Annotated in this window: 46 protein-coding genes and 1 other annotated feature; of the genes, 42 read left to right on the top strand and 4 right to left on the bottom strand. The window is 36.9% G+C overall.

The features are described from left to right. The first annotated feature begins 86 nt into the window (after positions 1-86). The 15 genes from IV88_RS04970 to recN all read left to right on the top strand — a co-directional run bounded on the left by IV88_RS04970 (position 87) and on the right by recN (position 10,492). Positions 87-599: a hypothetical protein gene (locus IV88_RS04970; RefSeq protein WP_057799395.1), complete on the top strand. Its 513-nt coding sequence runs from the start codon at positions 87-89 to the stop codon at positions 597-599. Positions 600-763: 164 nt separating this feature from the next. After that, entirely contained in the window at positions 764-1,390 is a 627-nt protein-coding gene (locus tag IV88_RS04965) for a TetR/AcrR family transcriptional regulator (RefSeq protein WP_057799394.1), read from the top strand. Positions 1,391-1,441: 51 nt separating this feature from the next. Further along, positions 1,442-1,510, top strand: a sequence feature (ribosomal protein L21 leader region). A 16-nt stretch (positions 1,511-1,526) separates the two neighbouring features. Continuing rightward, on the top strand, positions 1,527-1,835 hold the full coding sequence (gene rplU / locus IV88_RS04960; RefSeq protein ID WP_057799392.1) for a 50S ribosomal protein L21: 309 nt from the start codon (positions 1,527-1,529) through the stop codon (positions 1,833-1,835). Positions 1,836-1,849: 14 nt separating this feature from the next. After that, positions 1,850-2,176, top strand: coding sequence for a ribosomal-processing cysteine protease Prp (locus IV88_RS04955; protein ID WP_057799390.1), 327 nt, complete (start codon positions 1,850-1,852; stop codon positions 2,174-2,176). A 26-nt stretch (positions 2,177-2,202) separates the two neighbouring features. Next, positions 2,203-2,490: a 50S ribosomal protein L27 gene (rpmA, locus tag IV88_RS04950; RefSeq protein ID WP_057799388.1), complete on the top strand. Its 288-nt coding sequence runs from the start codon at positions 2,203-2,205 to the stop codon at positions 2,488-2,490. A gap of 170 nt (positions 2,491-2,660) precedes the next feature. Continuing rightward, entirely contained in the window at positions 2,661-3,224 is a 564-nt protein-coding gene (efp, locus tag IV88_RS04945) for an elongation factor P (protein WP_057799387.1), read from the top strand. A 12-nt stretch (positions 3,225-3,236) separates the two neighbouring features. Beyond that, the gene (locus tag IV88_RS04940) at positions 3,237-3,668 is read left to right on the top strand and encodes an Asp23/Gls24 family envelope stress response protein (protein ID WP_057799385.1); all 432 of its coding nucleotides are present in this window, start codon (positions 3,237-3,239) and stop codon (positions 3,666-3,668) included. After that, positions 3,665-4,075, top strand: a complete 411-nt coding sequence (gene nusB, locus IV88_RS04935) for a transcription antitermination factor NusB (RefSeq protein WP_057799383.1) — start codon at positions 3,665-3,667, stop codon at positions 4,073-4,075. Before IV88_RS04940 ends, nusB begins: the two co-directional genes overlap by 4 nt. 112 nt (positions 4,076-4,187) lie before the next feature. Then, positions 4,188-5,042, top strand: coding sequence for a bifunctional 5,10-methylenetetrahydrofolate dehydrogenase/5,10-methenyltetrahydrofolate cyclohydrolase (locus IV88_RS04930; protein ID WP_057799382.1), 855 nt, complete (start codon positions 4,188-4,190; stop codon positions 5,040-5,042). After that, positions 5,039-6,391: an exodeoxyribonuclease VII large subunit gene (gene xseA, locus IV88_RS04925; RefSeq protein ID WP_186823771.1), complete on the top strand. Its 1,353-nt coding sequence runs from the start codon at positions 5,039-5,041 to the stop codon at positions 6,389-6,391. The genes IV88_RS04930 and xseA overlap by 4 nt, the downstream gene beginning before the upstream one ends. Continuing rightward, positions 6,381-6,623 carry an exodeoxyribonuclease VII small subunit gene (locus IV88_RS04920; protein WP_057799378.1) on the top strand — a complete coding sequence of 81 codons (243 nt, stop codon included), beginning with the start codon at positions 6,381-6,383 and terminating at the stop codon, positions 6,621-6,623. Before xseA ends, IV88_RS04920 begins: the two co-directional genes overlap by 11 nt. After that, complete coding sequence (locus IV88_RS04915; protein WP_057799376.1) at positions 6,616-7,518, top strand: polyprenyl synthetase family protein; 903 nt, start codon at positions 6,616-6,618, stop codon at positions 7,516-7,518. Before IV88_RS04920 ends, IV88_RS04915 begins: the two co-directional genes overlap by 8 nt. Next, positions 7,518-8,342, top strand: a complete 825-nt coding sequence (locus tag IV88_RS04910) for a TlyA family RNA methyltransferase (protein WP_057799374.1) — start codon at positions 7,518-7,520, stop codon at positions 8,340-8,342. The genes IV88_RS04915 and IV88_RS04910 overlap by 1 nt, the downstream gene beginning before the upstream one ends. Before the next feature lie 3 nt (positions 8,343-8,345). Next, positions 8,346-8,804: an arginine repressor gene (locus tag IV88_RS04905; RefSeq protein WP_057799372.1), complete on the top strand. Its 459-nt coding sequence runs from the start codon at positions 8,346-8,348 to the stop codon at positions 8,802-8,804. A gap of 11 nt (positions 8,805-8,815) precedes the next feature. Further along, complete coding sequence (gene recN / locus IV88_RS04900; protein WP_057799370.1) at positions 8,816-10,492, top strand: DNA repair protein RecN; 1,677 nt, start codon at positions 8,816-8,818, stop codon at positions 10,490-10,492. A gap of 55 nt (positions 10,493-10,547) precedes the next feature. On the opposite strand, the gene IV88_RS04895 is transcribed toward recN, so the two are convergent. Continuing rightward, entirely contained in the window at positions 10,548-10,883 is a 336-nt protein-coding gene (locus IV88_RS04895) for a hypothetical protein (protein WP_057799368.1), read from the bottom strand. Between the two features lie 140 nt (positions 10,884-11,023). Here IV88_RS04895 and gmk point away from each other — a divergent pair, with 140 nt between their 5' ends. The 11 genes from gmk (at position 11,024) to IV88_RS04840 (ending at position 22,345) form a co-directional block, all read left to right on the top strand. Further along, positions 11,024-11,638 carry a guanylate kinase gene (gene gmk / locus IV88_RS04890; protein ID WP_057799366.1) on the top strand — a complete coding sequence of 205 codons (615 nt, stop codon included), beginning with the start codon at positions 11,024-11,026 and terminating at the stop codon, positions 11,636-11,638. A gap of 1 nt (position 11,639) precedes the next feature. Next, positions 11,640-11,849, top strand: coding sequence for a DNA-directed RNA polymerase subunit omega (rpoZ, locus tag IV88_RS04885; RefSeq protein WP_057799364.1), 210 nt, complete (start codon positions 11,640-11,642; stop codon positions 11,847-11,849). Positions 11,850-11,942: 93 nt separating this feature from the next. Further along, the gene (gene coaBC / locus IV88_RS04880) at positions 11,943-13,127 is read left to right on the top strand and encodes a bifunctional phosphopantothenoylcysteine decarboxylase/phosphopantothenate--cysteine ligase CoaBC (protein ID WP_057799362.1); all 1,185 of its coding nucleotides are present in this window, start codon (positions 11,943-11,945) and stop codon (positions 13,125-13,127) included. Positions 13,128-13,140: 13 nt separating this feature from the next. After that, entirely contained in the window at positions 13,141-15,555 is a 2,415-nt protein-coding gene (priA, locus tag IV88_RS04875; protein ID WP_057799361.1) for a primosomal protein N', read from the top strand. 11 nt (positions 15,556-15,566) lie between these two features. Continuing rightward, complete coding sequence (gene fmt, locus IV88_RS04870) at positions 15,567-16,532, top strand: methionyl-tRNA formyltransferase (protein ID WP_057799359.1); 966 nt, start codon at positions 15,567-15,569, stop codon at positions 16,530-16,532. Further along, entirely contained in the window at positions 16,513-17,859 is a 1,347-nt protein-coding gene (gene rsmB, locus IV88_RS04865) for a 16S rRNA (cytosine(967)-C(5))-methyltransferase RsmB (protein ID WP_057799357.1), read from the top strand. Before fmt ends, rsmB begins: the two co-directional genes overlap by 20 nt. 5 nt (positions 17,860-17,864) lie before the next feature. Further along, on the top strand, positions 17,865-18,617 hold the full coding sequence (locus tag IV88_RS04860) for a Stp1/IreP family PP2C-type Ser/Thr phosphatase (protein ID WP_057799355.1): 753 nt from the start codon (positions 17,865-17,867) through the stop codon (positions 18,615-18,617). Beyond that, positions 18,614-20,116 carry a Stk1 family PASTA domain-containing Ser/Thr kinase gene (pknB, locus tag IV88_RS04855; protein WP_057799353.1) on the top strand — a complete coding sequence of 501 codons (1,503 nt, stop codon included), beginning with the start codon at positions 18,614-18,616 and terminating at the stop codon, positions 20,114-20,116. The genes IV88_RS04860 and pknB overlap by 4 nt, the downstream gene beginning before the upstream one ends. Positions 20,117-20,127: 11 nt before the next feature. After that, complete coding sequence (gene rsgA / locus IV88_RS04850; RefSeq protein WP_057799352.1) at positions 20,128-21,060, top strand: ribosome small subunit-dependent GTPase A; 933 nt, start codon at positions 20,128-20,130, stop codon at positions 21,058-21,060. Continuing rightward, on the top strand, positions 21,057-21,704 hold the full coding sequence (rpe, locus tag IV88_RS04845; protein WP_057799350.1) for a ribulose-phosphate 3-epimerase: 648 nt from the start codon (positions 21,057-21,059) through the stop codon (positions 21,702-21,704). The genes rsgA and rpe overlap by 4 nt, the downstream gene beginning before the upstream one ends. Beyond that, positions 21,704-22,345, top strand: coding sequence for a thiamine diphosphokinase (locus IV88_RS04840; RefSeq protein WP_057799348.1), 642 nt, complete (start codon positions 21,704-21,706; stop codon positions 22,343-22,345). Before rpe ends, IV88_RS04840 begins: the two co-directional genes overlap by 1 nt. Positions 22,346-22,387: 42 nt before the next feature. Here the strand turns inward: IV88_RS04840 and rpmB are convergent, their stop codons facing one another. Next, positions 22,388-22,573: a 50S ribosomal protein L28 gene (gene rpmB, locus IV88_RS04835; RefSeq protein WP_057799346.1), complete on the bottom strand. Its 186-nt coding sequence runs from the start codon at positions 22,571-22,573 to the stop codon at positions 22,388-22,390. 303 nt (positions 22,574-22,876) lie between these two features. On the opposite strand from rpmB, the gene IV88_RS04830 reads away from it, so the two are divergent. The 14 genes from IV88_RS04830 (at position 22,877) to rplS (ending at position 37,828) form a co-directional block, all read left to right on the top strand. Further along, complete coding sequence (locus IV88_RS04830) at positions 22,877-23,239, top strand: Asp23/Gls24 family envelope stress response protein (RefSeq protein ID WP_057799344.1); 363 nt, start codon at positions 22,877-22,879, stop codon at positions 23,237-23,239. Between the two features lie 74 nt (positions 23,240-23,313). Further along, positions 23,314-24,966 (top strand): DAK2 domain-containing protein, encoded by a 1,653-nt coding sequence (locus IV88_RS04825; RefSeq protein WP_083486843.1) that lies wholly within the window; start codon positions 23,314-23,316, stop codon positions 24,964-24,966. A gap of 45 nt (positions 24,967-25,011) precedes the next feature. Next, positions 25,012-27,039, top strand: a complete 2,028-nt coding sequence (gene recG / locus IV88_RS04820; protein WP_057799340.1) for an ATP-dependent DNA helicase RecG — start codon at positions 25,012-25,014, stop codon at positions 27,037-27,039. 11 nt (positions 27,040-27,050) lie between these two features. Beyond that, entirely contained in the window at positions 27,051-28,085 is a 1,035-nt protein-coding gene (gene plsX, locus IV88_RS04815; protein WP_057799338.1) for a phosphate acyltransferase PlsX, read from the top strand. A gap of 52 nt (positions 28,086-28,137) precedes the next feature. After that, positions 28,138-28,380: an acyl carrier protein gene (gene acpP, locus IV88_RS04810; protein WP_057799335.1), complete on the top strand. Its 243-nt coding sequence runs from the start codon at positions 28,138-28,140 to the stop codon at positions 28,378-28,380. Positions 28,381-28,500: 120 nt separating this feature from the next. Next, positions 28,501-29,196: a ribonuclease III gene (gene rnc, locus IV88_RS04805; protein WP_057799333.1), complete on the top strand. Its 696-nt coding sequence runs from the start codon at positions 28,501-28,503 to the stop codon at positions 29,194-29,196. A 10-nt stretch (positions 29,197-29,206) separates the two neighbouring features. Further along, positions 29,207-32,752 carry a chromosome segregation protein SMC gene (smc, locus tag IV88_RS04800; protein ID WP_057799331.1) on the top strand — a complete coding sequence of 1,182 codons (3,546 nt, stop codon included), beginning with the start codon at positions 29,207-29,209 and terminating at the stop codon, positions 32,750-32,752. Then, positions 32,753-33,883: a signal recognition particle-docking protein FtsY gene (gene ftsY, locus IV88_RS04795; RefSeq protein ID WP_057799329.1), complete on the top strand. Its 1,131-nt coding sequence runs from the start codon at positions 32,753-32,755 to the stop codon at positions 33,881-33,883. A gap of 2 nt (positions 33,884-33,885) precedes the next feature. After that, entirely contained in the window at positions 33,886-34,227 is a 342-nt protein-coding gene (locus IV88_RS04790) for a putative DNA-binding protein (RefSeq protein ID WP_057799327.1), read from the top strand. A gap of 15 nt (positions 34,228-34,242) precedes the next feature. Next, positions 34,243-35,673, top strand: coding sequence for a signal recognition particle protein (gene ffh, locus IV88_RS04785; RefSeq protein WP_057799325.1), 1,431 nt, complete (start codon positions 34,243-34,245; stop codon positions 35,671-35,673). 79 nt (positions 35,674-35,752) lie between these two features. Further along, positions 35,753-36,025: a 30S ribosomal protein S16 gene (gene rpsP / locus IV88_RS04780; RefSeq protein WP_057799323.1), complete on the top strand. Its 273-nt coding sequence runs from the start codon at positions 35,753-35,755 to the stop codon at positions 36,023-36,025. Between the two features lie 77 nt (positions 36,026-36,102). Continuing rightward, positions 36,103-36,621 (top strand): ribosome maturation factor RimM, encoded by a 519-nt coding sequence (rimM, locus tag IV88_RS04775; RefSeq protein WP_057799321.1) that lies wholly within the window; start codon positions 36,103-36,105, stop codon positions 36,619-36,621. Beyond that, positions 36,621-37,376 carry a tRNA (guanosine(37)-N1)-methyltransferase TrmD gene (gene trmD, locus IV88_RS04770; RefSeq protein ID WP_057799319.1) on the top strand — a complete coding sequence of 252 codons (756 nt, stop codon included), beginning with the start codon at positions 36,621-36,623 and terminating at the stop codon, positions 37,374-37,376. Before rimM ends, trmD begins: the two co-directional genes overlap by 1 nt. Positions 37,377-37,477: 101 nt before the next feature. Beyond that, complete coding sequence (gene rplS, locus IV88_RS04765) at positions 37,478-37,828, top strand: 50S ribosomal protein L19 (protein WP_057799317.1); 351 nt, start codon at positions 37,478-37,480, stop codon at positions 37,826-37,828. A gap of 54 nt (positions 37,829-37,882) precedes the next feature. Here the strand turns inward: rplS and IV88_RS04760 are convergent, their stop codons facing one another. Further along, the gene (locus IV88_RS04760) at positions 37,883-39,298 is read right to left on the bottom strand and encodes a C69 family dipeptidase (RefSeq protein WP_057799315.1); all 1,416 of its coding nucleotides are present in this window, start codon (positions 39,296-39,298) and stop codon (positions 37,883-37,885) included. A gap of 135 nt (positions 39,299-39,433) precedes the next feature. Between IV88_RS04760 and IV88_RS04755 the strand changes: the two genes are divergently transcribed. Further along, positions 39,434-39,622, top strand: a complete 189-nt coding sequence (locus IV88_RS04755; RefSeq protein WP_057799313.1) for a 2-hydroxymuconate tautomerase — start codon at positions 39,434-39,436, stop codon at positions 39,620-39,622. A 31-nt stretch (positions 39,623-39,653) separates the two neighbouring features. Here IV88_RS04755 and IV88_RS04750 read toward each other — a convergent pair whose 3' ends face one another. Beyond that, positions 39,654-40,460, bottom strand: coding sequence for a Cof-type HAD-IIB family hydrolase (locus tag IV88_RS04750; protein ID WP_057799311.1), 807 nt, complete (start codon positions 40,458-40,460; stop codon positions 39,654-39,656). A gap of 93 nt (positions 40,461-40,553) precedes the next feature. Here IV88_RS04750 and IV88_RS04745 point away from each other — a divergent pair, with 93 nt between their 5' ends. Further along, positions 40,554-41,924, top strand: a complete 1,371-nt coding sequence (locus tag IV88_RS04745) for an RsmB/NOP family class I SAM-dependent RNA methyltransferase (protein WP_057799309.1) — start codon at positions 40,554-40,556, stop codon at positions 41,922-41,924. Positions 41,925-41,992: the final 68 nt, after the last annotated feature.

Genomic DNA, 41,992 nt, shown 5'->3' with positions numbered 1-41,992 from the left:
GTGTTGCACTTCAATTTTAAATTCGGGCTTTAATTATAAGGTATTCTTTTGTATCATTAGTGTAAGTTAATCGATCGGAGGATGCCATGAAAAAAATAGCAATCTATCTTATTTCACTTCTATCAGTGGTTGTAATGTTAGGAGCCTGCACACATAATAAGGTTTATGCCACAGTGGTTGTGACACCAGATAAGTATAGTAAGATATCAGATGATAAAAAATTAATTGAGACAACTATTTCAGAGATGAAGAAGTTTAACTCAGAGCGTCCAGATACTGAAAAGAAAATTATAGATTCTCTCGACCAGTTAATTGACCAAGGACAAAAGGGAATGAGTAAAAAGGATCAAGCTGAGTTTAAAGACCTGTTAGGAACAAGTTCAAATGGTGTGCAAGGTATGCTTACGAGAGCATATAAGCACCAACTTGGATTTGATGATGATTTAACTGGACACGTTCGTCATAATATGTTGAAGGCAATGCAATTAATGACTCATAGCATTACGAAGAATAAAAATGATCAAGATAAGATTTATAAACAGATGTTAAAAGATACCAGTGCTAACTCTGATCTCTATCAGATTGGTAATGATCAATAATAAAATAGTAGTTTAGGTTGAGTTTCCAAACCAACCTGAACTACTATTTTTAATTTAGACAGATGTGTAAATCTTTGACAGAGTTATTGATAAAGGATATTCTCAGTAATGAGATTTGGACTAGTTTAATTGCTAAAATATTTAAAAATTTGGAGGATATCTACATGAAAAATGATTCTGATCCACGTGTCCTTCGAACTAATAAAAGTCTGAATGAGGCTTTTATTAAATTGTTAAAAAACTATCGCGTGGAAGACATTAATGTTCGTCAAATAACGGATGAAGCCGATGTTACTCGGAGCGCATTTTACGGGCATTTTAAAGATAAGAACGAATTCGTAAATATGGTGGTGGAAGATGCTGTTCGAGAGATATTTAGGCCAGCGTTAGTTGATGGAGCTGATAACTTACCAATTGATAACGTAAAAAAACATGCGGTTTCAGTTTTATCAATGTCTAAGATGTTTGATCAAATTGCAAATAAGTACGATGCTTACACTGTTTTATTATGTACACCTGGTTTTACAGATTTTAAAGATAAGTTTGAAATAGAAATAAGTCACTGGCTTGAAAAGTTTGCTTTTTATTTTGATAATCAATTAAAGATTGATGGGTTGCCAATTCAAGTTATATGTTCCTTTTATGTCCATGGATTGACGGGAATGGTTACTGACTGGTTAGATAAAGGTATGGTTTATACTCCACATTATATGGCCCGGATTGCTCAAAAGACGTTACAATATCCAAGACAGGCTGGAGAGCTACATTTAGTAGATTTTTTTGGTGATTAACTTGACTTACTAGGCAATTCTTTGTTATAGTATCAAAGTTGTATGTGGACACTCTCGCTACAACCGCACAATTCTGAGTATTAAAGCATAGCACTTAGATTGGCGAGTCTTAGAATATATAAAGGAGGTGCACATCGTGTACGCAATTATTAAAACAGGCGGTAAGCAATTTAAGGTTGAAGAAGGCGAATCAATTTTTGTTGAAAAGTTGAACGTTGCTGAAGGCGAAAAGGTTACTTTTGATCAAGTTATCTTCGTCGGCGGAGAATCAACTAAGGTTGGATCACCAGTTGTTGATGGTGCTTCAGTTGCTGGAACTGTTGAAAAACAAGGCAAGCAAAAGAAGATCACAACTTTCAAGTACAAGGCTAAGAAAAACCAGCATACAAAAACTGGTCATCGTCAGCCATATACAAAGGTTAAGATTGATTCTATCAATGCTTAATGTAGGTGGTTACTATGATTCAAGCATGGATTAGCAAGCAAGACGGCCAGATTAATGGTTTTAAGTTAACCGGTCACGCAAATTCAGGTGAGTATGGACAAGACATTGTCTGTGCAGCTATATCGGTACTTTCTATCAATACGGTTAATAGTATCGAGAAGCTAACTCCAATTTCTCCGAAGGTTGTTTCAAACAATCAAGAAGGCGGATATATGGAGGTTAGTGTTCCAGATGCTATGAGTCCGGAGGCTGAACAAAAAGTTCAACTAATTCTTAGTTCTTTTGAATTAGGGATGAAAGACATTAGTCAGTCATACGGTGAATATATAAACTTAAATTAAAAACTTAATCCGGAGGTGAAACTATCATGGAAATGAATTTACAATTCTTCTCTCATCATAAGGGGGGCGGTTCCACATCTAACGGTCGTGACTCTGCAGGTCGTCGTTTAGGTACAAAACGTGCAGATGGTCAAGCTGTTAAAGGTGGAATGATCATTTATCGTCAACGTGGAACACATATTTATCCAGGTGCTAATGTAGGCCGTGGTAATGACGATACTTTGTTTGCTCTTTCAGACGGAGTTGTACGCTTCGAACGTAAAGGTCGTGACAAGCGTCAAGTTTCTGTTTACCCAGTAGCAGACGCTGAATAATTAACAATTAATAGTCGTGAGCGAAAGTGATTTAGCTCGCGACTTTTTTGTTGCCTTGGATTATAAAAGTTATTTAGTTAATTTTAGCTTTTATGTATAGACTTAACTTGTTTAAAGTAGGCTGTATTGCTATAGTTAACGTAATAAAGATTTTTTGGAGGAATTTAATAATGAGCACAATTTCAACGGCGGATTTTAAAAATGGATTAACTATTGAATTTGATAATAATATCTGGCGAATTGTTGAGTTTCAGCATGTTAAGCCTGGTAAAGGTGGAGCTTTTGTTAGAAGTAAGCTAAAGAACTTGCGAAACGGTGCGGTTCAGGAAAAAACTTTCCGTGCTGGAGAAAAAATGGAACAAGCAAACATTGAAACAAAAAGAATGCAATATCTATATAATGATGGAGCAAATTTTGTTTTCATGGATAATGAAACCTATGAACAAGTTGAAATTCCTGAAGAACGACTAGATTACGAAAAAAATTATCTAATTGAAAACATGAATGTTAGTATCTCTTTCTACGGTACTGAAACGCTGGGTGTTGAGTTACCTAACACAATTGATATGAAAGTAGTGGCTACAGAACCTGGTATTAAGGGAAATACTGCCAGTGGTGGTTCAAAACCAGCTACGATGGAAACAGGATTGGTAGTTCAAGTTCCATTCTTTGTTAACGAGGGTGATGCTTTAACAATCAATACTTCTGATGGAACTTACGTTTCACGAGCATAAGGGGGTCTTGAAATGGCAGAAAGTAAGTATTTAACATTAAGTGATGATAGTTCAAAAAATGGTCAAATTTCACTTGCTCCTGAAGTGATTGAAATCATTGCGGGAATTACTGCTGAACAAGTTCAAGGAGTTCATTTAGTTAACAGTAGTTTTTCGAAGGGCGTTAGTGCTCTTTTAGGTTTAGAATCGGGAGCTTCTGGAATTAAGTTAACTGAAGATGATCGTGGACTAGTGATTGAAGTAAACGTGGTACTCGACTTTGGTATTTCTGTTCCTCAAACTGCAGCTAAACTTCAAGAAAAAATTAAGCAACAAATTTTATTTATGACTGAAATTGTTATCAATGAAGTTAACATTGAAGTCGACGGAATGTTACCTGAAGAAACTAATTCTTCAATTGATCCGGATGATATTTTTGCAGAAAAAGATGGTGAAGAAAAGTGAAAATAAACCGTCACCAGATTCGCGAAAGTGCTTTTCAAGTTCTCTTTGCTAAAAATGCCAACAAAGATGGCAATCTAGTTGATATTAAAGACCAGGTTCTTGAACAATATGATACAACTGAACAAGATACTCAGTATTTAAACTATTTGATAGATGGCGTTTTGGAACATGAAGATGACTTAAAAGCTCAAATTAGTTCTAAATTGAAAAAGGGTTGGTCAATTACACGACTAACAAATCCTGATTTAATTATTTTAGAATTAGGAACTTTTGAATTAACAGATCAAAATGACACACCTGATAATGTGGTTATTAATGAGTCAATTGAGCTTGCTAAAACATTTGCCGATGATAATTCCCGTAAGTTTATTAACGGTGTTTTATCAAAAATTGCTGATGAACATTAAAAAACTGTAGATTGTAGTTGCATGTTGCAACTATGATCTTTTTTTGATTGGGGCTTTGAATCAATAAATGATAAAATAGAAACATTAAATACATCGGGTCGGAGGAGTTAGAATGGCAGTTATTATTGATGGAAAAGCGTTAGCAGCAGAAGTTGATCAAGATACTAAAAAACAAGTTGATAGTTTATTAAAACGGGGTCTTGAACCACATTTAGTTGTGATTCTAGTGGGAGACAACGAAGCTAGTCAAATCTATGTTAGAAATAAGAGTAGAAGAGCGGAAAAACTAGGAATCAAGTCGACTGTCATTAAACTAGATGCAGATACTAGTGAACAGGATTTACTTGATCAAATTGAAAAGTTGAATACTGACGATAGTGTTCACGCTATTCTGGTTCAAATGCCATTGCCAGATCAAATTAATGAATTTAAAGTGATTGAAACCATTAGCCCTAAAAAGGATGCAGATGGATTTAATCCAGTTAATGTTGGTCGTTTGAGCGCTGGCCAAATGGATCATACTCCAGTTGCATGTACTCCTAAGGGAATCATGAAGATGTTGGAAAAATACCAAGTCAACGTTGATGGCAAAAATGTTGTGGTTGTTGGCCGTAGTAATATCGTTGGTAAGCCAATGAGTTATCTGTTGTTGAATGCTAACGCTACGGTAACTGTTGCACACAGCCACACTGCTAATCTTAAACAATTGACCAAAACAGCTGATATTTTAGTTGTTGCTGTTGGTAAAACCCATTTTATCAAAGTACAAGATATTAAAGATGATGCAGTTGTAATTGACGTCGGCATGGATCGCGATGAAAATGGAAAATTAACTGGTGATGTCGAGTTCAGTTCTGCTGATAAGGTTGCTAGTTTTATCACACCGGTACCAAAGGGTGTCGGTCCAATGACAATTTCTATGTTGATGCAACAAACAGTTGAATTAGCTAAATGGAGCAAGGAATAATGGCAACTGAATATTTAACGGTTACGGCTTTAACTTCCTACATTAAGAGAAAATTTGATGTAGATCCATATTTGCAAAGAATTTATTTAGTGGGAGAAATTTCTAATTTTCGTCCGCGTCCAAATAGTCACCAGTATTTCAGTTTAAAAGATGACCACGCAAAAATTAATGCAATCATGTTTAAGTCGGCTTTTAGTAAAGTTAAATTTCGTCCTGAGGAAGGTATGAAAGTACTGGTTACTGGTCGAATTTCTGTTTATCCAGGTAATGGTGGGTACCAGATTTATATCGATTCTATGCAACCAGACGGAGTGGGAGCCTTATATCAGGCTTATGAACAATTGAAACAGAAATTAAGTGCTGAGGGGCTTTTCACTGCACCTAAACAGGCTTTAGTAAAGTTTCCTAAACGTATTGCGGTGGTTACTAGTCCGTCTGGGGCGGTTATTCGAGATATTATCACAACGGTTCAACGAAGATATCCCATTGCTCAGATTGTTTTATATCCAGCGGTTGTACAAGGAAATGAGGCTGCCGGTGATATCGTTCGACAAATTGAAAGAGTTAATCAGGATGAAACTTTTGACACTTTAATTATCGGTCGTGGTGGTGGATCGATTGAAGATCTATGGCCATTTAATGAGGAGACTGTTGCACGTGCAATTTTTAATAGTACAATTCCAGTGATATCTTCGGTTGGACATGAGACTGATACGACGATTGCTGATTTAGTTGCTGATGTCCGTGCAGCTACGCCAACTGCGGCTGCTGAACTAGCTACACCAGTATTATCAGATGAGTTATTATCAATTCAAAAACAACAATTAAGATTAAATGTTGCTGTTAAGAATCGAATTGATCGCAATCGCCAATTAGTTCAGCATCTAACTCAATCATATGTCTTTACTGATCCAAGCCGATTGTATGAAGGATATATTCAAAATATTGATCAATTAAAACTACGATTAACTGGTGCACAACGAGGCATTTTAAATAATTTTGAACAGAGATTAATTTCGACCAATAATCAGTTAAAAACCAATACGCCTAAGAATAGAATTGAGTTATTAAAACAGGCGGTGAGCCATTCTAAAGAATCGTTGGTTAGAAATATGCAACAGAACTTGATGAATGATGAATCAATGGTTCGTGACTTAATTACTGGTTTGGATCATTTAAGTCCATTAAAGGTAATGGGCCGTGGATTCACCTATGTAACTAAGGATGACCACGTTATTAAATCAACGGCAGATTTATCGGAACAAGAAGTTGTTTCAATGCATTTCAAAGATGGTACAGCCGAAGCGGTTGTTCAAAACATAGAAAAGGATAAGAAAGATGGCAAATAAGAAAACTTTTGAAGATAATTTAAAAGAGTTAGAACAAATTGTAAATAATCTAGAAAAGGGAGACGTTCCTTTGGAAGAAGCATTGACTGAATTTCAAAAGGGCGTCCAGCTTAGTGGCGAATTACAAGATACTTTGAAGAATGCTGAAAAAACACTTACTAAGGTTATGGATGAAGACGGTAAGGAATCCGATTTTGATTTAAAAGATCAGAGTACAGACCAAAATGACTAAATCACTTTCCAGTTTTCAAAATCAAAATATTCCAAAAATCAATCAAAGGATTGATGACTTATTAGACCAAACAGTTTTTGATAATGAGTTAAAGTCGATGATGGCTTATTCTATTCATGCTGGTGGAAAACGTCTTCGTCCCTTGCTGCTACTTGCAATTATTGAAACCGTACAAAATATTTTAACTAAGGATGACTTTACAGTTGCTGCGGCACTGGAAGCTATCCATACATATTCTCTTATTCATGATGATTTACCAGCTATGGACAACGATGACCTGCGACGGGGTAATCCCACGAGTCATAAGAAGTATGGCGAAGCACATGCTATTTTAACTGGTGATGCATTATTGACGGTTGCTTTTCAGTGGTTATCTAGCCTTGATGGAGACTCGGATAAAACAGTTAAGTTGGTTACGGAACTGTCTGCAGCGGCTGGACCCAGCGGTATGGTTATCGGTCAAGTTTGGGATATTGAAGGTGTAACTAAGCAGTATTCAATGGATAAACTTCAGCAGTTACACGAAAATAAAACAGGTCGCTTACTTAAATTCACAGCTCAGGCAGCGAATGTTTTAACTAATGTTTCTAAGCAACTGGCTGATGAGTTAGTAGGGTTTACAACTAATTTTGGGTTAGCATATCAGATTTTTGATGATATTGCTGATGTTACTGAAACAACGGCTCAGCTTGGTAAGACGGCTCACAAGGATTTAGCCCAAAATAAAAATACTTATCCAAATTTGGAAGGCTTACAACAAGCTAAATTAGACTTAGATAACGTAATTAAACATATGAATGAAAATTTGCAACGCATGTCTGAAATAGATTCAACATTGGACCTAGGTCTTTTACGTGGATTCATTCAGTATTTGCAACTAGATGGTGAAAAATAATGAAAAAAGAACGAGTAGATGTGTTATTAGTTCAACAAGGAATATTTGACACACGTGAAAAGGCTAAACGTGCAGTCATGGCAGGCGAGGTCTTAGGTGAAAATGAAGAAAGACTTGATAAACCGGGCGTTAAAATTGATCCCACAATCGAACTTCATTTAAAAGGTAAACCCATGCCGTATGTTAGTCGTGGTGGACTGAAACTGGAGAAGGCATTGAAAGCGTTTAATCTAAGTGTCGATGGTTTAACGGTGCTTGATATTGGATCATCAACCGGTGGTTTTACCGATGTAATGCTTCAAAACGGTGCTAAGCTCAGTTATGCGTTAGATGTAGGTACCAATCAACTTGTTTGGAAACTTCGTAGTGATCCTAGAGTTGTTGTAATGGAAAATACTAACTTTAGATACTGTAAGCCAGAGGACTTTACTGACGGTCAGCCTGAGTTTACGTCCATTGATGTATCTTTTATTTCATTAAAGCTGATTTTGCCAACCTTGCGTGATATTTTAAAACAGAACGGCTCCGTTGCAGCTTTGATCAAACCTCAGTTTGAAGCTGGGCGTGAAAAGGTCGGGAAACACGGCATTATCAAAGAACGTTCAACGCATAAAGAAGTTTTAGAAAATACACTTCAAATGGCAGTTAACGAAGGATTTACGGTGGCAGGACTCAGTTTTTCACCAATTAAGGGTGGCGAAGGCAATATCGAATTCTTAGCTCATTTGATTAATGTTGGGGTTGATAATGCTGAAGTCTTACCAGAAGTTGGTATCGAAAGAACTTTGGATGAAGCGTACGAAAGTTTAAATAGTAAGGAGTAAGTTATGCAAAAATCAACTAGGTTAAACCTGATAAGAGATATAATTAAAAATCAACATATAGAGCGCCAAGAAGACCTAGTTGAAATACTGACTGCTCAAGGAGTTACGGTGACTCAAGCCACTATTTCTCGAGATATTCGGGATTTACAACTGATCAAAGTTAAACAAAACAAAGCTCATTCCGTTTATGCACTTCCGTTTGATGATGCACCGAAGTTGGAAAAGAGATTTTTCAAATTACTAAAAATGAGTTTGGTTTCAATTAGGATTCAGGATCAAATGGTGTTTATAGATTTACGTCCCGGAAATGGTCCCAGTATTGCTGGATTACTAAAACAAGTTCACTACAGTTTTATCTTTAGCGTTTTGAGTGATGACAGCGGTGTGCTAGTTATCTGTTCCGACGTTAAACATGCTAAGGATTTACAAAAACGAATTACAAAGGCTGTCGCTTATAGTTAGGGGAAAGAATTATGTTAGAAGAAATTTCAATTACAAATTTTGCCATAATTGATAAACTTGATGTTACTTTCAACGCTGGTATGACGGTTCTAACAGGTGAAACTGGTGCCGGTAAGTCAATTATCATTGATGCAGTTGGACTTTTAGCAGGTGGGCGTGGATCAGTCGACTTTATTCGGACTGGTGAGAAGAAAGCTGTTTTACAAGGTGTCTATCGAGCCGAAAATAATGATAAGACTAATCAAGCCCTGGAAAGTTTAGGAATTGATTCTGATGATTCTGAAATTATAATTACGCGTGAAATTCAAGCGAATGGACGTAATATTTGTCGTATTAATGGAATGATCGTCAATTTAGCTGCTTTAAAACAAGTTGGTGAAACATTGATTGATATCCATGGCCAAAATGAGCATCAAGAATTGATGGATCCAGAAAAGCACCTAGGCATGTTAGATCAATTTGATAGTTCAGTTCAGCAGTATAAGGATGACTATGAGCAAGCTTTTAAAAAGTACCAGAAGTTAAATACTCAGTTACAGAAATATACCGCTAATGAGCAAGAATGGAACCAGCGTTTAGACATGCTCCAATTTCAGGATAAAGAAATTGAAGAAGCTCAATTAGTTCCAGATGAAGATAAAGACTTGGAACAAAAGAGAGAACATCTTATTAATTTCCAAGCTATTTCAGATGCGCTGACCAATAGTTATCAAGCCCTGGAAAATGAGGATGGTAGTTCTGCTTCAGATTTGATTGGTTCAGCAATGAATGAATTAGATGGTATTGCTAAATTCGAAGATGACTATGAGACTATGGCTGGGGATGTTAAGTCTGCATACTATACAGTTCAAGATGTTACTAACCAAATTAGGGATGCTTTGGATGATTTAGAGTGGAACGAAGGGGAACTGGATACTGTTGAGCAGCGACTGGAAACTATTCGTCAATTGAAACGTAAGTATGGTGATAGTATTAATGACATCCTTACTTATCACGATGAAATCAAAAAAGAATTAGATTCTATGACTGGTGATAGCACTAATTTGGATGATTTAAGTAACCAAGTTCAAAAGTTATATCAAACTGTTTTAGATAAAGGAGAGAAGTTAAGTGAATATCGTCATGATATGGCAAAGAGACTAGAAGACAGAATTAAAGTTGAATTAAACCAGTTATACATGGAAAAAACGACTTTTAAGACTGTGTTTACCAAGCTAGATGAGCCTAATATTTCTGGAATTGATCAAGTTGAGTTTTATATTCAACCCAATCCAGGAGAAGACCTGCGACCATTGGTTAAGATTGCATCTGGAGGGGAACTATCTCGTATCATGTTGGCACTCAAAACCATTTTTGCTCAAAGTGATGGAGTGACAAGTATTATCTTTGATGAAGTTGACACCGGAGTTAGTGGACGTGTTGCTCAAGCTATTGCTGATAAAATACATGATATTGCTGAGTTCTCGCAAGTATTATGTATTTCACATTTACCACAGGTGGCTGCTGAAGCTGACAATCAATTGTTTGTTTCCAAAGATATTGTACATGATCGAACTGAAACTAAGGTTCAACGCTTGGATTACAAAGGGCGGGTACAAGAAATTGCTCGAATGTTAGCAGGAACAGATGTGACAACTTTAAGTATTGAACATGCTGATGAGCTTTTAAAGATGGCTCATTCAAAATAAAAATATATACGAAAAAAAGTGGTGCACATACTATCATGTGGACCACTTTTGTTGTCTAAACCAGGTTGGTAATACTACGAATATTTGATGTATTAATAACGTGAGTTAAGCCTGAATCTGGGTTAACTAAACGAACGCCACCATTGAGTGTTAAATGGAGGTAGCCACTTACTTCATAGACTGACTGTTTAACATTTAGTTGAATACTTACAGGTGTATGATGAACAATCCCGAAATCAATACTATCTTCTATTTGAGTTAATGGCATTTGAAAGTCAGCAATGGTTTGATTACGATCTTCTGGAACATCGAATAGATGTTCATATTTTTCATGGATTTTATTTAGTGATTGAGTAATTCTTCTAAATGGTGCGATTGTTTGATTTTGCATGATAACACTCCCCGAACGTTTGTTTGTATTTACATTATACGAACAAGCGTTCTAGTTTGCAATAGTTTTATATAAAATCTTGAAAAAAAGCTTAAAAAAGTGCAAAATAGTAGAATACATAAGACTTTAGGAGTAATTTGATGAAGCGAAGAGGAATGTTAATTGTGTTGTCTGGCCCCTCAGGTGTCGGTAAAGGGACTGTTAGAAAAGCAATCTTTGATCAAGGTGCGAACGAATTTGAATACTCAATTTCAATGACCACACGTAAGCCTCGTGAAGGTGAAGTTGATGGTGAAGACTATTTCTTTGTATCTAAAGAAGAGTTTGAAGACAGAATTAAAAACGGTGGTATGTTAGAATATGCTCAGTACGTTGATAACTATTATGGAACGCCATTAAAGTATGTCAACGAAACTTTGGACTCTGGGAAAGATGTATTTTTAGAGATTGAAGTTAATGGAGCAAAACAAGTTCGTGAAAAGATGCCGGACGGAGTTTTCTTGTTCTTAACACCACCAGATTTAATGGAATTAAAGCAACGCATCATTAATCGTGGAACAGAAGACATGGCTACGATTGACAAGCGGATGAAAAAAGCCGTTGAAGAAATTAAAACTATGCGCGATTATGACTATGCAGTTGTTAATGATGACATTAATGTTGCAGTTGAAGAAATTAAGACAATTATTCGTGGAGAACACTTACGTGTCACACGTGTTTATCCTGAATATCAAGAAATGTTAGGAGAAATGTAAAATGATTTTATACCCATCAGTTGACGATTTATTAGAACGTGTTGATTCAAGATATTCTTTAATTATGTTAGCTAGTAAGAGAGCTCATCAGTTAGACGAAGGTGCTCAACCATTGTTAGATCATTACGATTCAGACAAAAATGTTGGTCGTGCTCTTGAAGAAGTTGTAGCTGGAGACGTTATTATTGATCCAGTTGAAAAAGACCTTTAATCTTAAATACTTTATAGTCTGGAATGAAACTAATCGTTTTGTTGCAGGCTTTTTTTAACTATTTTAATAATTAATTTTAAAAGAGGATGGATTATGAAAAAAATAGTTTTTGTATTAACCGGTGGTATCGCTGAATATAAGGTGATTGAGCTAATCCGAAATGAGATGAAACTGGGAAATGATGTCAGAGTTGCTATGACTGAAATGGCTACGAAGTTTGTTACGCCTTTAACCTTTAGTACTTTGACTAACCACGATGTTTTAACTGATTTTGAAAATCACACAAATAAACCAGTTGCACATGTTGAACTAGCGGATTGGGCAGACTTAATAGTAATCGCTCCTGCGACTGCAAACTTCATGAGCAAGATGGCGATGGGATTAGCGGATGATTTTGCTTCAACGATGGTACTAGCGAGTCACGCATCTAAGTTAGTGATTCCGGCAATGAATGTTAATATGTGGAATAATCCTGCCACGCAAAGAAATGTTAATATTCTAGTTCAAGATGGAATTAAAGTTATGGAACCTGATGATGGCCTACTGGCTGAAGGATATAGTGGCAAGGGGCGTTTTCCTGAAAATGAATCGATCATTCGTAAAATTAATAAACAACTGGAGTCAGGTTCGAAACTATCTGGTAAACATATCTTGGTTACGGCCGGGGGAACCAGAGAACCCATTGACTCAGTTCGTTTCATCGGAAATCGTTCATCGGGAAAAATGGGTTTTGCAATAGCCAAGGCCGCCTATAATCAAGGTGCATACGTTACACTAATAAGTGGTCCAACTAAGTTACCAGCTATTCCAGGAGTCAAGACTATCTTTATCCAGACGGTTGATGATTTGCAAAATGCTATTAATGAAAATATTAAACAAGCAGATGCTTTAGTTATGGCAGCTGCAGTATCAGACTATCGGGTTGCAACGGTTGCAGACCACAAACTTAAAAAAAGTGAGTTTGATGGAACAATGCAACTTCAGTTAGTTGAAAATCCTGATGTTCTTGCTAACTTAGAACATCCCGATAACTTAAAATTTGTTGTTGGTTTTGCTGCTGAAAGTGAGAACCTCTTAGCAAACGGACAAACAAAATTAAAAAAGAAACACGTTGATATGATTGTTGCCAATGATATTTCAAAGTCTGACACAGGATTTGATAGTGATGATAATGCAGTCACTTTGATTAGGCCTGAATTAAAGCCAGAAGTTATTAAAAAACAAAGTAAAAAACTAATTGCTCAGAGAATTATAGACATTATTTCAGATCAATTATAGAAAGGACGAATCCATGAAACTGGTTCAAGTTATTGTTGATGTAACAGCCATGCAGACTGATACGCCTTACACATACGGTGTTCCAATTGAACTCCAGGATCAAATTGATGTAGGGTCACGATTACTAGTTCCATTTGGAAAGAGCAATCGTCCTATTCAAGCTTTTGTTATTTCAGAGGCACAAGAAGCCGTTGAACAGATGAAAGATATTATCGCTATTTTGGATAATAAACCTACTTTGACACCAGAGTTGGTACAATTATCGAAATGGATTTCTGAAGAAACATTCGCTTTTAGAATTAGTTGTTTAAATGCAATGTTACCCAACGCTTTAAAAGTTACCACCAAAAGATCGATCAAAATAATTTCTGATGAAGTAACTACGGAACAATTGATAGAAATATTTGGTCAGGAGCAAATGCAAGACCTTAGGCCCGCTGACTTATCAGCTAAACAGCAACGACAATTGAATGATTTAATTGCCAATGACCAGGTTGAGTTGATCTATCATACCAATGATGAAGCGCGGTCCCAAAAGGTGACTAAGATTTATCCATTACTCACGACTGAAAAGTTTCGAGAAATTAGTGAAAGTTTAGCTAAAAGTAAGAAGGTCCAGATTAGACTTTTAGATTTACTTCAAAATACCATTACAGAAGACGGTATTGAACAAGTTGAATTAGTTAATCAATTTAACATTGGCCGTTCAACAATTAATACAGCCGTTGACAAGGGATGGATAGAAAAGCGTTCAATCGAAAAATACCGTGATCCATTCTCTAGTCCGGTAGAGCCAGACGAAAAGTTTGTATTGAATGACGAACAACAAGTTGCCTATGATGATATTTCTACTAGCGTTGATCAACGGCAATCTGATGTTTTTTTGTTAGAAGGAGTTACAGGATCGGGAAAAACAGAAGTATACTTGCAAAGTATCGAAACAGCTCTTCAATCTGGAAGAACCGCGTTAATGTTAGTTCCCGAAATTTCCTTGACACCTCTGATGGTTAATCGAGTTCGTGCGAGATTTGGTAATGAAGTGGCTGCCCTACACAGTGGATTATCTGATGGTGAAAAGTTTGATGAATGGCGTCGAATTGATTGCGGCGAGGCTAAAGTAGTAGTAGGAGCACGTTCAGCTGTTTTTGCTCCATTGACTAATATTGGCATTATTATTGTCGACGAAGAGCATTCCTCAACGTATAAGCAGGAGGATAATCCACGTTATCACGCGCGAGATGTTGCGATTAAACGTGCGCAGACATTTAATTGCCCAGTTGTTTTGGGAAGTGCTACACCGTCTTTAGAGTCACGAGCGCGCTGTGAAAAGGGCCTCATTAAACTTTTGACATTAACAAAACGATCACAAGAACAAAGCTTACCGGAAGTTAAAATTGTCGATATGCGTAATGTGAGTGCGCGCAGTCGAAGTAGTGAAAACTTTTCTAATCAGTTGGTAGAGGCCATTCAAGATAAACTTAATCGTAAAGAGCAAGTTGTTTTGCTATTGAATCGACGTGGCTTCTCCTCATTTGTCATGTGTCGTAGTTGTGGATTTGTTTTGAAATGTCCTAACTGTGATATTTCACTAACACTCCATATGGATAGCCATTCAATGCGGTGCCATTACTGTGGACATGAAGAGGCAATACCACAAACATGTGCTAATTGTGGTAGTAACAAAATTAGATTCTATGGTGTTGGAACAGAAAAGATCGAAAAAGAATTGAATCAGCTTTTTCCAGAGGCTGGAGTAATCCGTATGGATGTGGATACAACAAGGCGTAAGGGAGCTCATGAAAAACTATTAGCTCGATTTGGTAATCATGAAGGTGATATTCTTCTGGGAACACAGATGATTGCCAAAGGCTTGGATTTTCCTGATGTTACTTTAGTTGGTGTCTTAAATGCCGATACTGCATTGGAATTACCGGATTTTAGAGCGAGTGAAAGAACTTTTCAACTTTTAACGCAAGTTTCTGGACGTGCCGGTCGGGCTGATAAAACCGGAGAAGTATACATTCAAACGTATAATCCGGAACATTACGCTATTAAGCTAGCCCAAAAACAGGATTATGAAGATTTTTATCATAAAGAAATGTACCTGCGCAATCTTGGAAAATACGCTCCATTTTATTACAGTGTTCAAATTACAATTGATCACCAAGATGAAAAAATGGCTGTAAAAAAGGCGTATGAAGTTTTGAATGATTTACAGCCTAATCTTTCCAAGAATGCGATTGTTCTGGGACCTAGTCCAAAGGCGATTGCTCGAATTAAGCAACGCTATTTTTATCAAATTGTGGTTAAATATAAGAGAGAAACTAATTTAAAAAAGGTTTTACAAAATATTCGGAGTGAGTCGCAAGATGACTATCGAAAAGGTTACAATATAAATATCGATGTAGAGCCACAAAATTTTGTTTGAGGGATGATTAAATGACATCAATTATTTTTATGGGAACACCAGCATTTTCCGCACCAATACTGCAAAGTTTGGTTGATCAAGAAGAATATAATGTGATTGGGGTAGTTACCCAGCCAGACCGTAAAGTTGGACGTAAACATGTTTTAACAATGTCACCAGTAAAAAAAGTGGCCCAAGAGAATTCAATTCCTGTTTATCAGCCTGAAAAGTTAAGTGGCAGTGACGAATTAAAAGAATTAATTGAATTAAATGCAGATTTAATTGTAACTGCAGCATTTGGCCAGTTCTTACCAATGAGTTTAATCAATTCAGTTAAAATTGGTGCTGTTAATGTTCACGCTTCTTTGTTACCAAAGTATCGTGGTGGAGCTCCAGTTCACTATGCCATTATGAATGGCGATCAAGAAACCGGCGTTACTATTATCTATATGGTTAAAAAGATGGATGCCGGTGATATGTTAGCTCAACGTTCAATTGCAATTACTCCAACAGATGATGTTGGCTCAATGTTTACTAAGTTGAGTGTCCTTGGACAACAACTTCTATTAGAAACATTACCAAGTTTAATTGATGGCAGTGTAAAGGCTGTTGCTCAAAATGAGGACGAAGTTAGTTTTTCACCCAATATTAAACCTGAAGAGGAACAAGTCGACATCAATCTTTCAGCTCAACTCGTTGATGCAAAAACTAGGGGATTACGACCATTTCCTGGAGCGTTTGTATTTCTTGATAAACAACGCGTTAAGTTATGGGAAGTTAAAATTGAAGATGAAATGACAGATTTACCAGCAGGTAGCGTTGTCGAAAAAACAAAACATAGTTTAAAGCTTGCAACTGGCGAACATGGTGTCATTAGTTTGATTACCGTCCAACCAGCTGGAAAGCCAAAAATGAATATCACAGACTATCTAAACGGTAGCTCAGACTCATTTTTTGAAGGGGAACAGGTTGTGAAGTATGACGAAAATGCAAAATAATGCACGTGCCGTTGCATTAGAAGCTCTTAATCAAATTGATCAGGGCTCTTATTCCAATCTAGAGTTAAATAAAACGATTGCTGATCATGAGTTTAAAAACGATGCTGATCGCCGTTTAGTGACAGAGTTAGTGTATGGTGTCTTACAACACAAATTAACTTTAGATTTCTATTTACAACCATTTTTGAAAAAGCCTAGCAAAGTTAAACCTTGGGTTATTAATCTTTTAAGAATGTCTATTTATCAATTTGAGTACCTTGATCGAATTCCAGAATGGGCAATCTTAAATGAAACGATCGAAATAGCTAAGCAAAAGGGTCATGATGGAATTCGAAGATTAGTCACTGGGGTTTTGCGTTCATATCAACGTGAAGGACATCAAAGTCTTGATATTATTCAAGATTTACCTGACCGTTTATCTGTTCAATATAGTGTCGAGATTTGGATTGTAAAAGCTTTATTAGATGAGCTTGGGGCAGAACATACGAAAAGTATTTTAGAGAGTATTAATCAGCCCTCAAAGTTAGATGTTCGTATGAATCTGCTGAAGTTTGGTCGTGAAAATATTGTCCAAGCGCTTGAAGATGATGGATTTGAAGTTGAACCTAGTCAGGTAGCTGCTGAGGGATTAGTTGTCAGCGGAGGACATGATTTATCACATTCACGAGCCTTTGATCTAGGCATGATTACAATCCAAGATGAATCCGCTATGTTAGTCGCCGAAGCTATGCAATTAAAATCAGGTGAACAGGTCTTAGACGTTTGTTCTGCACCTGGTGGAAAAACAACCCAAATTGCCCAATATGTTGGGGATACTGGATCTGTTACAGCTCTTGATATTTATGAAAAGCGAGTCGCTTTGGTTAAACGTAATGCCAAACGTATGCGGCTTAATCGGATTGTTGATACACATGTTTATGACGCTACTAAGATCACTGAATCTGATTTTTATGGCAAATTTGATCATATTTTAGTTGATGCACCATGTTCTGGAATTGGACTTTTACGTCGTAAACCCGAAATTAGATATTCCAAGGAAATTAGTGACACAGTATCATTACAAAAGTTACAATTAGAGATTTTAAACGCTGCCGCAGCTTTAGTTGAGGACAAGGGCCTCTTAACCTACAGTACTTGTACTATTTTGAAGACCGAAAACCAAGAAACAATCAAAAAGTTTTTGGAAGATCACTCTGATTTTGAACTTGAAAAAGTTACAACTAAACTAAAAATAAAAGATGATCGTGAATCATTAGATTTAAATATTTATCCAGATGACTTTGAGTCAGATGGTTTTTACATTGCTAATTTAAGAAAAGTAAGGTGATTCATTTGAAATACGCCTTTTTATCCGACACTGGTAAGGTTCGGAAGAATAACCAAGACTATGTTGGTATTTTTAAGAATAAATACGGTGTTATATTAACGATTGTAGCCGATGGGGTTGGTGGCCGTCGTGGTGGGGATGTTGCCTCAGAAATGGCGGTTTCCCATATTGGACAGTTATTCGAATCATCTAGAGTTGATAACGAAAGTAAGGGAACCAACTGGTTAAAGCGTGAAATTAATGCTGAAAACCGACAAATCTTGAAAACAGCTGAGAGTTATACAGATTTAAGTGGCATGGGAACTACAATCGTAGTTGCCATGTTTATTGAACGTACCGTTCTAATTACCAATTTGGGAGATAGTCGTTGCTATCGTTATGAAGCTGATAATAATTCGTTGACGCAACTATCAACGGATCACTCATTAGTTAATGAAATGATTCAACGTGGCGAGCTAACAGAAGAAGAAGCTCGAATTCATCCCCAAAAGAATATTATTACGCGCTCATTGGGAATCTCAAATCAAATTAAACTTGATATCTCATCATTTGAAATGAATAATGATGACCAATTTTTGTTGTGTACGGATGGTTTAACTAATCAAGTTGATGATCCAACTTTGAGTCAGGTTTTAGGTGATGACTCCTTAAGCCTTGAAGAGAAATGTACTAAATTAGTTGATATGGCCAATGCAGCTGGTGGCCCAGATAATATCACTGCTTTAGTGGTTAAGAATGATCAGGAGGAAGTAAAATGACTCCTAATCAAACCTTAAACGGTCGTTATAAAGTAATTCGTTCGTTAGGTGAAGGTGGTATGGCGAACGTCTATTTAGCGCACGACCTTATCTTAGATCGTGACGTTGCTGTAAAACTTATTCGCATTGATTTACAAGACGACCCCTCAGCATTACGTAGATTTCAACGCGAAGCATTATCAACCACTGAACTAGTTCATCCCAATATTGTAGGTGTTTATGATGTTGGTGAAGATCAAGGTCTAAACTATCTGGTTATGGAATACGTAAGTGGAGAGAATCTGAAACAATATATTCGTGATAAATTTCCATTTCCATTTCCAAAAGTTGTTCAAATTATGGAACAAATCCTTAGCGGAGTAAAAACGGCTCATCAACATGGTATTGTACATAGAGATTTGAAGCCTCAAAATATTTTGATTGACGATGAGGGTAATGCTAAAATCACTGACTTTGGAATTGCTATCGCTAATGAAGATAATAGCTATACTCGAACTAATGCTGTAGTGGGTTCAGTCCAGTATCTCTCTCCTGAACAAGTTCGAGGACATGTTGCAACTCAGCAATCTGATATTTATTCATTGGGAATAATCCTATATGAGATGTTGACAGGAAAAGTTCCATTTACAGGTGAATCGGCTGTCGCAATTGCGATTAAGCATTATCAAGACTCAGTTTCATCAGTTCGTGAAATAGATCCAAGAATCCCACAACCGCTAGAGAATGTTATTTTTAAGGCCACAGCTAAGAATCCATCTGATCGTTATAACAATATTGATGAGATGGCTAAGGATTTGAATACAACCTTGGATCCAAAGAGGGCTCAGGAACCACGTTTTGTTGAAAAATCGATTAATGAAGAAACGTTAGTATTAGATCAATCAGAACTTAATCGTACGATGAATAGTGATCTAGAGAAAACTTCGGTATTGCAATATAAGTCTAGCAATAAAGTTAATTATCCTAAGCCTGATGAAGGTGAAAAGCATCGCCCAAAATATCGTCATCCAATTCGTCGTCGGGCTTTAATTACATTCTTAATCATTTTGGCATTTGTGATTGGAATTGGTACGGCATTTAAGTTGAGTTCGCCTAAAATGGTCACGGTTCCTAATTTGGAAGGGATGACACAATCAGATGCACAAAAGAGTTTATCGAAGCATAATTTAAAAATTGGACAGGTTACCAAGGCAAATAGTAATAAGGTGTCCTATAACCGCGTTGTTGACTCTTTACCTACAAAAGGTAAAAACATTCAGCAAGGCATTAAGGTTAATATTGAGTTAAGTCAAGGACCTAATAGTTATGTAGTTGATAACTATGTTGGTGGTGACTTTACTGCAGTTAAAAACCAACTGGAACAAAAGGGATTTAAAGTAAATAAAGAAGTGGTTGAGACACCGCGATTTGATCATAATCGGATTATTTCGCAAACCGTTGTATCTGGGCAGGTCGTCGTACCAAGAGCAACAACTATTAAATTTGTAATTGCAAAGTAATGAGGTAATGCATGGAAAATGGACAAATCATACAGTTATTAGCCGGCTTTTACGACGTATTGACTGATGAAGGCAAAGTGATTCGCACGCGTGCACGTGGCAATTTTAGAAAAAATAAAATCTCACCGCTGGTGGGTGATTTTGTGGAGTTCAAAACGGCCGAAGATGATACTGGTTATATTACTAGTATTTTAGATCGTAAAAACACGCTCGTACGTCCACCACTTGCTAATATTGATCAAGCAATTGTAGTAACTGCTTGTGTTGAACCTGATTTTTCGTCTAATCTATTAGATCGTCAATTAGTAGCACTTGAAGAAAAGCATATTCAACCACAAATCTATTTTTCGAAAACGGATTTACTTAATACTGAACAAGTTGAACATTTTCAAGAGATTAGTGACTATTATCAGTCGATCGGCTACTCTGTTTACTTTGAACCAGATGCTTTTAGTGCATCGAATTTGAAAAAGTTACGTAATAGTTTTAAAGACCAATTAACTATTTTTATGGGACAAACTGGAGCAGGTAAGTCGACACTCTTGAATCACATTGATCCAGCGTTGAATATTGAAACTGGGGCTGTTTCTCAAGCATTAAATCGTGGAAAGCATACCACTAGAAAAGTTTCATTGTTACCAATTGATGGTGGTTTAGTGGCCGATACGCCGGGCTTTTCAACGTATGCCGTTTTTGAAATGGATGAGTATGAGTTAAAAGAAGACTTTGTGGATTTTGTTCATTATGCAGCTAATTGTCAATTTAGAGAATGCTTACATCTTAATGAACCTAACTGTGGTGTAAAAAAAGCATTAGATGAAGGCAAAATTCTTGAAAGTCGTTACCAAAATTACTTACAATTTATGGAGCTAATTAGAGCTCAAAAGCCAAAATATAAACAAAAGGGTTACCAAAAAAAGACCAATCGGAGGAAATCCAAATGATAAAAATTGCACCTTCAATTTTAAGTGCCAATGCAGCTAACTTAATGGAAGATATAAAAAAAGTAGGACCAGTGGATTTTCTGCATATTGATGTGATGGACGGACAATTTGTACCAAACATTGGGTATGGAATTAATACAGTTAAAGATTTATCCAAATCAACTGATATTAAATTAGATTGTCATTTAATGATCGATCAGCCAGAACACTATGTGGATCAATTTGCGGATGCCGGAGCTGATGTTATCGGGGTGCACTTAGAAAGTACACCACATATTGCCCGCGCTATTCAGATGATTAAAGCTAAGGGAGTGAAGGCTGAAGTTGTAATTAATCCAGCAACTCCGTTGAGTATGTTAGAAGAACTACTACCAGAAGTTGACCAGGTTTTAGTTATGTCTGTTAATCCAGGTTTTGGCGGTCAAAAATTTTTAACAAGTACTTTAGATAAAATTAGTCGTTTGTCCGCTATTAGAAGTGAGTATGGATTGGAATTTGATATCGAGGTTGATGGTGGAATTTCTGATCAGAATATTAAAGCTGTTTACGATGCTGGTGTTGATATTGCGGTAGCAGGCTCGTATGTATTTGATGCCGATAATCCAGAACACCAAGTTGAGTTATTAAAGGATTTGACGAAGTAATGAAGCAAATAAATATTTTGGTTGGTGGACCTAAGAATTTATTGCCAGAGAACTGGGAACAACTTCAAGGCGAATGGATTGGAGTAGACTTTGGTGCGTTGGAGCTGATTAAAGCCGGAATTATACCACTGGTTAGTGTGGGGGACTTTGATTCAGTAAATAAGGATGAGTTTCAACAGATTAAGACACACAGCGGTCGAATTGTTAAGGCATCATCACACAAGGATGATACTGACACTGAGTTGGCACTAACAGAAGCATTAAAGTTTGACTCAGAGGCCCATATAAGAGTATTAGGCTTCTCTGGTGGAAGATTAGATCATTTGTTAGCTAACGTTTTAATGATGCTTCAGGAGCGTTTTAAGCCATATGCTTTAAAAGTTGAACTGCTGGATCGCTTTAATCAAGTTCAGTTCTTTCCAGCAGGAGAATATGATCTTCAGAAAGTATCAGATGATTATAAATACCTGGCATTTGTACCACTAACTGAGATTGATCAATTGGATTTAGATGATGAAAAGTATCCACTGCATACCAAGGTATTACATGCTAGAGCCTATGTTAGTAATGAGTTTATATCGAATACCGCTCATTTTAGAATATCAAATGGGTTAGTAGCAGTGATTCAAAGTAGAGATTAAGACAAATAAAAAAAGATTGGTTAATTAATAACCAATCTTTTTTTATGCGCGTTCAATTTTACCTGATTTTAAAGCTCGTGCAGATACCCAAACTCGTTTAGGTTTACCATCAACTAAAATACGAACTTTTTGCAAATTTGGTTTCCAGCTTCGGCGACTGTGGTTCAAAGCGTGTGAACGACTGTTACCAAAGTGAGTACGGCGACCGGTGACAAAATCTTTTGCCATGTTGAAATCCTCCTTTGTCGCTTCTATATGTCATAGAATTCTTTTTAATTACTTAAAATAATTTATCACATCCCTTGCTACAATGCAATAGTAATCTTTCAAGTAATTTACCTTGACATCTATTTTAACACAGTTACGAAACGGGCGTGAGTGTCACTGAACGATAGGTACGAAAAATCCAGTTAATTAGCGCTTTAGTAATCATTTAGTTTCAATACTGTCACGTAGTTTCTTGTATTTATATGCAGAGTAGGATATGGTAAAATATCGTTAACATAAGGATCGTTAAAGGAGGCCGTTAATATGGCTGTAAAAATTAAAACAAAAAATGGAACTATTGATGTTTCGAATGATGTAATTGCTACTGTTGTTGGTGGTGCGGCTACTGACAACTATGGTGTTGTTGGAATGGCTAGCAAGAACCAAATTAGAGATAATTTAAATGATATTTTACGTCGTGAGAACTATGCTCGTGGAGTAGTTGTTCGCCAAGAAGAAAATGGAGTAGCTATCGACGTCTATATCGTAGCAGGCTATGGCACAAAGATTTCAGAAATTTCAAAAAACGTTCAATCAAAAGTTAAATATAACCTAGAGTCCATGCTGGGTATTTCAGCCAATTCGGTCAATGTCTTTGTTCAAGGAGTTAAGGCTTTAAACGACTAACATCGTAAACCTAAGGAGGAATTACTACATTGGAAGCTGTTACAACCTTGATTACAAATGAAGTGTTTGACCAAATGGTTCAAGCAAGTTCAAATCGTTTGAAAAAGAATGCTGAGTTTATTAACTCATTAAATGTTTTTCCGGTCCCAGATGGGGATACTGGAACAAATATGAGTCTTTCACTTGAAAGTGGTGCTAAATACGAAACAGAAGATGGCAGTGAAGAAGTTGGTCATTTAGCTGCTTCTCTTGCTAAGGGCTTATTAATGGGAGCACGTGGTAATTCGGGAGTTATTTTATCTCAGATTTTCCGTGGCTTTTCGCAAAATGTTGAAAATAAACAAACTTTAAATGCACAAGATTTAGTGGACGCAATTGTTGCTGGAGCTCAAACTGCTTATAAAGCTGTTATGAAGCCAACAGAAGGTACAATTTTGACAGTTGTTAGAGAAGCTGCTAAAGCCGGTAAAGAAGCCGTAGCGGACAGTGATGACCTTGCAGTTGTTATGCAAGCTATCGATGAAGCAGCCAAAGTTGCTCTGAAGTCTACCACTGACCTATTGCCAGTTCTTAAAGAGGTGGGCGTTGTTGACTCCGGCGGTCAAGGATTGGTCTTTGTATTCGATGCCTTTTCAGATATTTTGAATGGTAAAGATATTAATGATGACGAATTCCAACCAGATCCTGAGGAAATGAACGAAATGGTTGATGCTAAACATCACCAAAGTGTCCAAGGAAAAATCAATCCAGAAGATATTGAATTCGGCTATTGTACTCAGATGATGGTGCGTATTGGTCGTGGTAAACAAGTTGAACATGATTTTGATTATGATTACTTCTATCAATACCTAGCTAAATTGGGCGACTCACTTCTTGTTATTAATGATGATGAAGTAGTAAAAGTCCACGTTCATACTGAACATCCAGGTAAGGTACTTGCTTGGGGTCAAACATTTGGTGATATTGTTAACATCAAAATTGACAATATGCGTTGGCAACAAGAAGAAATTATGGAAGATGACGAGTCTTCAATCTCGATACCTACAGCGATGCCTGAAAATAATGAACCTAAAGAGACAGCTGTCATTGCAATTTCAAGTGGTGAAGGTATTTCTAAATTATTTAAGAGTCTCGGTGTTACTTCTATCATCAGCGGTGGTCAGACCATGAATCCAAGTACTGCTGATATTGCTAAAGCAATTAACAATACTGGTGCCAAAAAAGCCATCGTTTTACCTAATAATAAAAATATTTTCTTAGCTGCTGAACAGGCTGTTGAGGTTTCTGATATTCCGGCCACAATCGTTCATAGTCGAACAATTGCTCAAGGAATGGCTGCTATGTTGGAATTTAATCCTGATGAGGAATTAGATCAAAATACAGCTAATATGGAAGATAACCTTGATACTGTTAAGAGTGGTCAAGTTACAATTGCAGTTCGTGATACTCGCTTAGACGGTCGTGAGATTAAAAAAGATGATTACATGGGCTTAATTGATGGTGAAATTGTTAATACTAATCCTGATTTAATGGGTGCTAGTGTTGAAATGGTTAAGCGGATGTTAGATGAGGATAGCGAAATTGTTACTATTATCTTCGGTAAAGACGCTAATCAAGAAATGGCTGAAAAGTTACAAAATGAAATATTAGATATTGACGATGATTTAGAAATTGAAATTCACGAGGGAAATCAACCCGTTTATCCATTCTTAATATCTGTCGAATAAAAGGGGGATTCTTTAACCCTCTTTTTTATATGTTAGGAGGATTCTTTGCTTAGTTTAAATGATTCGATTACCAACCTAAGTGGTGTAGGGCCCAAACGTGCTGCTGCATTAGCTGATCTTGGAATCAGAACGATTAACGATTTATTACTATATTTTCCATTTCGATATGAGGATCTTTCTGTCAAAAATTTGTCTGAAGTAGTTGACCAACAAAAAATAACCTTACGAGGAATTGTGGCATCCGAGCCAACTATTGCGCGATTTGGTCGTAAAAAAGTGCGGGTTAACTTTCGTTTATTAGTAGATCAAGAATCCGTTATGGTGACATTCTTCAACCAACCTTGGATTAAAAATCAGATTGAAGCCGATAGTGAATTAACAGTTTATGGTAAATGGGATGCTAACCGCCGTAGTTTAACTGGTATGAAAATTGTTAATGTAAGTAATGATATTGAAGCGGTGTATCCTGCTAACAAACATGTTCGTCAGAGTACGATTAAACAATTAGTTGAAGATGCCTATAAACAGTATCAAGACGCTATTGTTGACATAATTCCTGCTGACTTAATTCAAAAATATCGTTTAGACAGTCGCAAGCAAATGATTTACGATTTACATTTTCCGAAAGGACAAGAACGAACGACAGCTGCGAGAAGAACAGCAATGTTTGAAGAGTTTTTAACCTTCCAAATGGGACTTCAAATCATGAAAGAGCGCGATCATCAGGAAAATGGGATTAGTATTAATTACGATAGTGAATTAGTGACCAAATTAGTCTCAGATTTGCCTTTTAAACTAACTGGCGCTCAGATTCGAGTGATCAAAGAAATTTTACGTGATATTAAATCTGATACCCATATGAATCGTCTGTTGCAAGGCGATGTTGGAAGTGGTAAAACAGTGGTTGCAGCTGTGGCAATGTATGCGGTTGTGACAAACCATAAACAGGCTGTATTGATGGCACCGACTGAAATATTGGCGGAACAACATGCTAATAACCTGGCTAATTTCTTCAAAGGTTACGATGTTAATATCGCTTTGTTGGTCGGTGGAATGCGTAAGAAAGTGCGTGATAGTACCTTAGCTAATATCAAGAATGGAACAGTTGATATCATTGTTGGAACTCATGCTTTAATTCAAGATGATGTGGAGTTTAAAGATGTTGGATTAGTGATAACGGATGAACAGCATCGCTTTGGTGTTCACCAAAGACAGCTTCTCCGCGAAAAGGGCGTTAATCCGGATGTTCTAGCAATGACTGCGACACCAATTCCCCGGACACTTGCAATTACATCGTATGGTGAAATGGACGTGTCCATTATTGACCAACTTCCGGCAGGTCGAAAAGCAATTCGAACCAGCTGGGTCAAGCATGGTGAGTGGGATAAAGTTTTACGCTTCTTAGCTAAGCAATTTGTTGAGGGACACCAGGCATTTATTGTGACTCCTTTGATTGAGGAATCAGAAGCAATGGATTTGCAAAATGCTAAAGAACTTCACGAACAATTATCCGAACATTTTGGTGAACAATTTCAAATAGGTCTGTTACATGGCCAAATGAGTTCTGATGAAAAAGATCAGATTATGGATGAGTTTAAACAGGGCAAGTATAGTGCGATTGTCTCAACAACAGTTATTGAAGTTGGTGTTGATGTACCGAATGCAACTGTGATGGTCATTCATGATGCAGATCGTTTTGGTTTAGCTCAACTTCATCAATTGCGAGGGAGAGTTGGTCGTGGCTCAGCTCAAGCATATTGTATTTTAGTTGCCGACCCTAAGAATCAAACCGGTCGTGAACGTATGCAAATCATGGTCGACACTACGGATGGCTTTAAAATTTCTGAGGCTGATTTAAAAATGCGTGGTCAAGGAGATCTGTTTGGTAAACAACAGTCCGGTGTGCCAGTCTTTAAAGTTGGGGATCCGGTGGTCGATATTGGGGCATTACAGACAGCTCAAATTGAAGCTAGCAAAATTGTGACGCAAAACAATTGGCAACAGTTACCACAGTATCAAAATATTAATAACTATTTAGATCAAGAATTACAATTAAATCAAACATTAGACTAGGAGATTTACAAATGAAAATTGCTGTAGATGCAATGGGTGGCGACAATGCCCCTGAAGAAATTGTTAAAGGTGTAGCGTTAGCGCGTACTGCTTTACCTGAAACTGAATTTACTCTGTTTGGTAAACGAGATGAAATCATGAAATATATGGCTGATTTCAAAAACGTTAAGATTGTTCATACTGACGAAGAGATTTTAATGGAAGATGAACCGGTTAAAGCCGTTCGTAGTAAGAAAAACTCTTCAATGGTATTAGCTGCTAAAGCTGTTAAAGACGGTGAAGCTGATGCTGTCTTTTCAGCTGGGAACACGGGCGCATTGTTAGCCGCTGGACTATTCGTTATTGGTCGGATTAAAGGAATTGGTCGACCAGGTATGACAACAACATTACCAAGTTTAGAAGGTGATAACGATACGTTCACTATGCTAGATGTTGGTGCTAATGCAGAAAGTAAAGCTAAAAATCTTCATGATTTTGCTATTCTTGGTAATTTTTATAGTTGCAACGTAATGAATGTTACTAATCCTCGAATTGCCCTTTTGAATAACGGAACTGAGTATGACAAGGGTGATAAGTTGCATAAGGAAACATATCAATTATTAAAAGATGATCAATCGCTTAATTTTGTTGGTAATATTGAATCTCGTGAGTTATTGAATGGTAAGGCTGATGTGGTTGTCACTGATGGATTTACTGGTAATGCCGTTCTAAAAAATACTGAAGGTACAGCTCTATCGATGCTTAAATTGGTTAAACATGCCATTATGGACAATGGTGTAACTAGCAAATTGGGCGGTTTACTCTTGAAGAAGTCATTTGGTGAAATTGCTGATAAGATGGACTACTCAAAACATGGTGGTGCAGTACTATTGGGTGTTAAGGCACCAGTTGTTAAAGCGCATGGTTCAAGTAATGCAGTTCAAGTTAAGAATGCTTTGATTCAACTACACACAATGGTGGATTCAAACATTACGAAGAACTTGTCCGATTACTTTGCGTCGCATAAGGCAGAACAAGCCGCTAGTAAGGTAGACAATCAAGAGTAAAACTATTAAAATGTAAACATGTTTCAAATTAACTTTAGTGAGGAAAATTTGGATGACAAAAGAAGAAGTTTTTAATAAAATTGCTGATATTTTAGTTGATCGATTTGAAATCGACCGTACTAAAGTAACAAACGAACTAAATTTCAAAAATGACCTAGATGCTGACTCAATTGATATTGTTGAGTTTATTCTAGAATTAGAAGATACTTTTGGTGCCGATATTTCTGATGAAGACGCTGAAAAGTTAGAAACAGTTGGTGAAGCTGTCGATTATATTACGGCGCACCAAAGCTAATTTATATTAATAACGAGAGATTCTCCATTGATCAATATGGAGTTCTTTCTTTTCAGGGGGCTGTTTAACAAAACGTGGTTTTGTCGCAGCCCCCTCGTTTTTGAGGAGGATTTGATTTTTATGATTAAAGCTTTAGAAAAAGACTTAGCTGATAATTTTGATATTCATTTTAATGATCATGCTTTATTGGACGAAGCATTTACACAAGCATCGTATGTTAATGAACATCCTAATCAAGGCTTAAAGTTCTATGAACGAATTGAATTTTTAGGTGATGCTGTTTTGCAAATCATCGTTTCGGAATATTTATTTAAAAGATATCCAGATATGTCACAAGGAAAACTAACTCGATTGCGAGCTGCTATGGTTTGTGAAGCTAGTTTTAGTGAATTCGCCAAGGAATGCCGGTTTGATCAATACATCAGATTAGGTAAAGGGGAGGAGCTCTCAGGGGCTCGTGAACGGTCATCACTTCTTTGTGACATCTTTGAATCATTTGTTGGAGCCCTTTATTTAGATCAAGGTCGTCCAGTTGTTGAAAAATTTGTGCGAACAGTTATTTTTCCTAAATTGGATCAAGGTAAATTTGATCACGTGATTGATAACAAGACTGCTTTACAAGAATATCTCCAACGTCATGGTGATGTTGCTATTGAATACCGTCTTTTATCTGAAGAAGGTCCAGAAAATGATATTACCTTTAAAGTTGAAGTGATTGCTGACGGTAAAGTTCTTGCAACCGGAATGGGACATTCGAAAAAAACTGCAGAACAAGATGCGGCTAAAGCTGCCTTGTCTGACATTAGAGCAAAATAGGATTTGAAGTATGAAACTAAAATCGATTGAAATTAGCGGTTTTAAATCATTTGCAGATCGAACTAAAATTGAGTTTCGAGATGGAATGACAGGAATCGTTGGACCAAACGGTTCTGGTAAAAGTAATATAACTGAAGCAATTCGCTGGGTCATGGGTGAACAGTCTGCCAAGAGTTTACGTGGCGGAAAAATGCCTGATATTATTTTTGCTGGAACTGAAAAAAGAAAGCCCCTTGCACGGGCTTCGGTAACAATAGTTTTTGATAATGCAGATCATTTTTTGAAAACAAATTACACTGAAGTTGTCGTTACAAGACGATTATTTAGAAATGGTGATAGTCAGTATCAAATTAATCATATTGATTGTCGGTTGAAAGATATTTTAAATCTTTTCATTGATACTGGTTTAGGTCGCGAATCATTTTCTATAATTTCGCAGGGACGAGTTGAATCAATATTTAATAGTAAGCCAGAGGATCGTCGATCAATCATCGAGGAAGTCGCTGGCGTTTTAGAGTATAAACAGAATAAGCAAAAAGCTGAATCTGAGCTGGCAAAAACTTCGGGATATCTTGAACGAGTTAACGATTTAATTGTAGAACTCGATAAGCAACGGGGTCCATTAGAAGAGCAAGCGAGTTTGGCACGGGATTATGTTGACCAAAAGCAACGCTATGATCGTCTCGATCAGACTCGTCTTGTACGTGAGGTTGATAATAACTTAAAGACTCAAAAAGAATTACAGGCGGATTTAAACTTTAAAACGGAACTACTTGCGGACTTAACGAAGAAGGCTCAAACCACAACTGACGATAGAAATACTAATAAAAGTAATGTAGCTGAATATAGTACTAAGCGCGATCAACTTCAGGATCAGTTAGTCAATCTGACACGTTTGGAAGAACAAGTTTCTGGACAACAGAATTTATTGGCTGAGCAACGAAAAAACCGGGAAGCTAAATCTCAAGAACTAAATCAGCAAATTAAATCTGATCAGGATGATTTAGAACAGCTTGAAGCTCAATTAAAGATGGTCGACACCAATTTGCAAGAACTGCGAGAAAAGCTAAGCAAGCTTACGAATGAAGCCAAAGAGATGGATCGCAGTAGTGTCGACCAACAAAAAGCTCATTTGACTAATGAGATTGATGACTTGCGTGCGGATTATATGCAATCGTTACAGCAGCTAACGTCAATCAAAAATGAACGTACCTTTATGCAGAAGAATGTAGAGCAAAATGAGCAGAAGGCTGCTAACTTGGATTTAAATGTTCAGGGAATCCAAGCAACTCGTGCTAAACAGATTGCAGAAAAAGAACGTTTGGAATCAGAGGTTGCTAATCTAAAAGAAAAATTAGACCAGCTTCAGATTTCCGGAACGAAAATATCAAAAGCATTTGATACTGCTAATCAACAGTATCAAGAAGTTCGTAATAGCTGGTTAAAGGCTAGTGACGTTCTTCATCGTGCGGAAACCAGATTGGAAAGCTTGAAGGGACTTCAAAGTGAACATGCAGGTTTCTATCAGGGAACTAAAGCCGCTTTGCGTTTAAAAAATCAATATCAAGGTTTAGTTGGAGCAGTTTCCGAGATTATTGACGTGACTTCGGAAAATACTTTAGCTATTGAAACTGCTTTAGGTGGTCAACTACAGAACATTGTTACAACAGATGAAGCTACTGCTAAATCGGTTATTAATACGCTTCGAACTCAAAGATTAGGACGAGCAACCTTCTTACCACTCAGTGTTATTCGTCCTAAACATGTTGCTGATAATATTTTGCAACGAATTAGTGGGATTGATGGGTTTGTAGGGATTGCTTCTGATTTGGTCCAAACGTCTTCTAGTCAACATGTTGTGGCTGAATATTTACTAGGAAGTACGCTAGTTACGAACACCCTTGATACGGCAGTTGAAATATCACGGTTAATTAATCAAAGATGTCGTATTGTAACTCTTAATGGTGATTTAGTTGGTGTTGGCGGAACAATGACTGGTGGTCAGAATAAAAATAACCGTCAGGGATTGTTGCAACAAGATCAAGAGATTAAAGGTCTTCAAAGTTCTGTTGGTCAAATGCAAGAACAGCTTTTGAAACAAGAACATGATGTCTCAGAGGTTAAAGAACAACGTGATCAATTAGAAATTCAATTACAGGAACAAAGAACTACTTACACTGACCAAAAACAAATTTTAAACCGGGCTGTTGATTCTTTAGATTTTGCTAGTGAACGATTATCTGAAACAGAAAAACGTCTTAAGGCGACTGGTTTTGAGTTGAGACAGGTTGATACTGAAGATGATGTCGAAGAACAACGTCAAAAATTAGATCAATCTGAAGCTCGCTTAAATCAAGAAGTTCAAAAGATTAAAAAAGAAACAGAAGCTAAACAGATCCAGTTGCAACAACTATCTGAAAATCAAGATGCTTATCAACAACAAAGAATGGATTTGCAAGTTCAAATCACTCAGGTGACTGAGCAAATTAAACAAGCAGAAACTGATCAAAAACGATTAGCCGACACTCAACAAGAATTAATTACAAATATTGCTTCTGCCAAAACTAATTTGCAGAGGCTCGATCAAAATCAAGTTGAGGTTCCAGCTAATAAGTCGTTAGATGATATAAAATCGGAACGCATTTCTGCTGAAAAGCAATTGCAAGCAGTTCGAGATAATTTAGATGAGTTGGAAAATAAATCTGAACAGTTAGATCTAGAACTAGAAAGAAATACAGAATTGCTGCAAAACATGCAGTCTGAAGTCACAGGAATCAGAAGTGACATTAAGATTGCTGGCAATACCATTTCAATTTCAATTGACCGACTAGAAGAAGATTATGATAAGACTCTGGATCAAGCTCGCCAGAATGTTTTAGATATTGATTCAGTGACGTTAGAGCGTGATTTTAAATTAGCGAAACGTGGTTTGGCGGAATTAGGAACGGTTAATATTGGTGCGATTGAGGAATTTGATCGCGTATCAGAACGTTATGATTTCCTAAGTTCACAAAAAAGTGATTTGTTAAAGTCAGCTGAACAATTGAATCAATCAATTAGTGAAATGGATACAGAAGCCAGCTCTAGATTTAAAACAACTTTTGATGAAGTTGCGGAGGCATTTTCAGAAGTATTCGTTAAGATGTTTGGTGGCGGTCAGGCTAAGCTGGAATTAACTGATCCTGACAATCTATTGGATACCGGAATTGAAATAAAGGCCCAACCGCCTGGGAAGAAACTACAACGTTTAAGTTTACTTTCTGGTGGTGAGAAGTCATTAACGGCGATTACTTTGTTGTTTGCTATTTTGCAAGTTAAGCCAGTGCCATTCTGTATTTTGGATGAAGTTGAAGCCGCCTTTGATGATGCAAATGTAGATCGGTTTGCACATTATTTAAAAACCTTCCGCGATACAACCCAATTCATTGTTATCACTCACAGAAAGGGTACAATGGTTGAAGCGGATGTTTTATATGGTGTTACCATGCAAGAATCTGGAGTTTCAAAAATGGTCTCTGTATCATTGGAAGAAGCCCAAGAAAAGGAGTTAGTCTAGATGCCTTGGTTTAGAAGAAAAAAGAAAGAACCTTTTGAAGAACCTAAAACAGTTGAACCAGATATTAATCAATCAAATAATAATGAAACTGTACCAGCGGACACAAATAGTGTTTCTCCTGAACAAAATCTAAAAGTAGAACAACCAAAAGAAGATGTTCCTCCTACAGCAACAGTTGATGAGGACAATGCTGAAAAGTATAATCGTGGTTTAGAAAAATCACGTCAATCCTTTGGTAAACGTCTAACAGATTTATTTGTCAATTTTAATGGAGTTGACGATGATTTCTATGATGACTTGGAAGAAACTCTAATTGAAGCAGATGTTGGCTTTGAAACAGCTCTACAAATTAGTGAAGAAGTGCGTGAAGAGGTTGAAAGTAGTCGGGCCTCTGATCCGAAAGTTATTTCACAATTAATCGTGGATAAACTAGTTGCTTTGTATACTCGTAATGGACGAGCTGAAGATAATCATTTGGTTTTTGCCAAAGAAGGGCCTAGTGTGTTCTTATTTGTCGGTGTTAATGGTGTTGGTAAAACAACTAGTATCGGTAAATTAGCTGCTCGTTTTAAAGCTCGTGGACGTCGTGTACTACTGGCCGCCTGTGATACTTTCCGTGCTGGTGCGATTGAACAATTACAAGAGTGGGGAAAACGAGACGGGGTGGACGTAGTCGCTGGAAAAGCCCAAAGTGATCCTGCTGCAGTTGCTTTTGAAGCCGTTAAAAAGGCTCGTGAAGAAGGTTATGACTTGGTATTAATTGATACTGCTGGTCGTCTTCAGAACAAAGTCAATTTGATGAAAGAGCTCGATAAAATCAAACGAGTTATTGAACGTGAAATTCCACATGCCCCACAAGAAACGTTATTAGTGCTAGATTCAACCACTGGTCAAAATGCATTAACGCAAGCAAAAGCCTTCCTTGAAACTACTGACGTAACGGGAATTATCCTAACTAAATTAGATGGTACTGCTAAGGGTGGAATTGTTTTACCAATTCGAAATCAATTACATTTATCGGTTAAGTATGTTGGTTTAGGTGAAACTGTTGAGGATCTCAGTCCATTCAACCCAGAACAGTATGTCAATGGTCTGTTTAAGGATTTGATTTCTAATAGAATTGAGGGTTAGTTTTGGAAATTGATAAAAACAACCGCATCAATTCGCTTCTAGAATTCTATGAAGGTTTACTCACTAAGAAACAAAAGGAATATATTACGCTTTACTATGCGGATGATTATTCGCTCGGAGAAATTTCGGAAGAGTTTCAAGTGAGTCGCCAAGCGGTTTACGATAATATTAAAAGAACCACGATTATTTTAGAAGATTATGAAACAAAGCTTAATTTGCTATCAAATTTTGAAAAACGTAATCAAAAGTTTGATAAAATAGAAGAGTATTTGCGGGAAAACTATCCGCAGGACCAGGTTCTCCAACAATTGGTTAAGGATTTAGGTCGAAGCGAAGAAGAATAAGAGGAGGATCTTTAAATGGCTTTTGAAGGGTTAACAGAACGTCTCCAAAAAACCTTTAATAATTTACGTCGTAAAGGTAAAGTTACCGAAGCTGATTTACGAGATACAATGCGTGAAATTAGATTGGCATTACTTGAAGCCGATGTTAATTTCCAAGTTGTTAAAAAATTTGTTAAAACAGTTCGTGACCAAGCAGTTGGCACAGATATTCTAGATGGATTAAATCCAGCTCAACAAATTGTAAAACTAGTTAATGACGAACTGGTTAAAACAATGGGATCAACCGATGCGCCTTTAAATAAATCTGATAAGATTCCAACTATTATTATGATGGCTGGTTTACAAGGGGCTGGTAAAACAACCACAACCGGTAAGTTAGCACTTAAACTAAAGAATGAACAACATGCCCGTCCATTGTTGGTTGCAGCCGATGTTTATCGTCCAGCTGCTGTGGACCAGTTAGTCCAAGTTGGTGAACGAATTGATGTTCCAGTTTATCAAGAAGGTACTGATGCTAATCCAGTTGATATTGTTCGACGTGGGTTAGCGCAAGCTGCTGAAAATAAAAATGATTATGTTTTTATTGATACGGCTGGTCGTTTACAAATTGACGAAAAGTTAATGCAAGAGCTGTCAGACATCAAGAGTTTAGCTCATCCAGATGAAATTCTCCTGGTTGTCGATGCTATGACTGGTCAAAATGCAGTTAATACAGCTGAAGGTTTCAACAATCAGTTGGATATCACTGGGGTTGTCTTAACTAAGTTAGATGGTGACACTCGTGGTGGTGCGGCATTATCTATTAGAGCTGTGACTGGTAAACCAATCAAGTTTGTCGGACAAGGTGAAAAGATGGAAGATTTGGATGTCTTCCATCCTGATCGTATGGCATCTCGAATTCTTGGTATGGGTGACATGCTGACCTTGATTGAAAAAACGCAACGTGATTTTGATCAAAAACAAGCTGAAGAGATGAATCAAAAGATTCGTGAAAACACTTTTGATTTTAATGATTTTGTTGATCAATTAAACCAAGTGCAAAATATGGGACCAATGGAAGATATCATGAAGATGATTCCAGGGATGGCCAATAATCCGGCATTACAAAACGTGAATATGGATCCTAAGGATATGGAACATATGAAGGCCGTTGTTTATTCTATGACGCCACAAGAACGTGAAGATCCAGATATCTTGAATCCTAGTCGTCGCCGTCGAATTGCAGCAGGTGCTGGTCGTCCAGTCGTTGAAGTTAACCGAATGATTAAACAATTTAATCAGATGAAGAAGATGATGAATCAAGTTTCTAAAGGTAACTTTAATGGCTTAGATGGCATGTTAGGTAAGGGAGTTTCAGGACGTTTATCTAAAATGGCAATGAACTCGATGGTTCGTCGAAACAAAAAGAACAAGAAGAAACGTATGAAGAAAAATAAGAAAAAATAAGGTGTAAAGAAAAAAACCTTTACATCTATCCCAAATATTGTTATATTATTTATCGTGAATAAAACTTGGAGGTGACATTATGTCTGTAAAGATTCGTTTAAAACGTATGGGTTCTAAGAAGCGTCCTTTCTATCGTGTCGTTGTGGCTGACTCACGTTCACCACGTGATGGTCGTTTCATCGCTCAAGTGGGTACATATAACCCATTAACAGAACCAGCAACAGTTAAGCTTGAAGAAGAAGAAATCATGAACTGGTTAAACAATGGTGCTCAACCTTCTGATACAGTTAAGAACATTTTATCTAAAGCTGGTATCATGAAGCAATATCATGAAGCACGATTCTCTAAATAGATTACTATTTTAGAAACTAACGAAAAGCCCCGGACGTTGTGATGGGTCCTTTTCGTTTTTTATTTAGCGAGGAATAAATGGAATACTACAACGTAGGTCAAATTGTAAATACTCAGGGAATTAAGGGTGATATTAAGGTATTATCGTTAACTGATTTTCCTGATGATCGGTTTAAAAAAGGGCAAGAACTATATTTATTTAAAACTAAAGATGATGTAAAACCTATTGACTCAGTGACGGTTACAACTGCACGAGTACAAAAGGGAACCTTCATTTTGCATTTACAAGGATTTGATAACATTAATGATGTTGAATCTTTTAAAGGAATGTTTTTAAAGGTTAGTTCGGAGCAGTTAGATACTCTAGATGATGGTGAATATTACTATCACGAAATTGTTGGTTTGAAGGTCATTGATGTTGAAAACCAAGAAATTGGAACGGTTAGCGAAATTTTGCCATATGGCCCGAATGATGTTTGGGTTATTAAACGCGACGGCCAGAAGGATCTGTTGATTCCTTATATAAAACAGGTTGTTTTGAAAGTTGATGTTGAAAATCATGTTGCTACTGTTGATTTACCAGAGGGATTAGAATAATGAAAATTGATGTTTTAACAATTTTTCCTAACATGGTTAATGGACCGCTAAACGAGTCTATCGTTGGCAAAGCAATTGAATCAGATCAATTGCAAATCAATGTGACCGATTTTAGAGATTACTCGACTAATAAACATGGTAATGTTGATGATTCACCTTATGGTGGAGGAGCAGGGATGCTCTTAACTCCACAACCAATATTTGATGCCATGGAGCATGTGAAAACGAATAATGGTGGCAAATTAGGTCGTGTTATTTTAGTTGATCCGGCTGGTAAACAGTTTGATCAACACATGGCGGAATATTTCGCTAAAGAAGAACAGCTAACTTTTATTTGTGGTCATTATGAAGGCTACGATGAGCGCATCAAAACTTTGGTGACTGATGAGGTTTCGCTTGGAGATTTTGTTATCACAGGTGGTGAATTAGCCGCTTTGACCATGATTGATGCGACAGTTCGACTTTTACCTGGTATTTTAGGAAATAGTGAGTCAGCTCCAGGAGATTCCTATTCATCTGGTTTACTTGAGTACCCACAATATACCCGTCCTGCTGATTTTAGAGGTATGAAAGTGCCAGACATACTTTTGAGTGGTAACCACCAAAAGATTGATCAGTGGCGACGACAAGAAGCATTAAAGAAAACTTTGATTCGACGACCAGATTTGTTGGAAGAATTTGATTTAACTGCTGAAGATCGAAAAATGTTAGATGAAATCAAAATAAATTTACATCATAAACACGGTTTACAATAGAATTGAATGTATGGTATTATTTTACTTGGTTTCATGCCAAAAAAATACAATGTTCCGCTGGCTGAAAAAGTTAAGAAGATTGACGAAAGGGAGATTTATTTATGAATCCATTAATTGACAAAATCACTAAAGAACAACTACGAGATGACGTTCCAGAATTCCGTGCTGGTGATTCAGTACGTGTTCACGTTAAGGTTGTTGAAGGATCTAACGAACGTATCCAGATGTTTGAAGGAGTTGTTATCAAACGTCATGGTGTTGGTATCAGTGCTACATACACTGTCCGTAAAATTAGTAACGGTGTTGGAGTAGAACGTACATTCCCACTTCATTCACCACGTGTTGCAAAAATTGACGTATTACGTCATGGTCGTGTACGCCGTGCTAAACTTTACTACTTGCGTGCATTACATGGTAAGGCTGCTCGTATTAAAGAAGATCGTCGTAAATAAGAGCCTATTAAAAAGCATTGAGTCCGTGAGGATTCAATGCTTTTTTGATTTGTTTTATAAATCTGTATTGTGTTTATAGAAGAGTGGGGACATATCGGTCGATTTAGTAATTAACTGCGATGTTAACTTTCTAAAAGCATCAATGGCAATTTTGCTACTCTGGTTAGCTATTTGATTTAGATAGGAAGTTAAATTGTCACCAGATAATTCATTAGATTTAGCGTCAGCTTCTTTTAGTAAATTACCCAGAGAAATATTTGTTTCACTCTGTACTTTCTGTAGCTCTGGCATAAACTCTTTAAAATGAGCATCTACCAGTACACTGACCAGCTTGAAGACCCAGTATGCAGAATTAGGATCGTATTCAAGTTTATTAGTCCCTTGATAGATAGCAGGTGTTTCTGACATACCCGCAAAAAATGGAACATACACACTTTGTGCTGCAACACCCATGGCAAGCCAATGAACTCCAGCAGTAGTATTAGGCTTATTTGGCCGTAATTGAAGTATATGCGACTCTTGAGTGGCTGGTAGACTGATTGGTCTAAAACGATGTTTATCAGCCTTTGAGCCACTGCCAGCAGGGTTATATGGTGTTCCTTCATAATGCGAGCTTAAAATACGTTGAACATCACTAATTTTAATTAAACGACTAGCTTTTCTAATGAAAGGTAGATCATGACTAATTGGATCTTGTTTGATTTCAGGATTTAAAATACGTTGTCCTTCCCAAACACGGGGCGTGTTGTAATATTCGTCAGAGAGATCATTTTTGCCAAAAATCTCTCTAAAGTTAAACCCAGATTCATTAGGGTTTAAATTATTTTCCACTACAAATTGTTGCAAGCCACTGTTAAACATGAAATTGTCAACGTCACCAAAGTCAATTTCTTGAATGGAAAGTTGATTTGAAACGACAGCGTAATGATCATCAGGAATACGTTGAGCCACCCATTGGTGTCCAGCAGCTGTTTCCATATACCAAACTTCCTTTTGATCAGAGAACAAGATACCGTTAGTTTCTGAAGTACCATATTTTTCAATAATTGATCCTAATCGCTCCACACCCTCACGGGCGGTTTTGATGTAAGGAAGAACTACAGTTACCATGGCTTCTTCACCAATTCCATCTGGATTGAGTGGGTCAGCAGCCAAGACTGTATCATTTGTATAAGCACTCTCAGTGGCACTCATTGCAACGGAATACTCGTTAATTCCATCTTCTTCAAACAAACCATATTGGTCTGTCCATTCTGGAGTAGCTGTGTATTTTGCGGCTTCATCAGGAAGTGGCATTGTAAATTTATTTTCATTTGATTTGAATTCTTTTGGTTCAGTTGAATGACTATGAACAATAAAGTTCTTTGGCCAAGCCGACTTAGAGTCTTCATTTCGTCCAATAATCGTTGATCCATCGATGGTTGCTAATTTGCCAGCTAAGAAGCTAGTACATGCTGAATATTTTTCCATATCCGATAACCTCACAGTTTAAATGATTGTTAATAGTAGTAAGTCTATCATATTTTAAGATTGAAAATACCAATTGTAACTGCGATAATTGATGAGTGAAGAAACAGAATAAAACAAATTATAGGAGTGAATCTAATGCCACTTGTACACATTGATTTAATCGAAGGCCGTAGTGAAGAACAATTACGTCAAATGGTTCGCGATGTTACGGATGCAATTGTAAAAAATACAGGAGCACCTGCAGAACATGTCCATGTTGTTCTAAACGAAATGAAGAAGAATCACTATTCAGTTGGTGGAGTACTAAAAAGCGATGAAAAGTAANAACAAGCAATTAATTGCTTGTTACTTTTATTTAGAGCTTAAAATATTGATCTAGATACTTTGCAACGCCATCTTCATGGTTAGAATATTCTGTAATATCATTGGCAATTGATTTTATTGTTGGAGTGGCATTTTTCATTGCCACACCATTTCCAACAAAATCAAGCATTTCCGCGTCGTTATGTTCGTCACCAAATGCAATAATATCTTTACGATCGATATTATAGAACTTAGCGATATAGGCAACAGCTTTTGCTTTTTGAATTCCTTTAGAGACAATTTCTAAAACGCTGTTAGGACCACCCCAAACACCGATTTCAATGAACTCACCATAGTAGTGTAATAGTTGATTCTTAACGATATTCTCATATTTTGGCTCAACTAAAATCGTAATTGAAGTTGGATTAGTTTTGAGTGATTTTTCCGTTAATATTTGGTCTGATTCTAATTGTTGTGGGAAAAAATCAAAGAAAGCTGGGGCTGGATGATCGGCTAGGTAAGATTCTTTGTTTTCAACAGCTAATAGTTTAATATGGAACTTGTCTTTATTTTTTAAAAGATCGTAAACGACTGCTTTATTAATTGATCTACGATATTCACCAGCCCACTTTTGATGCGGTATATGGGTGAGGGCACCGTTAAAATTAGCCATGGGAGTTTTCAATTGTAATTGATCATAAATATCCTCGGCCATTCGATATGGGCGTCCAGTAACGATTGAAACGATATTTCCAGCATTAGAAACTTTTTGAATGGTACTAATTGTATGTTCAGAAAGTTGGTTATTAGCATTCAATGTTGTTCCATCAAGGTCTAAGGTAATAAGTTTTTGATCCATGGATACAACTCCTTTTATTCAGTATCAGTTTAAAGTATCACATTAAATTATTAATATCTATAAAAACAATGTAAGTTTAAGAAAGGTTATCAGATGGAACTACCAGTTGATTTTAAAAATAAATATAGCAAACTATTAGGAAATGATGCGACATCCTTTTTTGCTAGCTTTGATAATCCGGTTGAAAAAGGATTCCGAATTAATCCACTAAAACATGTTGACCAACTTGTTGAGCATTCGACTGAATCACCAATTAGTTATTCCAAGTGGGGATATTACGGTACAGCACATGGAAAAACAATCGATCATCAAAGTGGCTTAATCTACAGTCAGGAGCCTAGCGCAATGCTAGTTGGTGAAGTTGCACATCCCAAAGCAACAGATCGGGTTTTAGACTTATGCGCTGCTCCTGGTGGCAAAACTACTTACTTGGCTAGTTTTATGGATCAGGAGGGGCTATTGGTTTCTAATGAAATAAACCATGGTCGTGCTAAAGTACTGGCAGAAAATGTTGAGAGATTTGGAATCAAAAATAGTGTTATTTTAAATGAAAGTCCTGACCGAATGGAAAAACCATTTAAACAATTCTTTGATCTGATTGTTGTTGATGCACCGTGTTCTGGAGAGGGAATGTTTCGTAAAGATCCGTCTGCAATGGACTACTGGAATGTTGACTATCCTAAGGAATGTGCAAATCGTCAGAAGAAAATTCTCAATAGTGCTTTGAAAATGCTCAAACCTGGTGGTCGTCTTGTTTATTCAACTTGTACTTTTGCACCCGAAGAAGATGAACAAATTGCAGCTTGGATGCTATCCGAACATGATCAGCTTAAATTAGAAACAATCAAAAGAGACGGTGATATGGACAGTGGAAGACCAGAATGGGCTGATGGTAATCCAGAGCTAACTAAAACTCTACGATTATTTCCAAACCATTTTAAGGGTGAAGGACATTTTATTGCTTCATTCAAAGATCAAAGAACGCCAGAGCTGGATGAGAATCGTAAGAAGAAGTCTTCTAAAAAGTCTACTTTAGATAAAGAACATGACAAGCTATGGACTGATTTTTCGTCCTTATTTTTAGAAGATATAGATTTATTTCCAAAGGACAATTTAAAAGTAGTTGGAGAACACTTATATTACTTAAATGCTAACATCAACTTTTCCAAATTGAAGTATATTAAACCAGGACTGGATTTGGGAATTTTCAAGAAGAATCGTTTTGAACCTAGTTTGTCATTATTGATGTGTTTAAAAAAGCAGGATTTGAAACGTGCAGTAACTATTTCATCTGAGCAATGGCGAGATTATGTTCACGGTGAGGTTATTACTGACATAAATACCGATTTAAAAGATAATGGATGGGCTGCGGTTTGTGTCGATCAAATCATTGTTGGACCAGCTAAATATGTAAATGGAACGCTTAAGAATTTCTATCCAAAAGGTTTACGATTAAATTTTTAGTCATATGAAAAAAAGCTTATTTGAAAGATTGATCTGTCTTTCAATGCGCTCGGCCCTGTCAAGTTGAC

Source organism: Pediococcus argentinicus, assembly GCF_001437605.1.
In the GTDB taxonomy this organism is placed as follows: domain Bacteria; phylum Bacillota; class Bacilli; order Lactobacillales; family Lactobacillaceae; genus Pediococcus; species Pediococcus argentinicus.
The sequence above is the reverse complement of the archived record's forward strand: the minus strand, read 5'-3'. Positions and strand labels throughout refer to the sequence as shown.

Bases quoted from the DNA above. Each gene is read 5' to 3' on its own strand.
- IV88_RS04970 (WP_057799395.1), top strand. From the start codon at position 87: ATGAAAAAAATAGCAATCTATCTTATTTCACTTCTATCAGTGGTTGTA.
- IV88_RS04965 (WP_057799394.1), top strand. From the start codon at position 764: ATGAAAAATGATTCTGATCCACGTGTCCTTCGAACTAATAAAAGTCTG.
- IV88_RS04955 (WP_057799390.1), top strand. From the start codon at position 1,850: ATGATTCAAGCATGGATTAGCAAGCAAGACGGCCAGATTAATGGTTTT.
- rpmA (WP_057799388.1), top strand. From the start codon at position 2,203: ATGGAAATGAATTTACAATTCTTCTCTCATCATAAGGGGGGCGGTTCC.
- efp (WP_057799387.1), top strand. From the start codon at position 2,661: ATGAGCACAATTTCAACGGCGGATTTTAAAAATGGATTAACTATTGAA.
- IV88_RS04940 (WP_057799385.1), top strand. From the start codon at position 3,237: ATGGCAGAAAGTAAGTATTTAACATTAAGTGATGATAGTTCAAAAAAT.
- IV88_RS04930 (WP_057799382.1), top strand. From the start codon at position 4,188: ATGGCAGTTATTATTGATGGAAAAGCGTTAGCAGCAGAAGTTGATCAA.
- IV88_RS04920 (WP_057799378.1), top strand. From the start codon at position 6,381: ATGGCAAATAAGAAAACTTTTGAAGATAATTTAAAAGAGTTAGAACAA.
- IV88_RS04915 (WP_057799376.1), top strand. From the start codon at position 6,616: ATGACTAAATCACTTTCCAGTTTTCAAAATCAAAATATTCCAAAAATC.
- IV88_RS04910 (WP_057799374.1), top strand. From the start codon at position 7,518: ATGAAAAAAGAACGAGTAGATGTGTTATTAGTTCAACAAGGAATATTT.
- IV88_RS04905 (WP_057799372.1), top strand. From the start codon at position 8,346: ATGCAAAAATCAACTAGGTTAAACCTGATAAGAGATATAATTAAAAAT.
- recN (WP_057799370.1), top strand. From the start codon at position 8,816: ATGTTAGAAGAAATTTCAATTACAAATTTTGCCATAATTGATAAACTT.
- IV88_RS04895 (WP_057799368.1), bottom strand. From the start codon at position 10,883: ATGCAAAATCAAACAATCGCACCATTTAGAAGAATTACTCAATCACTA.
- gmk (WP_057799366.1), top strand. From the start codon at position 11,024: ATGAAGCGAAGAGGAATGTTAATTGTGTTGTCTGGCCCCTCAGGTGTC.
- rpoZ (WP_057799364.1), top strand. From the start codon at position 11,640: ATGATTTTATACCCATCAGTTGACGATTTATTAGAACGTGTTGATTCA.
- coaBC (WP_057799362.1), top strand. From the start codon at position 11,943: ATGAAAAAAATAGTTTTTGTATTAACCGGTGGTATCGCTGAATATAAG.
- priA (WP_057799361.1), top strand. From the start codon at position 13,141: ATGAAACTGGTTCAAGTTATTGTTGATGTAACAGCCATGCAGACTGAT.
- fmt (WP_057799359.1), top strand. From the start codon at position 15,567: ATGACATCAATTATTTTTATGGGAACACCAGCATTTTCCGCACCAATA.
- rsmB (WP_057799357.1), top strand. From the start codon at position 16,513: ATGACGAAAATGCAAAATAATGCACGTGCCGTTGCATTAGAAGCTCTT.
- pknB (WP_057799353.1), top strand. From the start codon at position 18,614: ATGACTCCTAATCAAACCTTAAACGGTCGTTATAAAGTAATTCGTTCG.
- rsgA (WP_057799352.1), top strand. From the start codon at position 20,128: ATGGAAAATGGACAAATCATACAGTTATTAGCCGGCTTTTACGACGTA.
- rpe (WP_057799350.1), top strand. From the start codon at position 21,057: ATGATAAAAATTGCACCTTCAATTTTAAGTGCCAATGCAGCTAACTTA.
- IV88_RS04840 (WP_057799348.1), top strand. From the start codon at position 21,704: ATGAAGCAAATAAATATTTTGGTTGGTGGACCTAAGAATTTATTGCCA.
- rpmB (WP_057799346.1), bottom strand. From the start codon at position 22,573: ATGGCAAAAGATTTTGTCACCGGTCGCCGTACTCACTTTGGTAACAGT.
- IV88_RS04830 (WP_057799344.1), top strand. From the start codon at position 22,877: ATGGCTGTAAAAATTAAAACAAAAAATGGAACTATTGATGTTTCGAAT.
- IV88_RS04825 (WP_083486843.1), top strand. From the start codon at position 23,314: ATGGTTCAAGCAAGTTCAAATCGTTTGAAAAAGAATGCTGAGTTTATT.
- plsX (WP_057799338.1), top strand. From the start codon at position 27,051: ATGAAAATTGCTGTAGATGCAATGGGTGGCGACAATGCCCCTGAAGAA.
- acpP (WP_057799335.1), top strand. From the start codon at position 28,138: ATGACAAAAGAAGAAGTTTTTAATAAAATTGCTGATATTTTAGTTGAT.
- rnc (WP_057799333.1), top strand. From the start codon at position 28,501: ATGATTAAAGCTTTAGAAAAAGACTTAGCTGATAATTTTGATATTCAT.
- smc (WP_057799331.1), top strand. From the start codon at position 29,207: ATGAAACTAAAATCGATTGAAATTAGCGGTTTTAAATCATTTGCAGAT.
- ftsY (WP_057799329.1), top strand. From the start codon at position 32,753: ATGCCTTGGTTTAGAAGAAAAAAGAAAGAACCTTTTGAAGAACCTAAA.
- ffh (WP_057799325.1), top strand. From the start codon at position 34,243: ATGGCTTTTGAAGGGTTAACAGAACGTCTCCAAAAAACCTTTAATAAT.
- rpsP (WP_057799323.1), top strand. From the start codon at position 35,753: ATGTCTGTAAAGATTCGTTTAAAACGTATGGGTTCTAAGAAGCGTCCT.
- rimM (WP_057799321.1), top strand. From the start codon at position 36,103: ATGGAATACTACAACGTAGGTCAAATTGTAAATACTCAGGGAATTAAG.
- trmD (WP_057799319.1), top strand. From the start codon at position 36,621: ATGAAAATTGATGTTTTAACAATTTTTCCTAACATGGTTAATGGACCG.
- rplS (WP_057799317.1), top strand. From the start codon at position 37,478: ATGAATCCATTAATTGACAAAATCACTAAAGAACAACTACGAGATGAC.
- IV88_RS04760 (WP_057799315.1), bottom strand. From the start codon at position 39,298: ATGGAAAAATATTCAGCATGTACTAGCTTCTTAGCTGGCAAATTAGCA.
- IV88_RS04755 (WP_057799313.1), top strand. From the start codon at position 39,434: ATGCCACTTGTACACATTGATTTAATCGAAGGCCGTAGTGAAGAACAA.
- IV88_RS04750 (WP_057799311.1), bottom strand. From the start codon at position 40,460: ATGGATCAAAAACTTATTACCTTAGACCTTGATGGAACAACATTGAAT.
- IV88_RS04745 (WP_057799309.1), top strand. From the start codon at position 40,554: ATGGAACTACCAGTTGATTTTAAAAATAAATATAGCAAACTATTAGGA.